The organism is Leifsonia sp. TF02-11, from assembly GCF_017565305.1.
Taxonomy (GTDB): Bacteria; Actinomycetota; Actinomycetes; order Actinomycetales; family Microbacteriaceae; genus Leifsonia.
Genome location: NZ_JAGEKP010000010.1, coordinates 57,258 through 111,551, shown reverse-complemented (window position 1 = coordinate 111,551; position 54,294 = coordinate 57,258). Strand labels below are relative to the sequence as shown.

Here is a 54,294-nt window from a genome sequence, read left to right as displayed (position 1 = left end):
GGACGGTCTGCGTCTTCGCGGCGCCTCGGAATGCCGGGGTAGGGTCGCGGTATGCAGGAGAGGCGGGAGCGGGAGGCGCACGCCCGGTCGTTCGACCGGGCGGCGCGGGTCTACGACGCGTCGCGACCGGACTATCCGGCGGACGCCGTGGCCTGGCTGACCGACGGTGTCGATGGTCCTGTCGTCGACCTGGGCGCCGGTACCGGCAAGCTGACGCACGCGCTGGTCGCCCGTGGTCTGGAGGTCGTCGCCGTCGACCCGTCGCCGCAGATGCTGGAGGTGCTCAGCGAGCGGGTGCCGGAGGCCGAGACCCGGCTCGGCAGCGGTGAGAGCCTCCCGCTGCCCGACGCCGGCGCGGGGCTGGTGGTCGCTGCGCAGGCGTGGCATTGGGTGGACCCGACGGTGGCCGTCCCGGAGGTCGCTCGCGTGCTGCGCCCGGGCGGGAGGCTCGGCCTGGTCTGGAACGACCGCGACGAGAGCATCGAGTGGGTGCGCGAGCTCGGTGAGCTGATGGGCTCGGGGGAGGCCGTGTCCGGCGACGAGGAGGACCCCGCGGTCGGGCCTCCCTTCGGCCCGCTGGAGCGCATCGACGTGCGCTGGGTGCAGGCGCTCACGCTCGACGGGCTGCTCGATCTGGCGCGCTCGCGCAGCTACTTCATCACCAAGGACCCCGACACGCAGGCGGCGGTCATCGGCTCCCTGCGCCGCCTCCACGCCGAACATCCCGACCTCGCCGGCGCCGAGACGATCGAGCTCCCGTACGTCACCCGCTGCTACCGGGCCACGCTGGGCGGCTGAACGCGGCCGCGGCCGCCCGTAGAATGGACGACCGTGGCTCTCACTATCGGTATCGTCGGACTCCCGAACGTCGGCAAGTCGACCCTTTTCAACGCGCTGACCAAGAACGACGCCCTCGCGGCGAACTACCCGTTCGCGACCATCGAGCCGAACGTCGGCGTCGTGAACCTGCCCGACCCCCGCCTGGACAAGCTGGCCGAGCTCTTCGGCAGCGAGCGCATCCTGCCGGCGCCGGTGTCGTTCCTCGACATCGCGGGCATCGTGAAGGGCGCGAGCGAGGGCGAGGGCCTCGGCAACAAGTTCCTCGCGAACATCCGGGAGGCCGACGCGATCGCGCAGGTCGTGCGCGGCTTCTCCGACCCCGACGTCGTGCACGTCGCCGGCAAGGTGGACGCCGCGAGCGACATGGAGACGATCAACACCGAGCTCATCCTCGCCGACCTGCAGACCCTCGAGAAGGCGGAGCAGCGCTACGAGAAGGAGGTCAAGGGCCGCAAGCTCGAGCCCGTCGTCCTGGAGACGGCGCGCGAGGCGATCGCGTACCTGAACGACGGCAAGCCGCTCTCGACCTCCAGCATCGACCTCGAGCCCATCCGCGAACTGGGCCTGCTCACCGCGAAGCCGTTCATCTACGTGTTCAACGTGGACGAAGACGTGCTGACCGACGACGCCCGCCGCGCGGAGCTCGCCGCCCTGGTCGCGCCGGCCCAGGCGGTCTTCCTCGACGCCAAGCTGGAGTCGGAGCTCATCGACCTCGACGCCGCCGACGCCGCCGAACTCCTGGCTTCCACCGGCCAGACGGAAAGCGGCCTCGACCAGCTCGCCCGCATCGGCTTCGACACCCTCGGCCTGCAGACCTACCTGACGGCCGGCCCCAAAGAGTCGCGCGCCTGGACCATCCACAAGGGCTGGAAGGCCCCCCAGGCGGCAGGCGTCATCCACACCGACTTCGAGAAGGGCTTCATCAAGGCCGAAGTCATCTCCTTCGACGACCTCGTCGACGCGGGCAGCGTCGCCGAGGCCCGTTCGCGCGGCAAGGCGCGGATGGAAGGGAAGGAGTATGTGATGCAGGACGGGGATGTGGTGGAGTTCCGGTTCAACGTATAGCTGAAGCGGGGCGCACTGTCGTGGCGTCCTGCTGCAACAGGCGGCAGCTCCCCGCCAGCCCAGGACGACGAGTCACGTCCTCGCTATGACCGGGTCGCGGCACGAGATGCCAGCAGGGAAACCAACACATCCGCTGCCGCCGCCGCACCTCCCGCGGCTCGGTGCCGCTGGGCCGCCTGGGCGGCTGCCAGCCCATAGCTTCGCGTGCCCAGGATCGTAGTCAGGGCCTCGCCGATCTCATCGGACGTGGACTTCTTGCCGAGCGTCAGTCCCAGGCCCGTCTTCTGTACCGCTGCGCCGATCAGCGGCTGGTCGATCAGCGGGTGCATCGGGATGACGAGGACGGGGATGCCGCTGATGGCCGCCCTCATGGTGGTGGAGTGACCGCCGTGGCTGATCACCAGGTCGACGGTGGGGAGGATCTCTGCGTGGTCGACGTAGCCGACGACGGTGACGTTCGGCGGGGCGTTCAGATCGTCCGGTGCGGCCTGTCCTGCGGTGGTCACGATCGCATCCACCGGCAGGTCGCCCAGTGCGGCGAGGATGTTGCGGTACACCTCCACCTGGCCGGGCAGCCAGAGGGTGCTGAGGCTGACCAGGATCCGCTTGCGCGCCTCGGCGTCGACGTCGTCGGTGCGGATTCCGTGCGGGGTGGCCGTCTCGGCCACCCCTGTCCAGACCCGGCGCGGGGTGGCGGCGCCGCTCGCCGGGTCGAGGAGCGGATCGCTGGCCACGATCTCGAGATCGGCCCCAGCCCAGGCCTTGCGTGCGTTGGCGCCGCGCAGCTGAGCGAGCCGGCCCACGGGTCCGTTGGCCCACGGGCCGTTCCAGAACGCGTAGAAGCTGTGGAACAACACCGCGCAGGGGAGGCCGACCGTGCGAGCTGCGGCCACGATCCCGGGAAGCATGCAGTCGACGACGGCCAGGTCGGCTTTCACCGTGCGGGCGGCGGTGAGGAAGTCATGGGTCATGCGACGACTGGACGCCGCGTACGCATAGTCGGAAATGGTGCGCACGGCAGAGGACGGTTTCGAATGGTCCCACGCACGTGTCTCGGCGAACGCCGTGAACCCGAAACCGGCTCCCTCGACCACCCCCTTCTGTCCGGCGTGAGCGAGGAAGACGACGCGGTGCCCGCGCGCCTCCAGCTCGCGAGCGATGGCGAGGGCAGGCGGTACGTTGCCGCCGGCGTCAATGGTGACGAAGAGGATGGTCGACATTCTCGGTCCTTTGCAGGGTGTGATCGACAGCGTGATCGATCATGCGGCGAACGAGCCGCGCTGTCTCCTCGATGCTGAGGCCGCGGTCCCGGCGGAGGATCTTCCAGGTGTAGACGTCGGTGGCGACCATGAGGAGGTCGATGACCGCCTCGTAGTCGTCGGCGTCGTCGGGCAGGCAGGGGGCGAAGACTTTCTGCACCCACGCCAGGTGCATCCTCCGCCCTTCGTCCGTGATCTCGGCAGCGCGCGGCTCCCACCGCTCCTGCCCGAGCAACATGAGGACGTCGTCCCCGCGCAGTTCGTAGTGCGCCATCAGCACCTCGATGATCGCGTCGAGATCGCCGGGCGGCGCCTCGAGTTCGGCGATCACATCGGCGCGCACGTGCTCGCTCGTCGCATCGAAGAGGCCGTCTCGGCTCCCGAACTGCCGGAGCACCGTCTGAACAGAGACTCCCGCCCGGGCAGCGATGTCGGGCAGCGCCACCGCGAGGATCGGTTTCTCGGCTGCCACCGCGGCCGTGGCGTCGAGGATTCGCCGCCGGGTCAGTTCCGTCTGTTCTGCCCTGGCGCGCATCTCATAGGCTCGCGAAGTTTTCATGTTGATGTCTATTAACGCCAAAACGGATATTGATGTCAATGGGGATTCACATGAAATGGTCCCCCGCATCCGGCGTGTTGCGGCGCGGTGCCATCGTCTCGCGGGTTAGCGTCGATGGACGGGGTCGCCCGCGTACCCCCACCCTCGACCACGATTCGGACCCCTCATGTCTCCAGGCCGCCCGGCACTGTCGCTCTCCGCCGTTCGCGGCTGGAGGCTCGTCGCGATCTGCATCGTCGTCGCGGGCGTCGTCGCCTGGGGCGGGTTGGCCGCCCCGAAGGCGTACGCGGACAACTATCCGTCGTGGGCCGACGTCCAGGCCGCCCGCTCGAGCGAAGCGGCCAAGCAGGCGGAGGTCACAGCGATCACGAACCTGGTCCAGACCCTCACCGCGCAGACGAAGGCGGCCGAGGAGCTCGCCATCCAGCGCGAGAAGGAGAACGAGGTCGCTCAGGCAGCGCTCGCTGTCGGCAAAGACAAGGCCGACCGCCTCGCCGCCCGATCGACCGCTCTGAAAGCCAAGGCGGAGGCGTCGCGCCGCGAGGCCGCCGTGGTCGGCGAGAAGGTGGCGCGGTCCGGCGACATGAATCTCACGGGCACGCTGCTCACGGGCAGCTCGCGCGATACGGACGCGCTGCTCTCCCGCCTCAGCAGCATCGGCAAGCTGACGGCCACCATCAACGGCATCTACTCCCGAGCGGCGCAAGACGACAACCTCGCGAAGGCGGCGAGTGCCCAGGCGACAGCGGCCAAGGACGAGCTCACCGTGCTCGCGGCCAAGGCCCAGGCGGAAGCCGAGAAGGCCGCAGAGGCCCAGAAGCAGATGATCGCTGCTCTGCAGGTGGAGACCGCTCACGAGGGCGAACTCCAGGCGCAACTCGCCTCCCTCACGAGCGCCACCGCGATCACCGAGCAGCAATATCAGGCGGGCGTCGCCGCCCGGGCTGCTGCTGCCGCCGCCGCTGCCGCAGCGGCCCGCGCCCGGGCCCAGGCCGGCGACGCGGGACCGATCTCCTCCGACGCCCAGGCCCTCGCGCAGGAGCTGATGGGCTACGTCGACTCGGGACAGCTCGTCGGCTCGTATCCCGACCACATCTTCGAGATCCGCTGGATCGCCGAGGGGCGCTCCGTGCCGAACTGCGGCATCGACACCTCGGTGCTCCAGGCGATGGTGATCGCCGAGCACATGTTCTCGAGCGTCGGCGTCAGCGACATCAACCGGCGCTGCACCGGCCAGATCGAGGGAGCCGGGATCTACTCCCAGCACTACATGAACGGTGGCGGCCACGCCGTGGACTTCTACAGCCTCGGCGGCCAGGGCACCAACGGGGCAGACCGCAACGCGCTCGCCCTCATCCACACGCTCGACAACTTCATGCCCTACGGCTCGGGTCTGGGGCAGCGGCAGTGCAGGCTGAGAGCCGGCGACGAACCGGGCTTGCACCACTTCCAGGACTTCTCGGACACCTGCAACCACCTCCACGTCAACGACCCGATGTGACGGCTGGCGCGCCGGAACCCCTGGCCGCCGGTGTCCCTTTTCGCCGCGGACCTGAGAGAGTGACTCCATGGGACCAAGCGGATCCACCCGTTCGAGCGTCAGCCCGAGGACCATTCCGGCGATCGGGATACTGATCGCGACCTGGCTGCTGATGTGGCTGGCTCAGGGGGTCCCCACGGTGTGCGCGCTCGCGTATCCGTGCCCCGCCGACGACGTCCGGGTCGCGCCCGCCCTCACGTTCGGCGGCCTCATGCTCGTGCCGGCCGCCGTCCTGTTCGTGACCGCCTTCAGCCGTCGGCCGGTCGAAGGAGTGCGACTGCTCGCCTACGTGCTTCTCGTCGGGTTGGCGGTGTTCGGGCTGGGCGCGGTGCTGTTCTCGGGCGGGTTCGCAGTTCCGCACTTCTGACGCAGAAGCGTGGGCTGCGTGAGGATCGTCCGCCTCACCCCTCCGACGTCAACGGCGCGTACCCGATCGTCGTCTGCAACCAGATCCAGCTGCCCTCAGCGCTTGCCCGCACGAGGTCCATGTGAACGGTGTCGTCCGGCTCGATCGAACCGGTGCCGACGTGGAGGGTGCGCACCTGCGGCTGATCGAGCGTCCAGCTCGCGGGTGCCGCGCCCGTGTTCGCCGACGCCTCCACCGTCACCACCGCGCCCGGGTCGAGGAAGAACGGCGCCACCGTCCAGGCGATGTCGTAGGCGCGCGGCTCTGTGACGCCGAGGTCCGCCGGCGTGAAGCGCAGCGAGATCCGGAACCAGTCCGGCGGCTGGTTCGCGTGCACGTCCCAGGAGTAGAAGAACGCCGGGTTGAGGTCGGGCGCGAACAGCACGTCGCCGGTGGCGATGGCCGAGGGGAGGGTGAGCGCGACCCCGGTGCCGAGGTCGCGGGCGAGGTGGCCGGCGTCGATCGTGGCGATGGTGCCGGGGTACTCGCCGATGGGCAGGCCGGCCAGCTGCCCGCGGAGCCGGTCGGCGAAATCGGCCAGCTCCGAGCGGTGCGGACGCCGGGCGGTTCCCGGCGTGTTCGTGATGTCGTCCATGGTGCCGCACCCTACGCCGATGCGAGGCCGGTGGCGCTACCCGGTCCGCTCGCCTGTGCGCCACATCAGGCGATGGAGCGCGCGTAACGCCACATGTGCCGCACATCGCGGGCGCGGGAGTCAGAACTCGCGGACGACCCGACCCTTCGGCCCCGCCACGAGGGTTCCCGCAGGCACGTCTTCCGCCACCACTGCGCCGGCGGCGATCACCGCGTCGCGGCCGATGCTGACACCGGGGAGGATGGTCGCGCCCGCCCCGATCCACACGTTCTCGGCGACGTCGATCGGGCCGCCGGTGAGCCAGCTGCGCCGGTCGTCCACGTCGACGGGGTGCCCGACCGTGATGAAGGTGACCCGCGGTGCGACCATCACCCGCGGCGCCAACCGGATGCCCGCGTAGTCGAGGAACGTGCAGTTCTGGTTGATGAAGACGCGCTCCGCGAGCTCCAGGTTGAGCCCGTGGTCGGTGAAGAACGGCGGGTAGATCGTCACCCGCTCGGGCAGGGGCCGCCCCAGGATCTGCTCGAACAGCGCGGCCTTGCCCGCTTCGTCGTCGAACGGCAGCACGTTCAGGCGCGATGTCAGCTCGGTCGCCCGGAGCACCCGCTCCGACATCGCCTGGAACTCGGGGGAGTGGATGCGCATGAGGAGGTCGCTGGACATCCCATGATCCTCTCGCCTTCCCGGCCTCGGGAAGTGGGGACACGCCAAGGTGCTGCGCGCCCGGCCGCCGCACTGTCGGCCCTCCCCGCTACGCTCGGCCCATGGCCATCGACGTTCTGCCCGCGACCGGTCGCTGGGACGACTTCGCCAGCTTCATGGTGCCCCGCAAGCCGGGCGGCGGAGGCTGCGTGTGCATGTCCTACCGCGATGCACGGCTCGGCATGCCGGAGCGCATCGAGTACATGCAGCACGAGTGCGCGAGCGAGCCGGGCCCGGGGGTGCTGGTGTACGCCGACGGGGAGGTCGCGGGCTGGTGCTCCGTTGCACCCAAGTCGACGTACCGCCGCCTGATGAACTCGCGTACCATCCCGCACGTCGACGAAGACCTCGACCCGTGGTCGATCGTCTGCTTCGTGGTGCGCGGCGGCTTCCGCAAGCGCGGGCTGATGCACGACCTCCTCGACGGCGCCGTCGAGCACGCGCGCCGGAACGGCGCGGCGCTCGTGGAGGGCTACCCGGTCGACACCGCCGGCGGACGGGTGGACGTGATCAGCGGCTACGTCGGCACCGTCGGACTCTTCGAGAAGCACGGGTTCAGCCGCCTGCAGGCGACCGATGCGCACTCCGGCGGCAGCGTCCGTTGGATCATGCGCCGAGCCCTCGGCTGAGGGTCCCGTCTCAGCGCCGTGCCGGATCCAGGTTGATCTCGACCCCGCTCCTCAGCTGCGGGTCGATGTAGCCGAGCCACGGGTTCAGATAGATCAACTCGACCACGCGGATGCCGAATCGTTGCGAGACCGCGAACAGGGTGTCGTACGGGTTGGGCACATAGCCGGTCAGCGTGCCGCCGTCGACGATCGCCGTTCCGCGGGCGAAGGGGATGGCGCCGCCGTCGGCCGGGTGGAGGCCGGGGAACGGCGGCGGCGTGGTCCAGGTGAGAGCGGCAGCCGCGACGGCCCGCTCGTCCCCTGGCACGGTCTCGACCAGCGAGTGGAAGTAGCTCAGGTCGCCGAGATCCTGCCGGGTGCCGGGCATCACGGGTAACACGAGCTCGCCGTCGGGGTCCGTCTGCGGCTTCTCGCCGACTCCGAAACCGAGCTGATAACGGCTGTCCTGGACCGCTGCGGGGCCGCCGTCGTAGCGGTCGCTGGTGAGCTCCAGTCCGGGGTCGTCCGGATCGACGTGCACCGGGTGATCGGGGCGCACGCGCACCTCCAGGCGCAGTGTCGTGTCGACGACGATTCGCACGTCGCCGGTGAGTGGATCCGTCGCCCGAGGGTCGTCGATCGGGTCGTGGGGCACCGCGGCGAGCTTCCCTGTCGCGAGGATCTGGCCCGCCACGAGCGTGTGTGGGAACTGCTGCGAAAGCGGCACAGGTTCGGCGCTCGCCGTCGGCGTCGGCGTCGACTCGGAGGCGGGCCGCGTCAGCAGCGTGCACCCCGTGACGACGGACGCCGCGATGGCCGTGGCGGCGACGATGGACGCCGTGCGCACGACGCCCCCACGATTCCCCATGGCGCGAGCATACCGACACGAAACGCGGAACGGCCGTCGACTCGGAAGTCGACGGCTGTTCCTGCGCCGGGGGAGGGAGGTCCGGCTCACCCGCGGCTGATCCGACGCCGGTAGATCGCCGTCGCGAAACCGTAGGCGACGACGAGGATGCCGACGCACCAGGCGAGTGCGATCCAGATGTCGCCGGTGACCGGCTGCTGGGCGAAGAGCGCCCGGATCGTGTCGACGATCGGCGTCACCGGCTGATGCTCGGCGAACCAGGCCACCGGGGCGGGCATGGTGCTGGTGGGCACGAACGCCGAGCTGATGAAGGGCAGGAAGATCAGCGGGTAGGCGAACGCTCCCGCGCCGTCCACGCTCTTCGCCGACAGGCCGGCGATGACGGCCACCCAGGTCAGCGCCAGGGTGAACAGCACCAGGATGCCGGCCACGCCCAGCCAGGCGAGCACGCTCGCGCCGGTCCGGAAGCCGATCAGCAGCGCCACGAGCACCACCAGCACGACCGAGATCATGTTGGACACGAGCGACGTGAGCACGTGCGCCCAGAGGACGCTCGAACGCGCGATCGGCATGGACTGGAAGCGCTCGAAGATGCCGCCCCGGAGGTCCATGAACAGCCGGTAGGACGTGTACGAGATGCCAGAGGCGATCGTGATCAGGAGGATCCCCGGCAACAGGTAGTTCACGTACGAACCGGAGTCCGGTCCGGTGCTGATCGCGCCGCCCAGGACGAACACGAACAGCAGCATGAGGGCGATCGGTGTGATCGTGACTGTGATGATGGTGTCCAGGCTGCGCGTGATGTGCTTCATGGACCGGCCGGTCAGGACCGCGGTGTCTGCGACGAATGTTGCGGTGGACATCAGGACTCCTTCGAGGGTTCGGGGGCGGCGGTCTCGGTGGAGGCCGACGGCCCGACGATGGCGAGGAACACGTCCTCGAGGCTGGGCTGCTTCTCCACGTACTCGACCTTGGCGGCCGGGAGGAGCTGCTTGAGCTCGGCGAGCGTTCCGTCGGCGATGATGCGGCCCTCGTGGAGGATCGCGATGCGGTCGGCGAGCTGCTCGGCCTCGTCGAGGTACTGCGTGGTGAGGAGCACGGTGGTGCCGCGGCCGGCGAGCCGCTTGACCGTGTCCCAGACCTCGAGGCGCGCCTGCGGGTCGAGCCCGGTCGTCGGCTCGTCGAGGAACACCACCGGTGGCTCGCCGATGAGGCTCATCGCGATGTCGAGCCGGCGGCGCATGCCTCCCGAGTAGGTGCTGACCTTGCGGCCGCCGGCGTCGGTCAGCGCGAAGCGGGCCAGCAGGTCGTCCGCGATCTGGGTGGGGTTCTTCAGGTGACGGAGGCGGGCGACCAGGATGAGGTTCTCGCGTCCGCTGAGGATCTCGTCGACGGCGGCGAACTGCCCGGTGAGGCTGATCGACCTCCGCACGTCGTCGGCCTGCCGGGCGACGTCGAACCCGTTGACGGTCGCGGTTCCCGCGTCGCTGTTGAGCAGGGTCGACAGGATCTTCACCGCGGTGGTCTTGCCCGCTCCGTTCGAGCCGAGGAGGCCGAAGATGGTGCCCTTCTCGACTTCGAAGTCGACGCCGCGCAGCACCTTCAGATCTTTGTAGGACTTCTCGAGGCCGCGCACCTGGATGGCAGGGGCGGCTGTCGTGGTCGGGGTCATCATTCCTTCTCCTGGGCTCGTTCGGCCGCCTCGACGGCCTCGGTGAGACGGGCGCGCTCCTTATCGATCCAGCGCGTTCCGACGTAGGCGGCGGCGAACTCGTCGGCGAACTCGACCGGGTCGTCGCCGACGATCTCGCGGATCGGGGTGCCGTCGGTGGCCGCACGCTCGAAGAGGTCGACGAAGTCGCCCATCATCGTCATGATCGTGTCGCCGTCGACGATGCCGCCGTTGTACATGAGGTAGCGGTTGACCGCCTTGGCCACGCTGTTGTAGGGCTCGGGGAGAGCCTCCAGGCGGGCCCTGAGCTGCCGGTACTGCTTCTTCTGCTCGAGTGATCCGGTGACCAGCTCGATCCACTTCGCTGCCATTTCACTTGCCTCCATCTCGGAGCTGTTCAAGCCGTTCTGCAAGGAAGCTCCAGGTCCTCCAGAATTCTTCGAGGTATTCGCGTCCCGCTGCGTTGAGCGAGTACACCTTGCGGGGCGGTCCCTTCTCCGAGGGGACCTTCTCCACGTCGACGAGGCCGCGCTGCTCCACTCGGACGAGCAGGGCGTACACGGTGCCCTCGGCGATGTCGTCGAACCCCTGGTCGCGCAGCCACGAGGTGATCTCGTATCCGTACGCGCTCCGGGTCGACAGGATGGCGAGGACGATGCCTTCGAGCGTGCCCTTGAGCATCTCCGTGGTCTGCTTGCCCACGACCTCCTCCTAACTACTCAGTGCTGTTGACTACCACTAGATAGTAACGCCGAGTACCGGTACTTAGCAACACCAAATAGCAACTTTTCTCGCGAGTTGCGCGAGCGCACGACGAGGGGCACGTCGTTGTCCCTTTCGGCGCGCGAAAGGGACAACGACGTGCCCCTCGGGGACGAGCTACGCGGTGGCGAGCACCTCGTCGACGAACGCGACGGTCGTCGATGCGACCAGCTCGCGCACGTCGCGGGCTGTGAGTGGGGAGGCCTTGAGCGTCTTCATCCCGTGGTCCGCGCCGGGCACGGGCACGATTCTCACGTTCGCGCGGTCGCCCGATGCGGCCTCCACCTCGGCGCGCAGGAGGTGGGCGCTGCCGAAGGTGTCGCGGTCGCCCTGCAGGACCAGCACGGGGACGGAGGGTGTCAGCAGCTCCGCCAGGCGGCTGACATCGGGGCGGCCGGGCGGATGGAGGGGGAACGCCAGGCACACGACGGCGATAGCTCCGGTCTCGGCGGCGGTGCGACACGCGACGCGGGCGCCGGCGCTGCGTCCGCCGACGATGACGGGGAGGCCGCCCGCGAGTTCCGCGACGGCGGGCGAGGTCTCGAGCCACGCGACATCGAGCGCGGCAGGGCGCGAGGCGACGCGCTTGCCGGCGACCCGCCACGGCTGCTCGTACCGCGCGACCGTGACGCCGACGGTGGGCAGGGTGGATGCGAGCGCGGTCAGGTCGGCCGCGCCGATACCGCCTCCCGCGCCGTGGCCGAGCCAGAGCAGGGCGCGCGGACGTTCCGCGGGCGCGACGACAAGCCGGCCGGGCCCGGCGGAGGTCGGAACGTCCACATCCACGACTCGACGCTAGCGGGTGTCGTGCTCCCGCCGCATCCTCGAACGGGCGCCCGACGCATCAACGTCCGGGGTGGGTCTGCGACGCCGCGCCGATATACTCGGCGGTACGCAAGCATTTGCGATCGCGCAATGAATTGTCGGTGCGCCCGTGCCGGGATCGGAGACATTCGCATGAGTCTGACCAGCCAGCTGGGAATCGACGTGCCGGTGGTGCTGGGCCCGTTCGGCGGGCTCTCGTCCGTCGACCTGACCGCGTCGGTGAGCGAGGCGGGAGGTTTGGGCTCGTTCGGGCTGTACGGCTACGGCGGTGACCGGATCCGCGCCGTCGCCGCAGAGCTCCGCGCGCGGACCGAGCGGCCGTTCGCCCTGAACCTCTGGCTGCCGCACCGGGAGGCGGGCGAACACGAAGCCGACAGCTTCGACCGCGCCGAGTTCGACCGCGCGGTCGCCGGGATGGCCGAGCTGTACGCGGAAGCCGGGGTGCGGCCTCCCGAGTGGCCCGTGGCGCCGTTGCCTGCGTTCGACGAGCAGCTGGAGGCCGCCCTCGACGCGCGGCCCGCTGCGCTCTCCTTCGTGTTCGGCGTGCCGTCGGCCGACGTGGTCGAGGAGGCGCACCGCCGCGGGATCGCCGTCGTCGGCGCGGCGACGACGGTCGCCGAGGCGCGGGCGCTGGAGGCCGGTGGCGTGGACGCCGTAGTCGCGTCCGGGGCGGAGGCGGCCGGACATCGACCCTCGTTCCTGCTCGAGTCTGAGCGGAGCCTGGTCGGCGGGCTCTCCCTCATCCCGCAGGTCGTCGACGCGGTCGGCATCCCCGTGATCGCGGCCGGCGGGATCGCCGACCGCCGGGGCGTGGCCGCGTCGTTCGCGCTGGGCGCGTCGGCTGTTCAGGCGGGAACGGTGTTCCTCGCTACGACGCAGTCCGCTGCTCCCGCCGCCCATCGCGCGCGCATCCGCACCGCGCTGGCCAACGACACGGTGCTCACGCGCGCCATGAGCGGCCGGGTCGCGCGCGGCCTCCCGAATCATGCCGTGCGGGCGATCGAGCAGAGTGGGGTCGGCGCGACCTTCCCGCTGCAGAACATCCTGACCGGGGTGTTCCGTCGCGCGGCGCAGGAGCAGGGGGACCGCCCGGAGCTGCTGTCGCTCTGGATGGGCCAGAGCGCCGGCCTCTCACGGTACGACGATGCGGCCGAGGTGTTCGCGGAGCTCGCGGCGGGGGTGCCTGAAGGGATGTGATCCCGTGGAGGTCCGACGATCCCTTTGCAGGCACTCCCGGAGTGCCGCCTAGACCCCCGCCGTTCCCGGCAGGATCAGCGTGAACCGCCCGTCCGCGTCGGGCAGGTTGCCGGCCGCACGGGCGAACGCCTGGAACGACGTGACCGCGACGCTCCGTTCGTGGGGGTCCATCTGGGCCAGCACCTCCGCGAGGGCGGAGCGGCGGTGTCCGATGACCCGCTCGACCAGCTCCGCCCCAGTGGGAGTCAGCGCGACGCGGACGAAGCGACGGTCGGCGGGATCCTCGGCGCGGTGGATCAGGCCGGCGCGCACCAGCTTCTCGCATGTGCGGGTGGCATTGGATGCGTGAACGCCGAGTTCGGTCGCGACGTTGCCGAGGGTCTGCGGCCCGCGCGTCGCGATCATGACCAGAACGCGCAGCTGCGGCGATGTGACGATGTCCTCCACCTCGGAGACCGACCTGGCCGCCACGCGCATCATCACGTCCGCCGCCTGGAGGGCGGCATCGACGTCTCTGGTGCGCTGGTCGTCGTGACTCACCCTCCAGTTCTACCCTCCTACGCCGGTCACGCGCACGGAGGCGAGGCCGTGACCGCGGTACGCACCGCATTCGAGTGCCCTTCCGTGCCCTTCCGTGCAAGGCCAGGACGAGGGATAATTGCGCTGTCGCAACTAAGGAGGCGATCGACATGGTCGAAGCGCAGGAACGCGATGCGGTCGAGGGCCGGTACACCCAGGCCGAGCCGGAGACGGCGGGAGGTCGCGCCGTCCACGGCCAGTACACCGAGGGCGAGGGCCACTCTGGACCCGACACCGAGATCGCGGGCGCCTATGTGGGCTCGCAACGTGAGGGGAAGCCCCCGATCGTGCGGAGCACCCGACAACGCATCGGGAACTATCCCAAAGCGGATCACGACGTTCACCACGGCCAGGCGGCCGACGGCACGAGGTAGGCAGCCGGCACTGGTCCAGTCGTCCCTCGACGGGCCCGCTCCTGGGCGGTGCTCTACGAGGGCGCGGCCTCGGTGGCGCCTCCGGCTCGGCCGCGCGGGCGTGCGAACACCACCAGGCACAGGTGTACGACGGCGAGTCCGCCGGCCACGGAGACGACGGCGAGCCAGCTTCCCGCGGTCGTCCCCGCGCTGAAGAGCAGGCCGAGCACGGTCGTCGCCACGATCGCGCCGACGTAGCGAGAGGTCTGGAAGATGCCCGCGGCGACGCCGGCATCCTGTGGGCGGGCGGCGGAGTAAAGGGCCTGGTTCATCGCGATGCTCACCACGCAGTAGGGGATGCCGAGTGCCGCGGTCAGCACCAGCACGACCCATGGCGTCGTGGTCGCGGCCGCGAACGCGAGCAGTGCGGCGCCGACGACCAGCGCGGCGGCTCCCGTGAGCAGGGTCGGCCGCAGCCCGACGCCCTCGATCGCGCGCGCGGCCAGCGGGGTGACGGCGATGGTGACAGCGGCGAGCGGGAACATCAGCAGCCCGGTGATGCCGGCCGAATAGCCGCCGTGCTGCTGCAGGTACTGCGGGAGGCCGAAGAACGCGCAGTAGTAGACGACGTTGAACACGGCGAAGCACAGGTAGACCATCAGCAGCCGCCGGTTGGCCGCGAGCAGGCGCAGATCGAGGAACGGGTGCCGCGTGCGCAGCTCGCGCCAGACGAAGAGGGCGGCGGCGACCGGTACGACCGGCAGCAGCCACCACAGCGGCTGCGGGTGCAGGTCGAGCAGGAAGACCAGGAGGGCGGTGAGCGTCGTGATGAAGAGCAGGATCCCGGGGACGTCCGACTCGACGACCGTGCGCCGCAGGGGCACCCGATCGCGCGCGGCATCCGCGGGCGCGAACACCATCACCCCCACGAAAGCCAGCGCCGCGAGCGGAACGTTGACCCAGAAGATGGCCTGCCAGCCGAGGAAGGTCACCAGCGCGCCGCCGAGCACCGGGCCGATCGCCGCGCCGGAGGTGTTCGCGATCTGGATGCGGCCGAGCAGCCTCGGGGTGCCCACCCCGCTGCCCGCGGTGACCGAGCGCAACATCGCGATCGCCGACGGGAAGGCGGTCGCGGTGCCGATGGCGAGGGCGACGCGTCCCGCGCAGACCGCGGCGAACGAGGACGCGAACGGGGTGGCGGCGCACGCGAGCGCGACCACGAGCATGCCGAACAGGAACAGGCGGCGTGGGCCGAACCGATCGGCGAACCGGCCCATGAGCGGCTGCCCGGCGGCCGACGCGAGGTAGAACGACGAGACCACCCAGGTCACCGTCGTGACACTGACCTGGAAGTCGCGCTGCAACGGCACGAGCGCCACCGCGATCATCGACGAGTTGAGCGGGTTCAACACCGTGCCCAGACTCAGCGCCGCCACCGCCCGGCCGGCTCGGGCGCGTTCGTCGGTCACCCGACCACCTTACGCGCGCGACGGCACGACGGTCGGCCGGTGCGACCGCGGGTCAGTCGTCGAGGTCGGCGGTCGTGAGCGGGATGGTCGATCGGTACGGGTAGGCCGGCATCGACGAGAACTCCTCGTCGTCGTCCAACTCGTACACGTCGTATGCGAGAGCGCCGGCGAAGGTGGTGGCGACCCGGATCTCGCCCGGCGGACAGCCTCCGATCAGCGGCACGACCACGACACTGTCCAGGGTGCGGCCGTCCTCGTACAGAAGTGCCGCTTTGATGGTTCGCGTGAGAGCGTCCATGGCCGGACTTTACGCCGGCCCGCGGCGATGACTTGACGGCGCGCGGAAGGACGGCGAAAGTGTGAACCGGAGAGGACGCGATGGGAACGCTGATCTACGACGGAGCCGACGGCTTCACGTTCGACGACCGGGTGCTGGCACATCTGCAGGCGGTGATCGCCACGAAGCTGCGCAGACGCGAGGGGTTCCTGCTCCTCTGGACGGACCGCACGACGGTCGCGGAGCCCACGCTGCGCTCGATCTGGCTCGACCCGTCGATCAGCGTGCAGTTCGTGTTCGCGCACCCCGTGCTCCCCGAGCTCAACCGGGAGTGGTTGACGATCCTCACGGAGAAGGCGAACAGCAACGCCGGCCTGATGCTGGAAGACGAGCTGCGCGCCGAGATCCGCCAAGAGCTGCCGGAAGGGACGTACCGGGAGTCCCGCCCCAAGCGTCAAGGCGACTGACGTGGGGACGCTGATCTACGGCAGCGGCCGGGAGTTCGAGTTCGACGACCGCACGCTGTCGCACGTCAAGATCGCTCTCGTGACGAAACTGCGCCGCCACGAGAGCTTCCTGCTCAACTGGGAGATCCCCCTCGAGCAGGGCGGAGGCCGCATGAGTATCTGGATCAGCCGCGAGGTGCCGCTGGCGTTCGTGTTCGGCAGCCCGCCTCCCGCGCTCAACGAGCGCTGGATGGAGGCGCTGCTGCAGACCAGCCAGCGCACCGGCGGAATGGTCATCATGCCGGAGGACGCGGCGGAGAGCGGCGAGTTCAGCGACCGCTGATCCGCGGGAGCACGAGTTCGCGGAAGAACTCGTCCGCCTGCCGAGCGCCCGCGGCGAGATCCGATCGCGGTGCGGTCTGTCGCTCCTCGGCAATGGCGAGCTCGTGCTCGACGAATCGGGTGAGGAGCCGTGGAGGCTCGCCGCCGCCCAGCTCGCGCGTGACCGCCTTCCGCTCGATGAGCTCGGCGATCGCCTGGGCGACGTCGTCGGGAGACCCGTTCTCGGCCGTGAGGGTCGGCAGGTCCATGGGAGCGACAGCGTGACCGGGGTGCACCCGGAGCCACCGCAGCGCGGCGGCGGGCCGAAGCGCGTAGAAGAACCGCTTGAGCTTGCCTCCGGAGTCGGCGATGTGGCGCCCGCCGACGTGGAGGTAGTGGTCGAGCACCCGCTCCCGGTCCACGATCCGGTCGGCGAGTTCCAGCATCCCGCCGACGAACGCGGGGTCGCCCCCGTACACGATCGGCGAGCGCAGCCACTCGGTCACGGTCGCGTTTCCCCGCACCAACAGACCGAGAGCTTTGCGTACGTCCCACCCGTTGAGGTCGAAGACGGCGTCCAACGGTGTCTCCACCACATCGCGGAGCGGGGTCAGCCGCAGATAGTCGTCGACCGGTCGAACGAAGAGGAAACGGGCGTCGTAGTCGCTGTCCGGAGACGGGAATCCCCACGCGCGGCTCCCGCTCTCCACGGCCAGCGGGATCGTGACCCCGTGCTCCTCGCACACGCGCGCGAGTCGGCGGTCGATCGCCGCGACGATCCCGGGGTCAAGGGTGTCGGGGATGGCGCGCATGACCTGATGCTATCGGCACCCTTCGAGCGGCCTGGACGCCCGCTGCGAGGCAGCCTCGGACGGCGGAGACCGGCCTACCATCGAAGCATGGACAAGGTGGAGAGCCGGCTCGGCACTCGTGCCGAACGTGCGGCCGAATGGCTGGACGCCAAGCTGCTCCCCGTCCTCGGCCCGCCCCCTCTCGGCCCGTACGACCAGGAGGCGCCGAGGACGGACGCGGCGACGTGCCCGCTCTGCACCCGTCGGATCGACGAGCACACGATGGAGCGCGACCACGGCCACGCCTTCCTCGTCTGCCCGGCACCCGCACGGACGCAGCTGCAGGTCGAATGAGCAACCGGCTAGGAGCCCTTATGGCGCGGCCGTGAGGGCTGGGGGGAGATGTGCGTGTCGGGGGAGCGTCGTCCGTTGGTCGCTGGGGGAGCGAGCAGGAGCGGGATGACGCCGTAGGCGAATGACCCGAGGACCACCAGGATCCACGCGCCCAACACAGCGCGGTACGGGTCGCCCGCGTGGAGAGTGAGTCCGGCGGACACCAGCCATTGCGCGGCGGCAACCGCCGAAACGCTGCCCAACGCGAGGAGAGCGAGTCGTTGGCCGTTCGCATGGATGCGGGGGATGACGGCCACGACCGTGCCGATGCCTCCAGAGACCGTAGACACCGCGAAGGTCGCGGCGAAGAACTCTCCGGTCGGGGTCGCGCAATCCGCCGGCCCATTTGAGGACCAATGAGTTCCAACGGACTCCGGCACTTCTCCGCCCCACGCGAGCCATGACCAGAACGCCAGGACCGATGGAAGCGCGGTCGCGAGCACGGCAGCGAGACTCCGCAGCACGCGTGACGATTCACTCATGGGATCAGTAGGACAAGAGGAGCTCGTGAAAGAAGATCGCATCTAAGATTTCCAATGGTCAGGCTAGCACGCGAATGCCCTGACGGAAACCGGCGGACGCGGATAGGCTCGCCTCATGCGACAGGGCTATGAGTCTCCCGACGAGGCGGTCGGCCTCAATCCGCTGTTCTCCCGGGCCGGGGAGGCGACCGAGTTCCCGCGGTTCGAGCTTCCGGACGGGGAGTCGCTTCCCGATACCGCGTTCCAGGTCGTGCACGACGAGGCCATGCTCGACGGCAATGCGCGGTTGAACCTCGCCACCTTCGTCGGCACGTGGATGGAAGACCAGGCCGGGCGGCTGTACGCCGAGGCCGTGGACAAGAACATCGTCGACAAGGACGAGTACCCGCAGACCGCCGCGATCGAGACCCGGTGCTGGCGGATGCTCGCCGGGCTGTGGAACGCCCCGCACCCCGACCGCTCGATCGGCACCTCCACCATCGGCTCGTCGGAGGCCTGCATGCTCGGCGGGCTCGCCCTCAAGCGGCGGTGGCAGCACAGCCGGCGCTCGGCGGGGCTGTCGACCGAGAAGCCCAACCTGGTGATGAGCGCCGCCGTGCAGGTGTGCTGGGAGAAGTTCTGCAACTACTTCGAGGTGGAGCCGCGGTTCGTGCCGATCTCGCTCGAGCATCCGACCCTCGACGGCGCCGAGCTCGACGCGTACATCGACGAGAACACCATCGGGGTGGTCGCCATCATGGGCGTCACCTACACCGGCAGGTACGAGCCGGTGAAGGCGATCAGCGACGCCCTCGACGACCTCCAGCGGCGCACGGGCCTCGACGTGCCCATCCACGTCGACGGAGCGTCGGGGGCGATGGTCGCGCCGTTCCTGCAGCCGGACCTCGAGTGGGACTTCCGCCTCGAGCGGGTGGCCTCCATCAACACCTCCGGCCACAAGTACGGGCTTGTCTACCCGGGCATCGGCTGGGTGGTCTGGCGGGAAGCGGACCTGCTGCCCGACGACCTCGTCTTCCGCGTCAGCTACCTCGGCGGCGAGATGCCGACGTTCGCGCTCAACTTCTCACGGCCGGGAGCGCAGGTGCTGCTGCAGTACTACCAGTTCCTCCGGCTCGGCTTCGACGGCTATCGCCGCGTCCAGGCGGCCTCCCGCGACGTCGCCCGCTATCTGGCCGACGAGGTCGCCACCCTCCCGCACTTCGACATCTGGACGGACGGCTCCGACATCCCGGTCACCGCGTGGCAGCTGAAAGACGGTCACGACTCGCTCTGGACGCTCTACGACCTGTCGGCGCGGCTGCGCGCGCACGGCTGGCTGGTGCCGGCCTATCCGATGCCCGAGGCGCTGACCGAGGTGACGGTGCAGCGCGCGGTGATCCGCAACGGCCTCAGCCGCGATCTCGCCGGCGGGCTGGTGGACGCGATCACCGCCGCCGTGCACGAACTCGACGAGCTGCAGGCGCCCATGCCGGGCCCGAAGCGGGTGCCGTTCCACCACTGAGCGCCTGGGCCGGCCGCCCGGCCGGTCAGGGGAGGAGCGCGAGCTTTCCGCCGGGGTGCCCTCCCGCCAGGAAGCGGAGCGCTTCCGGCGCGTCGGCCAGGGGGTAGGTGCGGGCGATCGGCACCTGCAGGCGGCCCTCGGCTGCGAGCTGAAGGAGGCGCGGGCGCACCGCGTCGCGGAACGCTGCGCTCTCGGGCTGCGCGCCGGCGATGGCGTGGAAGCCTTCGGCCTTCGCTTGCCCGGACGCGACGATCGTGACGATGCGGTCGCGATCGGCGACGAGAGCGAGCGACACCTCCACCGCCTCCTCCGTGCCGACGGTGTCGAGCGCCGCGGCGATCGGTCCGTTCGCCTCGGCGCGCACCCGGTCGGCGAGCCCGGGGCCGTAGGCGACGGGGAGGCCGCCGAAGCGGCGGACCCGCGCGAAGCTGCCCTCGCTCGCCGTGCCGATGACGCGGGCGTCCAACTCGGCGGCCTGCTGCAGGATGCTGACGCCGACCGCTCCGGAGGCGCCGTGCACGAGGATGGTGTCCCCGGCGGCGACGCGTGTGACGTCGAGCATCTGCGCGGCGGTCGAGCCGGCGAGCAGCAGGTTCGCGGCCTCCTCGTCCGACAGCCTCGCGGGCTTGGCGAACACGTCGGCCGCCGGGACCGTGAGCTCGGTGGCGTACCCGCCCCGGATCCGGAACGCGACCACCGCATCGCCCGGGGCGCCGCCGCCCGAGGCGATCTCGGTGTCCGGTCCGAGCTCCACGAGCTCCCCGGCGACCTCGTAGCCGATCGGCGCGGGCAGCTCGAGACCCGGACGCGGGCTCGCGACGTGCTTGTAGTCGGCCGGATTGACACCGGCGGCGTGCACCCGGATGGTGACCTCGCCGCGCCCCGGACGCGGAACCTCCCGCTCCGCGAACGTCCAGGTGTCGGGGGACCCCCACTGCTCTGCCAACCACACGCGTGCCATGGCGACAGTCAACCCGCGGATCCTGTGCGCCGCCTCAGGATGTCAGGTTCGCGGTGCGCGCCGGGCGTCGAACCAGGCCGCACCTCGACCGACCCAGAGCGGAAGCGCGATCGCGACCGCGAGTCCCATCGACAGGATCCCGGCGATCGGCTCGCTCGTGAGCGCGGTGTAGAGCCCGACGGCCAGGTGGACCAGACTCGCGAGCAGCACGACGACGCGAGCGACGTCGACCCCGCGGAAGACCCCGAAACCGACCGCGAGGTAGGCGAGCGCGACCACCAGATAGCCGATCGAGGACGCGAACAGGCTCCCGGCCAGCGTGGAGGGGAGCGCGTCGGGCACCGCCGACAGCACCAGCACCAGGATGCTGAGCACGAGCTCCAGTGCGCCGACGACCCAGCAGAGCACGGCGACGGCCGTCACCACGCCCGGACGACGCCCGGGAGACGGCACGGCGGGCGGCTGCGGCGCGGCGGGCTGTCCGGTCACGAGGGGTTCACCGTGTCGGAGGCTTTGCCGCTGTGGCGGGCACGGCGCGTGCGGGTCGGCGCCAGCCGGAGCATCTGCGCGGTGGAGCTGTCGTCGAGCTCGACGAGGGAGCTCCGCGACTTGATGAAGTCGCTGAACGAGCGGAAGCCGAGCGCCTTCTCGCTGAACGAGGGGTCCATCCGCTTCATCTGGCCTTTCACCGACGAGCTGTGCAGCCACTCCGCGTCGTCCTTCTCGTGGCCGAGCTGCATGGCGCGCGCGAGCAGCCGGGTGGCGACGATCTGCGGGTCTTCGGCCGGCTCCTCCTCCGGCTCCTCCTCGGGTGCAGCCGCTTTACGCTTGCGGGCCGGACGCTTCGGCTGCTCGGCCTCAGGCGTGTTCGCGTCCGGCTTCGCCGCGGCGGTGCGACCGCGTCGCGACGTCGTCGCTGCGCTCGCGGCACCCTGCACCGCGGTGTCGGTGTCGGCGTCCGCTGTTCCGGCGTCCGCTTCGGCGTCGGTGTCGGGCTGCTCCGCGGGGCCGACCGTCCCTGCGGCATCCGTCGCCGCCTCGTCGCGTGCGATGCCGGGGAGGTCGTCGTAGCTCACGAACTCGTCGCAGGCGGCGGCGAGCGAGCGGGCCGTCGAGCCGGCGACGCCGATGCCGATGACGTACCGCCCGAGGCGCTTGATGCGCTGGGCCAGCGGCACGTAGTCTGAGTCGCCCGCCACGATCACGACATGTGTGAGCTCCGGGAGGCGGAAGAGATCCTCCACGGCATCGACAGCGAGGCGGATGTCGGCGCCGTTCTTGGCGTAGGCCGCCGCGGGGAAGAGCTGCACGAGGTCCACGGCCCGGCCGACGAGCTGGCCGCGATACTCCGCGTTGACGGCGGCGGACCAGTCCGCGTAGGCGCGGGTGAGTACGAGCGTGCCGAACGACGAAGCGAAGTCGATGACGGCGCCGAGGTCGACGCGCGCTTCGGCCAGCTTCGCGACGAAGGCCGGCTTCGGCTGCGTGCCCGACTTCTGCCGATCGCGCATGAACTGGCCACGGCCGTGCACCTGGTCGTAGCGCGAAATGATGATGTTGTCGAAGTCGATGTAGACCGCGACTCGGCCGTCCCCAGGTTCGCTCATGCAGTCACGATATCCCGGGGGTCCCTCTCCCCGCCGTCGCTTCCTCACTTTCTCCCGGCTGCACTCGGCGTGTTGCGGAAGAAAGTGAGGAAGCGATGGTGGTGGGTCAGTTCACGTAGCCGTCGGCGACGGTGAGTGCGGCGTCGATCGCGGCGAGGCCGCGACGCAGCTCGCCCTCGTCGATGACGAGCGGCGGCGCGATGTGGATGCGGTTGAAGTGGGTGAACGGCCAGACGCCAGCAGCCTTGCAGGCCGCGGCGACCGCGCCCATCGGCGCCGCGTCGGCACCCGCCGCGTTGAACGGGACCAGCGGCTCCCGCGTCTCGCGGTCGCGCACCAGCTCGAGTGCCCAGAACAGCCCGCGCCCGCGCACCTCGCCCAGCGAGGGGTGCCGGTCGAGCCAGGCTGTGATCTCAGGCTCGACGACGCGCTCGCCGAGGTCGCGGACGCGCTCCAGGATGCCGTCGCGCTCGAACACGTCGAAGGTCGCGACGCCGGCCGCGCACGCCAGCGGGTGGCCGGAGTACGTCAGACCGCCCTGGAAGGACACGTCGTCGAAGAACGAGGCGATCGCGTCGGAGATGACGACGCCGCCGAGCGGGACGTATCCGGAGTTGACGCCCTTCGCGAACGTGATCAGGTCGGGGACCACATCGAACGCGTCGACGGCGAACCACTCGCCGACCCGGCCGAATCCGACCATGACCTCGTCGGCGATGTAGACGATGCCGTACTTGTCGCAGAGCGCGCGCACGCCGGCGAGGTAGCCGGGCGGCGGCACCAGCACGCCGTTGGTCCCGACGACCGTCTCGATGATGATCGCGGCGACCGTGGCGGCGCCCTCGAGCACGATGACGTTCTCGAGGTGTTCGAGCGCGCGCTGCGTCTCTTCCTGCGGAGTCGTCGCGTGGAACGCCGAACGGTAGAGGTAGGGCCCGAAGAAGTGCGCCACCGATGAGTCGCTGGGCTCGTTGGCCCAGCGCCGTGGGTCGCCCGTGAGCGAGATCGCCGTGGCGGTGCCGCCGTGGTAAGAGCGGTACATCGACAGCACCTTGCGACGCCCGGTCACCCGTCGCGCCATCCGGACGGCGTACTCGTTGGCGTCGGCGCCGCCGTTGGTGAAGAACACCTTGTTCAGGGTGCCGGGGGCGACCCGGGCGATGCGGCGGGCGAGCTCTCCGCGGACGTCGTTCGCCATCGAGGGCTGGATGGTCGCGAGGCGACCCGCCTGCTGCTGGATGGCGGCGACCAGGTCGGGGTGCTGGTGGCCCAGGTTGAGGTTGACGAGCTGGGAGCTGAAGTCGAGGTACGCGTTGCCCTGGTAGTCCCAGAACGTCGAGCCCTCGCCCGCGGCAATCGGCAGCGGATCGATCTGCGCCTGCGCGCTCCAGGAGTGGAAGACGTGGCTGCGGTCGTCGCTGCGCACCTGCGTCTCGGCGTCGGAGTCGCCGAAGGCGTGCTCGACTCCCCGGCGGTCGGTGAATCCCGTGCGGGCGGCGGTGGCGGGGGAGATGGTGTCGGTCATGCGGATGATCCTTCCGAGAGCTGTCTGCGGATCAGGAGTTGCCAGGGAAGGCGAGCTCGATCTTCGAGTGCACCGGGTCGGGCCAGCGCGTGGTCACGACCTTGCTGCGAGTGTAGAAGTGGAACGACTCGGGACCGTAGATGTGCGAGTCGCCGAACAGCGAGTTCTTCCAGCCTCCGAACGAGTAGGCGCCGACCGGGACGGGGATCGGCACGTTGATGCCGACCATGCCGACCTCGATCTCGAACTCGAACTGGCGGGCGGCGCCGCCGTCGCGCGTGAACAGCGCGACGCCGTTGCCGTAGGGGTTCGCGTTGATCAGGGCGACCGCCTCGTCGAAGGTGTCGACGCGCACGACCGAGAGCACCGGACCGAAGATCTCGTCGTCGTAGACGGCCATGCCGGGCGCGACGTCGTCGATCAGGCTGACGCCGACGAAGAAGCCGTCGCCGTCGAACTGCTGAGCCGTTCCGTCGACGACGACCGTTGCGCCCTCCGCCTCGGCCTTCGCGACGTACGATGCGACCTTGTCGCGGTGCTCGCGCGTGATGAGCGGGCCCATCTCGCTGGCCGGGTCGGTGCCGGGGCCGATCGCGAGCGACCCGAGGCGTCGCTGGATGGCCGGGACGAGCTTGTCGCCGGCCTCGCCGACCGCGACGAGCACGCTGACCGCCATGCAGCGCTCGCCGGCCGAGCCGTACGCCGCGGAGACGGCGGCGTCGGCCGCGGCCTCGATGTCGGCGTCCTCGAGAACCACCATGTGGTTCTTGGCGCCGCCGAGCGCCTGCACCCGCTTGCCGTTCGCGCTCGCGCGCTGGTAGATCGACCGCGCGATCGGGGTCGACCCGACGAACGAGACGGCCGACACGTCCGGGGAGTCGAGCAGGGTGTCGACCGCCTCCTTGTCGCCGTGCACGACGTTGAGGACGCCGGCGGGCAGGCCGGCCTCGGCGAAGAGCTTGGCGAGGTAGACAGACGCCGACGGGTCCTTCTCGCTGGGCTTGAGCACGACGGTGTTGCCGCAGGCGATCGCGCTGGCGACCATCCACAGCGGCACCATCACCGGGAAGTTGAACGGCGTGATGCACGCGACGACCCCGACCGGCTGCTTGACGCTGTGCACGTCGATGCCGGTGGAGACCTGCTCGCTGTACTCGCCCTTGAGCTTGTCGATCAGACCGGTCGCGAACTCGACGTTCTCGAGCCCTCGGCCGATCTCGCCCGCGGCGTCGGAGAGCACCTTGCCGTGCTCGCTCGTCACGATGGCCGCCAGTTCGCCGCGCCGCTCGGTGAGGAGGTGGCGGAGGCGGAAGAGCACGTCCGCACGCTTGGTGAGGCTCGTGGCGCGCCAGCCGGGAAGCGCGGCCTTCGCCGCGGCGATGGCGGCCTCGGTCTCGGCGGCGCTGGCCAGCGCGACGTCGTGCTGGCGGATGCCGGTTGCGGGGTCGAAGACCGGTCCGAGGCGTGCCGGCTCGCCGGTCTCCTCACCGTTCACGAAGTGGCGGATCAGGGCCACGGAGTCCTCCTGGAAGTGCTGCGCCGGACGGAATGCCCGGAAGGGAAGTAGGCTTGCAATCCCCATGATCACAGAGCGGAGGAGCGATCGGTGATGCCAGATCGTCGGGCGTTCGGGCAAGACAGTACACATCGTCCGGGAGGCGAGAGGATGCTCCTGCCGACGGTCAGGGAGATCCTGCGCATGGACCCGATGGCGGACGCCCTGCCCGAGGTCCTCGCCGGTGAGGGCGGCCTCGACGTCCTGGTGCGTTGGGTGCACGTGGCGGAGACCGCTGACGTCGCACGGCTGGTGTCGGGCGGCGAGCTGCTGCTCGCCACCGGTCTCGCCTGGCCGCGCGACGCGCGCGGCCTGCACAGCCTGGGACGCGAGCTCGCGGAAGCCGAGATCGCCGGCCTGGTGCTGGAGCTCGGCGACCGCACGCCGGTCGCCCCGCAGCCGCTGGTCGACGAGTTCCGCGACGCCGGCCTCCCGTTCATCGTGCTGCACCGCGAGGCGCGATTCGTCGCCATCACCGAGGCGGTGCACGCACGCATCATCGATGATCAGACCGTGGCTTTGCGGGCGCGCGACGAGATCCGCGAGCTCTTCACCGGTCTCAGCCTGCGCGGCAGCCCTGCCGACTTCATCGTGGCGCAGGCGGCGCGTGCGCTCGGCTGCCCCGTCGTGCTGGAGGACACCGGCCACCAGGTGCTCGTCGCCGAGAACGTGGGGGAGGGCGAAGCGGAGCTTGACCGCTGGGAGCAGCGCTCGCGCGCCGCTCATCGCGGGGCGGGCGAGCCCGGCTGGACGATGACCCCGGTGGAGGCGCGCGGGATGCGCTGGGGGCACCTGGTCGCGCTCCCCGGCGAACCGCACCCCGCCGGCCGCTCCAGCGTGCTCGAACAGGCCGCCGTGGCACTTGCGCTCAGCCGCCTCGCCGACCGCGACGACGACGAGTGGATCCGGCGCAGCCACGACGCTCTCCTCGCCGCCCTGCTGGGGCGTCGGTTCTCGCGGGACGGCGGCATGGCCGCACGGTTCGAGGCCGCGGGGTTCCCGGTCGCCGGTCGTGTGCTCGCGGGCGTCGCCGTCCGCAGTCGGTCGGGTCGCGTCGAGCCTGGTGCCGCAGGCAGAGCGGTCGAGGCGGCGACGGCGGCCGGTGCGCAGGCGATCGCCGCCGCACATCCGTCGTCGCCCGGACTGCTGGTGCTCGCGGTGTCGGCGCGCGCCGGCCGCCCGGCGGCGGACGCCGTAGCCGAGGCCCTCGCCAGCGGGGACGCCGCGGTCGTCGGGGTCGGATCGGACGCTCACGGCATCCCCGGGCTGCTCTCGTCCGTCGAGGAGGCCGTCGAGCTGAGCGGGCGCGGCGCGGGCGGGCGCGGTCGGCACGCCGTCGTGCAGCGGGCCGAGAGCAGGCCCCTCCTGCGTCTGGTGACGGCGTTCGGGGACGACCCGCGGCTGCAGGAGTACTCGGAGCGGATGTTGCGCCCCCTGATCGAGTACGACCTCGCCAACGACGGCGACCTGGTCGAGGTGCTGCGGGCGTACCTGAGCCATCCCGGCAACAGGACCCGTGCCGCCGCGGCGAGTCACCTCTCGCGCTCGGTCTTCTACCAGCGGATCGCGCTCATCGAGGACCTCCTGGGCCTCGACCTCGACGACGGCGAGACCGTCGGCGCGCTGCACGCGGCGGTGCTGGCCAGGAGGGTGCGGGGCTGATCAGGAGGGCGCGGGGCTGATCGCCGCCCGGCGCGGCGTCGGTCAGTCGGCCGCCGCCGTCAGGTAGACCTTCCGCAGCGTCTCCGACACCGTCCAGACCGTCCGGTCTCCGGCCGAGAGCCGCACGACGTCGCCGGGTGCGAGCTCCAGCCGGCGTCCTGTCTCGGTGAAGTCGACGACGGCCCGACCCGCGATCACCACGAAGAGCTCGTCCGCCTCCACATCGGTGGCCGTGCCCGGCGCCATCTCCCAGATCCCGACCTCCAGCGCCCGGCCGTCCGGTCCGCCGAAGCGCCCGAGCTCGGCCAGAGCCGTCAGCTCGTCGCCGGGAACGGCATGCAGGGGAAGCCCCAGTGCGGGCACACTCGTGGTCTCGTTCAGGATGTCCATGTTCCTCGTCTCGTCTCTCGTCGCAGCGGTCGCCCGGTCATGCGCTCGCCAGCGTCTTCGCCATGTCCTCCGTGGAGGCCCCACTCCTGCGCAGCACCAGGGCGACGACAGCGAGCGCCACCAGCGTGAGCACGAACATCACCGCCGAGACCGCGGCGATCTCGGGTCGAAGCCCGACGCGCAGCGAGCTGAAGATGTACACCGGCCACGGCGTCGCGCCCGGCACCTGCACGAAGCTCGACACGATCGTGTTGTCGAGGCTCAGCGTGAACGACATCAGGGCGCCCGCCCAGATCGCTGGGCTGGCCACCGGAAGGGTGATCTGCCAGAACCGCTTGAGCGGAGGGGCGTAGAGGTCGGCCGCGGCCTCCTCCAGCGACTCGTCCATGCCCTGCATCCTGGCCCGCACGATGAAGGTGACGACGGCCACCGACAGGACGGCGTGCGACACGACGAGGCGCACCATGCCGTTGCTGAACACGCCGATGCCGAAATCGGTGCCCAGGCTGACGAACCAGGGGAGCATCGAGATCGCATCGACGATCTCGGGCGTGAACAGCGTGATCGTCAGCAGCAGGGTGGCCCAGAGCACCCACGGCGCCCGCCGGGCCGCGCGGGCGAGCGCGAGCCCGCCCAGCGTGCCGAGCAGGGTGGAGACGACGGCTGCTCCGACGGCTGCTTCCAGCGAGGTGACCACCGAGGCCCGGATCACCGGGTTCGCCCAGGCGTTCGCATAGGCGTCGAAGCCGAAACCCTGCCAGGTCGCGAGCAGCCTGCCGGTGTTGAAGGAGTAGGCCAGCATCACGATGATCGGCAGGAACAGGAACGCGAAGACCAGCACGCCCCAGACGGTCAGCCCGATCGCGACGCCGTCGCGGCGCGCGCGGCGGGGCGTCGGCCGCTCCATCGTCGTCCCGGTCATGCGGCACCTCCCAGCTCGACGCGGCGCGATCGGCGCACCACGAGGCGGACCAGCAGGGCCAGCCCGCCGACGATGACGACCGCTGCGGCGATGAACAGCATCAGCAGCACGGCCATCGCCGAGCCGAGCGCCCAGTTCTGCGCGGTGTTGAACTGGCTCGCGACCAACTGCCCCACCATGTTGCCCTGTGCGCCGCCGAGCACGGAGGCGGTGACGTAGTCGCCCATCAGCGGGATGAAGACGAGCAGGCAGCCGGATGCGATGCCGGGCGCGGCGAGCGGCAGCGTCACCTGCAGGAACGTGCGGACGCGGTTCGCGCCGAGGTCCGCGCTCGCCTCCCGCAGCGGCCGGCCGGCCCGGTCCATCGCGACGTAGAGCGGGAGGATCATCAACGGCAGGTAGTTGTAGACCACACCGAGCTGCACTGCTGCCTGGGTGTAGAGCACGTCGAGCTTGCCGTGCAGGAGCCCGGTGCTCTGCAGGAGCTGCGAGAGGAATCCCTGGGGGGAGAGCACGATCTGCCAGCCCAGGGTGCGCACGAGGAAGTTCGTCCAGAACGGCACGAGCACGAGCGCGAGGGCCAGCGCCCGGTACTGCGGTTTGAGCTTGACCGCGAGCCAGTACGCGAAGGGAACGGCGATGACCAGGCAGATCGCGGTGCCGACCAGCCCGATGCGCAGGGTGTTCAGGAAGGTGCCGAGGAAGGTCGCGTCGAGTGCCTCCGCGTACCGGTCGAACGAGAGCCGGTCGTTGGCGTGCGCCGAGAACAGGTCGGGCTTGTAGCCGAAGCTGTACCAGAGCACCAGGGCGAGCGGGACGATGAAGAAGAACAGCACGAACGCCCAGGTCGGGAAGCCGGCGACCGTCGTGCCGGAGATCCGCTTGCGGGCGCCGGGCGGCCCGGTGCGCCTGCGGGAGCCGTCGAGGGCCGTGGTCTGCGCTGTCGCCGTCATGATCCCGCCTTCGCCATCATCCGGTTCACGATCTGCACGAGCCGCTCCGCCGCGTCGTTGAGCTCGGCCGGAGTCAGCCGGGCGATCACGTCGTCGGACGGGAACACCAGCTCGGGCAGGTCGAACTTCTCCTTCTCCGCGCGCTCCCGGAGTCCCTTCACGCCCGTCGAGTAGCCGATGTAGTCGACCTCCTTGTAGGAGGCGTCGGGCTCGAGGATCGCGTCGATGAACGCATAGGCGGCATCCGGGTGCTGGGCGCCGGTCGCGAGGGCCCAGGTGTCCATCCACAGGTTCGCGGTCGGCGTCGGATACACGAACTTCCAGTTCGCGGGGATCTTGCCGCTCGCCAGCATCCCCTGCCGGGCGTCGCCGTTGAACGCCTGGATGAGGGCGAAGGTGCCCTCGGGGATGCCGGAGGTGACCGCCGTGGAGTTGAACGCCTTGAGGTGCGGTGCGAGGGTGCCGACGAGGTACTTCTCTGCGGCGTCGAGGTGCGCCTTGTCCGTGGTGTTCGGGTCGATGCCGTTGGCCGCGAAGTACATGCTGGTGACCTCCCACGGGTCCTCCAGCACGGCCACGTTGCGGCTCGCCTCCTTCTGGGCGGCGTCGAGGAAGTCGGCCCACGAGGTCATCGGGCGCGTGATCACGTTCGTGTCGTATGCGAACCCGGTCGTGCCCCAGTCTTTGCAGACGGTGTAGACGTTGCCGCGGTCCCACGACTGGTTCGTGTACGCGGCCTCCAGGTTGTGCAGGTTCTTCAGGCGTGAGTGGTCGAGCTTCTGCAGCAGGCCGTTGGCGACCATCATCGGCACGTAGTTGCCGGTGGGCACGACGATGTCGTAGCCGCTGGTGCCCCGGGTGGCGCCGAGCTTGGCGATCATCTCCTCGTTGGATCCGTACGAGTCGAGCTGCACGGTCACGCCCGATGCCTTCTGGAACGCGCTGATGTTGCCCGGGTCGTCGTAGTCGCCCCAGCTGTAGACGTTCAACTGGCTCTCGATCACGCCGTCGGCCCGGGCTGACGCGCCGAAGGCGGTCTGCCGGCTGCAGGCGCTCAGCGCGAGGCCGGCCGCGCCGAGCGCGAAACCGCCGAGCAGCGCCCGCCGGCTGATCCGCGCGGAGGACGCGCGGGGGATGAGCGCGACGACGTCGGCGGTGCGCGCGGTGGAGCCCACCATCTACGCAGCCTCCTCGTTCGGCTCAGTGGCGGCGAAGACGTGCAGGGCGTCGTCGCTCCAGCCGCACCACACCCGTGCGCCGGTGGTGAGCTGCTCCGCACGCGACGGCGCGACCCGGGAGATCAGCTCGAGTCCCGAATCGGTCACGACGACGTACTGGATGGCGTCGCCGAGGAACGAGATGCCGGCGAGGGTGCCCGCCAGGGCGGAGCCGGACGGCCGCGATGCCGTGACCGTGATCGCCTCGGCACGGATGGCGGCGCGCACGCGCTCGCCGGGTCGTGCGCTGTGCCGCAGGAGGGCGTCGGCGTGGGCGGCGCTCACGACGCCGTCGGCCGCCAGCAGGGCCCCGTCGGACTGCACTGCCGCGTCGATGAAGTTCTGCTTGCCGATGAAGCCCGCCACGAAGGCCGTCGCCGGGTTCGTGTAGATCTCCTCGGTGCCGCCGAGCTGTTCGATGTGGCCGCCCTGCATGACGACGATCCTGTCGCTCATGGACAGGGCCTCCTGCTGGTCGTGCGTCACGAACACGAACGTGATCCCCAGCTGGCGCTGCAGCAGCTTCAGCTCGATCTGCATCTCTTCGCGCAGTTTGCGGTCGAGTGCCGACATCGGCTCGTCGAGCAGCAGCACGCGCGGCCGGTTGACCAGGGCGCGCGCGAGGGCGACGCGCTGCTGCTGGCCGCCCGACAGCTTCTGCGGGCTGCGGTCGGCGAACGAGCCCATGCGCGAGAGCTCCAGCGCATCCCGTACCCGCTGCGCGATCTCGGCCCGCGGCACGCGCTTCTGGCGGAGGCCGTACGCCACGTTCTCGGCCACGGTCATGTGCGGGAACAGCGCGTATGACTGGAACACGGTGTTCACGGGCCGCTTGTGCGGAGGGGTGCGCAGGACACTCGTGCCTCCGACCAGGATGTCGCCGGCGTCCGGCTGCTCGAATCCCGCGATCATGCGCAGCAGCGTCGTCTTGCCGCAGCCCGACGGGCCGAGGAGCGAGAGGAACTCGCCGCTGTGCACGTCGAGGTCGATCCGGTCGACGGCCGTAGCGTCACCGAACCGCTTCGTCACGCCGTGCAGGCGGACCGAGCCGTCCTGGTCGGGCGGAGAGGCCGTCGATGACGGGGAGGAGGTGGCTGTTGTCACAGCATCGTCCTTTCTAGCGGGGGAGGAGGGCGGCCCGGCGCCGGTGCCGGGTGCTCACGAGTCGAAGCCGAGCCCGACGGCGTCGAGCGTCCGGAGGAAGAGGTTGCGCTCGCCCTCGCGGTGGTCGGCGCGGTTCAGCGACCACCTGGTCAGGTTGATGCCGATCGCGGCAGCGGGCTCTGGCGGGAACGGCAACGGCCGGCTGCGGACCATCGCCAGCTCGGTGCGCTCCGTCGATCGACCCTCCAGCAGATCGAGCATCACCTGCGCGCCGAAGTGGGTCGCGGCGACCCCCAGCCCGGTGTAGCCGGTCGCGTAGGCGACCTTGCCGTCGCGCGCGGTGCCGAAGAACGCGCAGAACCGGCTGCAGGTGTCGATCGCGCCGGCCCAGCGATGCGTGAAGGTGAGCCCCTCGAGCTGCGGGAAGGTCGTGAAGAAGTGGCTCGCCAGCCTCCGGAACGTCTCCGGGCGGTCCTCGTAGCGCTCGCGGACGCGTCCGCCGAAGTGGTAGATGGCGTCGTAGCCGCCGAAGAGGATGCGGTTGTCGCGGGTCAGCCGGTAATAGTGGAACTGGTTCGCGGAGTCGCCCAGCCCCTGTCGTCCCGACCAGCCGATCGACGCCAGCTGCTCGGTGGAGAGCGGCTCGGTCATCAGCACGTAGTCGTAGACGGGGACCGTGGCCAGGCGGTTGCGCTTGAGCAGGCTGGGGAACACGTTGGTCGCCAGCGCCGTGCGCCTCGAGCGGACGACGCCCGCCGGTGTGTACAGCGTGGTGCCGTCGCCGATGCCCTCGACGGGGGAGTGCTCGAAGATCTCGACCCCGGCCGCCGCGCACGCCCGGGCGAGGGCTCTGGCGAGCTTGGCGGGGTGGACCAACGCCGAGTCCCTGGTGCGGAGGAGGCCGCCGAGGTACGTCGGGGAGTGCACTTCGGCTTGCACGGCCGCCGCGTCGAGGAAGCGCGCGTCCGGTCCCTCCGCCGCTTCGCGCAGCCACTCCACCTGGTGCGGCTCCGTCGCCAGGTCGATGGCACCGTTGCGCTCGAACTCCGCGTCGAGAGACAGCTCGGCGACGGCGGCCTCGATCTCGTCGAGGTTCTTCATCCCGAGCCGTTGGAGGACGTCGAACTCCTCCGGGAACCGGCTGCGGCCGTTCTCGTCGCCGTGGGTGAGGCTGGCCTCGCAGAAGCCGCCGTTGCGTCCGGAGGCGGCCCAGCCGATCCGCCGGCCCTCGAGGAGGACGACCCGGGCGTCCGGATTCTCGCGCTTGGCCAGCAGCGCGGTCCAGAGGCCCGAGTAGCCACCGCCGACGACGGCGAGGTCGCAGCTCAGGTCGCCGCTCACGCGCGGGTAGGAGTCGCCGGGCGCGTCTTCGATCCAGAACACCCCCTGCCGAGCGGGAGCGAGCGCGTGGGCGACGACCGAGTCGTTGGGACGCTGACGTTCGAACACGGTGGTGCTGGCCACGGGAGACCTCTCTGAGATGGGTTCCGGCCATTCTTCCGGGTCGTGGCCGATCCGATCGTCGGGAATCCGGGAGGACTCCATGCAAAGCGTCCGGTGCCGGGGTGTGCGCTGAACCGCTTCAGTCCGATGTACTCTTGGCCCGTCCGGCGTGCGAAGGGAGCGGTCGATGGTGTCAGCGACGCGGGTGACGATCGGCGGCCTCGCCGACCGGCTCGGGCTGTCCAAGGCGTCGGTGTCGTACGCGCTCAACGGCCAGCCCGGCGTGAGCGACGACACCCGCCGCCGCGTCCTCGACCTCGCGGAGGAGCTCGGCTGGCATCCCAGCTCGAGCGCCCGCGCGCTCTCCCGCGCCCGGTCCGACGCGATCGGGATCGTGCTGCGCCGCGACCCCGGCCTACTCGGCACCGAGCCGTACTACATGAGCCTCCTGGCCGGGGTGGAGGCCGAGCTCGCCGAGAGCGGCCAATCGCTGCTGCTGCGGATGGTCGGCACCTCGAACGGCCAGGATCTCGCCGCCTACCGGCGCTGGAGCGCAGAGCGGCGCGTCGATGGCGTGATGCTCTTCGATATCGTGGTCGGCGACCCGCGACCTGCATTGCTCGACGAGCTCGGCCTGGCATTCGTGCTGCACGGCAACGACGAGTCGACGGCTCCGGGCCGCGTGCTGCTCTACGACGCGTTCGGCGACGCCAGAGTGCTGGTCGACCACCTGCACGCGCTGGGTCACCGCCGCATCCTGCACATCCAGGGACCGCAGGAGTTCGAGCACGAGCAGGAGCGCGCCGCTGCGATCGCCCGGTTCGCGGCCGAACACGGCATGCAGGCCGCGTCGGAGCCCTCGGACTATTCGATGGAGGCCGGCGAGCGCATCGCGGCTGCCCACGCCGGCGACCCCGGGCTGACCGCGATCGTGACCTCGAACGACCTGCTCGCGCTCGGCGCCCAGGCCGCACTGTCGCGCCGGGGCAGGGACGACATCGCTCTGGTCAGCTGGGACGACTCGCTGATCTGCCGCCTGGGCTCGCACCCGCTCACGGCGCTCGCCCGCTTCCCCGAGGAGCAGGGCAGGCGCGCCACCCGGATGCTGCTGGACGAGCTCTCCGGGGTCGAGACGGCGACCCGCACCGCACGGCCCTCCGAGCTGATCGTGCGGTCGACGAGCGTTCGGGCACAGCCGGCCTGAGAAAACGTATCCGATATACACCGGATTCTCCTGCGATCAACTCTTGGAATCACTGAACCGGTTCAGTTATAGTCGCCCTGGTGTCACGTGCGCTCCCCGGGGACGGGAGCGGCGACGCACCCATCAAGAGACGAAGGAGTCACAATGAGGAAACGCGTCATCGCCGCGGCAGCGCTGGCGGCCACGATCTCGCTCGTGGCGGCGGGCTGCAGCAGCAATGGTTCGTCGTCGTCGGCCAGCGGGTCGACCATCACCTACTGGGCCAGCAACCAGGGGACCAGCCTCGACAACGACAAGCAGGTACTCACCCCGGTGCTGGACGACTTCACCAAGAAAACCGGCGTCAAGGTCAAGCTCGAGGTCATCGGCTGGAACGACCTGCAGACGCGCATCCAGACCGCGGTCACCTCCGGACAGGGTCCCGACGTGCTGAACATCGGCAACACCTGGGCAGCCTCCCTGCAGGCGACCGGCGCCTTCCTGCCGTTCGGCGACAGCGAGATGAAGGCCATCGGGGGCAGCGACAAGTTCGTGAAGACCGCGCTCGACACCGGCGGCGCCGCCGGCAAGACGCCCACCAGTGTTCCGCTCTACGGTCTCGCGTACGGCCTCTACTACAACAAGAAGATGTTCTCCGACGCCGGTGTGCAGCCGCCGACCAACTGGGAGGAGCTGGTCACCGACGCCAAGAAGCTGACCACCGGCAGCCAGTACGGCTTCTCGCTCGCGGCCGGCAGCTACACCGAGAACGCGCACTTCGCGTTCATCAACTCGGCGCAGAACGGCGGCGAGTGGTTCGACACCAAGGGCAACCCGACGTTCACCAGCCAGGCGAACATCGACGGCATCAAGCGCTACCTCGACCTCATGCAGACCGACAAGGTCGTGAACACCTCCAACGCCCAGTACGACAACGGCGTGCAGGCGGTCAACGACTTCGCCACCGGCAAGGTCGCGATGATCCTCAGCCAGAACAACGCCGACTCGTCGATCAACGCCAACGGCATGAAGTCCGACGCGTACGGCGTCGTGCCGTTCCCGTCGCCCGAGGGTGGCAAGCCGGTCGCGAGCCACGTCGCCGGCATCAACCTGTCGATCTTCAAGAACACCAAGAACAAGGACGCCGCCCTCGAGTTCGTCAAGTACATGACGAGCGAGTCGGTGCAGTCCACGCTCGGCAAGCCGTACGCGACGCTGCCGGTGCTGAACGGCGCCAAGCCGAACTTCACCGACAACGCGGACGAGGCCGCCACGTTCCAGAAGATCTACAACGAGATGTCCAAGCCTCTGCCGCTGGTGCCGGCCGAGGACCAGTTCGAGAACACCGTCGGCAAGGCGATGAACGACATGTTCGCCAAGATCGCCACGGGCGGCACGGTCTCCGACTCCGACATCAAGTCGGCGCTGCAGACCGCGCAGGACCAGGTCAAGCAGTCGATCGGCGGCTGACGCTCTGAACGACACGCTCGCCGGGCGGGAGGCCGATCCCGCCCGGCGAGCACGTACCACCTGAAGGAGACCCATGTCGACGACGACAGACGTCCGCGGACCGGCGGCCGCGCAGAAACCGGCCCCGGCACCGAGACGCAAGCGGCCCAAGGGCTGGTGGCTGCCCTTCCTGCTGCTCGCACCCGCGGTCGTATTCGAGCTGCTCATCCACGTCGTCCCGATGCTCACGGGCATCTGGATCAGCTTCCTGCAGCTCACCAAGTTCTTCATCGCGAACTGGGGAGAGGCGCCGTTCATCGGCCTCAAGAACTATCAGGTCGCGCTCGATTTCAACGGCTCGGTCGGCGCCGGCCTGCTGCGGTCGTTCTTCGTGACCGTCGGCTTCACCATCCTGGTCGTCGGTCTCTCCTGGGTGCTCGGGATGGCCGCGGCGGTCGCCCTCCAGGGCCGCTTCCGCGGGCGCGCGCTGTTCCGCACCCTGTTCCTCGTGCCCTACGCGCTGCCGCTCTATGCCGGCATCATCACGTGGAAGTTCATGTTCCAGAAGGACACGGGAGCGATCAACCACTTCCTGTACGACAACCTGGGGCTCCCCGGCGACAAGCCGTTCTGGCTGATCGGGCCGAACGCGTTCTGGGCCATCGTCATCGTCGCCATCTGGAGGCTCTGGCCGTTCGCCTTCCTGATGCTGATGGCCGGCCTCCAGTCGATCTCGTCGGAGGTCTACGAGGCCTCGGCCGTGGACGGTGCCAAGCCCTTCCGGCAGTGGCGCTCGATCGCCCTGCCGATGCTCCGCCCGGTCAACTCCGTGCTGCTGCTCGTGATGTTCCTCTGGACGTTCAACGACTTCAACACGCCGTACGTGCTCTTCGGGAGCACGGCCCAGCCCGCGGCGGGCGACCTGATCTCGTTCCACATCTACAACGCCTCGTTCCTGACCTGGAACTTCGGCTCCGGCGCCGCGATGAGCGTGCTCCTGCTGCTGTTCCTGCTCGTCGTCACGGGCATCTACCTGCTTGCCGTCAACCGGAGGAACCGCGATGCGTGAAACCCGCTCTTCCCACGTCTTCCGCTGGGTCGTCGTCGTCTTCCTGACGATCTTCACCGTGGTGCCGCTGTACGTGATGGTGACCTCGTCGATGAAGCCGCTGTCGGAAGTGCAGGGCGCCTTCACCTGGTGGCCGCAGTCGATCACCTTCCAGCCGTTCATCGACATGTGGACGACCGTGCCGCTGGCGTCGTACTTCGTCAACAGCCTCATCGTGTCGAGTGCTGCGACGCTCATCAGCCTGGTGATCGCCGTCTTCGCCGCGTACGCCGTCTCGCGCTACCGGTTCAAGGGCCGCAACGTCTTCACGACGACCGTGCTGTCGACGCAGATGTTCCCCGGCGTCCTGTTCCTGCTTCCGCTGTTCCTGATCTTCGTGAACATCAACCAGGCGGTCGGCATCCAGCTCGTCGGCACCCGCTGGGGCCTCATCATCACCTACTTCACGTTCGTGCTGCCGTTCTCGATCTGGATGCTCGCCGGCTACTTCGACGGCATCCCGCGCGAACTCGACGAGGCCGCGAAGGTCGACGGCTCCGGCCCGATGGGTGCCCTCTGGCACGTCGTGCTCCCGGCTGCCCGGCCCGGGCTCATCGCCGTCGCGATCTACTCCTTCATGACCAGTTGGGGTGAGGTGCTCTTCGCATCCGTGATGACAACGGACGAGAACCGCACGCTCGCGGTCGGCCTGCAGCTCTACTCGACGCAGACGAACGTGTACTGGAACCAGATCATGGCGGCTTCGCTCGTGGTGTCGATCCCGATCGTCGTCGCCTTCCTGCTGCTGCAGCGCAACTTCGTCGCCGGCTTGACCGCCGGCGCGGTCAAGTGAGATCACGGAACCCGGAAGGAAGCATGGATCGTCCATCCCCTGTCCTCACGGTCGGAGACGCACCCGTGGTCTGGCTCGGAGCGAACTTCTGGTCGCGCACCGGAGGACCGCTCATGTGGAAGCGCTACGACCCCGCGATCCTCCGCGAGGAGCTGCGCGTGCTCGCCGACCACGGGCTGAACATGACCAGGTCGTTCTTCTACTGGCCGGACTTCCACCCCACGCCGGACACCCTCGACGAGCAATGCCTGGCCAACTTCGCCGACTTCCTCGACGCGCACACGGAAGTGGGGATGACGACCGTGCCGACGTTCCTGGTCGGCCACATGTCGGGGGAGAACTGGGATCCGTCCTGGCGGGAGGGGCGCGACCTCTACAGCGATGTCTGGTTCGTCGGCCGTCAGGCCTGGTACGTGCGGGAGCTCACGGCGCGATTCGCCGCGCATCCGGCGGTCTCCGGCTGGCTGCTGACGAACGAGATGCCGATCTACGGAGGCGAGGCGCCGCGCCCTGTCGTCGACGCGTGGGCGTCCCTGCTGGTCGACGCCGTGCGCGCCGGCGGCGGCACCCAGCCGGTGTCGGTCGGTGACGGCGCCTGGGGGATCGAGACGACGGGCCACGACAACGGCTTCTCGGTGCGCGACCTCGCTCGCCACACCGACTTCGTCGGCCCTCACGTGTACCGGATGGAGACCGACCAGACCCGGCAGCACCTAAAGGCGGCGTACATCGCCGAGCTCGCAGGTGTGGGCGGCCTCCCGGTGATCATGGAGGAGTTCGGCCTCACTAGCGACTTCGTCTCGGACGAGGGCGCAGCGTCGTATTACCGGCAGCTGCTCTACACGACGCTGCTGGCGGGCGCGACCGGGTGGATCGCCTGGAACAACACCGACTACGACGACCTCGCCGCCCAGCGCCCGTACTCGCACCACCCGTTCGAGATGCACTTCGGCATCACCGACCGCACGGGTGCCCCCAAGCCCCCGCTGCGGGAGCTCGCGCGATTCGCCGCCGACCTCGCTGCGATCGACCTCCCGAACGTGCAGCGCACCCCGGTCGATGCGGCCATCGTCGTGCCGTCGCACCTGGAGGCCGACTATCCGTTCACGCAGGAGGAGGAGCGCGCGCACATCGTCGTGACCGGCGAGCAGTCGTATCTCGCCGCGCACGAGGCGCACATCCCGGTCGCGGTGATCCGCGAGCGCGAGGACGGCGGGATCCCGGCCGGCTACGGCCTGTACCTGCTGCCGTCGGTCAAGCAGCTGTGCGCGACCTCCTGGCTGCAGCTGGAGGACCTGGCCCGCGAGGGCGCGACCGTCTACGCCTCCTACTCCCACGGCGACAGCGGCGTGCAGCGCGGGCCGTGGTGGGCGAACACGGAGGCGCTCTTCGGGGTCAGGCCGGCCTCGTCCTACGGGCTGGCCGAACCGGTGACCGACGAAGTCGCGACCCTGCGCTTCGTGCACGACTTCGCCGGGCTGACGGCCGGGACGACACTGTCGTTCCCGGCCGCCGGAAACGAGAACGGCCGGACGTTCCTGCCGGTGCGCGCGACCTCCGGGACCGTGGTGGCGGTGGACGCACACGGCCGGCCGGCGATCGTGGTGAAGGAGCACGGAGCGGGCCGAGCGGTGCTGTGCACGTATCCGATCGAGTTCTTCGCGTCGGGGCGGGCGCGGGCCAACCCGGAGGACACCTGGAAGCTGTACGACGCGCTGGCCTCGGTGGCCGACGTGGAGCGCGACGTGCGCCTGGACGACCCGCGGGTCTTCGTCGACACGCTGGTGCACGACGACGGTCGTCGGTTCGTGGTGTTCGTCTCGCAGCACGCGACGGCGGTCACCGTTCGGCCGCAGGTGGCGGGGGAGTTGCGCACGCTGGGCGGCGAGCCCGGAGCCGAGCTGGCGCTCGCCCCGTACGGCGTGGCCGTTCGCGAGCTGGTGCTGGAGTAGACACGACCGCCGGACACCCTATTCTGAGAACATGTTCAATCGGGGGGTCCTCTCGAAAGCTCTGGCCGTCGGCGCCGCGCTCGTCGTGGCGGCTGCGCTGAGCGCATGCACACCGAGGCTGGCGCCGGCGGGTACGAGCGTGTCACCGGCCGCCACCACGCCGACACCGGTCGCAACGTTGCCGGCTCCGTCGGCGACCTCGACGACGGAGCCGCCGGCGGCCCCACTCGATGCGCAGAGCGCTTGGAACGCGTGCGTAAAGGTCGCCCAGGACCAGTACGTCGTTCACGACGAGGGTGCGACGATCCGCCCGTTCTCGTCGACGACCACCCTGAACATTGACGGAGACGGCGCCACGACCGTGTATGTGTTCATCGAGCCGTCCCGACCAGTCGAGGGCGCGGGGTCCATCGCCTTCATTTGTTTCATGAGTGGCACGGCCAGCGCGCCGCACATCGACGGTTGGACGTGGAAAGACGTCTGAGCCGCCCCCGGCGGACTCAGGGCGCGACGGGCGCGTGGCGCTCCAGGAAGTCGTAGACCTCCGTCGCGTCCACGCCGGGGAACGTCCCGGTGGGCAGCGCGGCGAGCAGTGAGGTGGGTGTGCGTGCCGCGGGCCACGCCATCCCCTCCCAGCGTTCCGCCAGCGCGCCGGACGGCCGTCGGCAGCAGGACTCGTCCGGACAGCGCGAGACCGCGCGGTGCGTCGTCTCGCGCCCGCGGAACCACTTCACGTGCGCGAACGGCACGCCGACGCTCACCGAGTAGTCGCCCTCCTTGGCCTTCTCGATGCGGGAGGTGCACCAGAAGGTTCCGCGCGGGGTGTCGGTGTACTGGTAGTACGGGCTGAACCGGTCGGCCACGTCGAACACGGTCCGCGCGGTCCAGCTGCGGCAGACCGGCGTCCCCTCGATGGCGCCCAGCGCGTCGGACGGGAAGGCGACGGAGTCGTTCTCGTATGCCTTGATGATCGTTCCGGACTCGTGCACCTTCATGAAGTGCACGGGGATGCCGAGCCGCGCGGTCGCGAGGTTCGTGAACCGGTGGCAGGCGGTCTCGTACGACACCGCGAAGGCGTCGCGGAGGTCCTCCATCGAGATGCGCCGGAAGTTCTTGGCCTCGGTCAGGAACGCGACAGCGTCCTTCTCCGGGAGCAGCAGCGCGGCGGTCAGGTAGTTGGTCTCCACGCGCTGCCGCAGAAAGTCGGCGTAATTTCGCGGCTCGTCGTGCCCGAGCAGCTGGGAGGCGAACGCCTGCAGGATGGGGGAGCGGGAGTCCCGAGAGGCCGACTGCTCGGTCGGAAGGTAGATGCGGCCGTTGCGCTTGTCGGTCACCGAGCGGGTGGAGTGCGGCAGGTCGCCGACGTAGTGCAGCGAGAACCCGAGGCGGTCGGCCATGTCGGCGACGGTCTGGTGCGAGACCGGGCCACCGGTGTGCCCGACGGCGCCGAGCAGGTCGGCGGCGATGGCCTCCAAGTCGGCGAAATAGTTGTCGCGGGCGCGCATCGTGGCTCGCAGCTCGGCGTTGGCGCGGCGGGCCTCCTCCGGGGTCGCGGCCCGTTCGCGGTGCAGCCTGCCGACCTCCTGGTGCAGGGCGAGGATGGCCCGCAGCGTCGCGTCCGGAGTCGACTTCGATACCCGCACCGGGTCGATGCCGAGCGCCGCGAACACCGGGCCGCGCTGGGCGCGCTCCACGGCGATCTCGAGGGCCGCCCGCTCGTCGGGGGCGTCGGGGGCGAGGAGGTCGTCCACGGTGACCCCGAGGGCCGCGGCGATGGCGCGCAGCTGCGCGAGTCGCGGTTCGCGGTTGCCGTTCTCGATCGCCGACACCTGTGAGGGTGCACGGTCGATGGCGGTGGCCAGCGCCTCCAGGGTCAGGCCCCTCTCGAGTCGGTAGGCGCGCACGCGGCGGCCGAGGGTGAGTGCGTCGGTCGCGGTGGTCTCGTCATCGACCGCGACAGCGGTGTCGGTCATGCAGGCCATGGTGACACTCGACCGGAGTTCTGGCAAACAGAAGAACCTGGGAATTTCTGTCGACGGATCCTCTCCGTGGGTGTTGCGAGGTGGGCACGATCGTGTCATCCGATCCGACCGATGGAGGTCCTCATGAACACCGCAGCCCGTCCCGGCGACACCACGCAGACCGCTGCAGAGCTCCGGCTCGAGTGGGACGCCGACCCGCGCTGGTCCGGCATCCGCCGCGACTACACGGCCGAGGATGTCGTGGCGCTGCGCGGTCCGGTCCGCGAGGAGCAGACCCTCGCCCGGCGCGGCGCAGAGCGGCTCTGGCAGCTCATCCAGCGCGATGGCAGCGGACCGGACGCCCAGTGGGTCGCCGCGCTCGGCGCACTCACCGGCAACCAGGCCGTGCAGCAGGTGCGGGCGGGCCTGGAGGCCATCTACCTCTCCGGCTGGCAGGTCGCCGCCGACGCAAACCTGTCCGGTCAGACCTACCCCGACCAGAGCCTCTACCCGGCCAACTCGGTCCCGGCCGTCGTGCGCCGCATCAACAACGCGCTGCTGCGAGCCGGTCAGGTCGAGGGCACCGACGGTGCGGTGACCGACTGGATGGCTCCGATCGTCGCCGACGCCGAGGCCGGGTTCGGCGGGCCACTCAACGCCTACGAGTTGATGCACGGCATGATCCAGGCCGGTGCCGCGGGCGTGCACTGGGAGGACCAGCTGGCGAGCGAGAAGAAGTGCGGCCACATGGGCGGCAAGGTCCTCATCCCGACCGGCCAGCACATCCGCACACTCAACGCGGCTCGGCTCGCGGCAGACGTCGCCGGAGTGCCGACGATCGTCATCGCCCGCACCGACTCGCTCGCGGCGACGCTGCTCACGAGCGACCACGATGAGCGCGACCGGCCGTTCCTCACCGGCACCCGCACCGCGGAGGGCTTCTACGAGGTGCGGAACGGCATCGAGCCGGTCATCGCCCGCGGGCTCGCGTACGCTCCGTACGCCGACCTGCTCTGGGTGGAGTCGGCCGAGCCCGACCTCGACCTCGCACGTCGGTTCGCCGAGGCGGTGCACGCCGAGTTCCCCGGCAAGAAGCTGGCATACAACTGCTCGCCGTCGTTCAACTGGCGCAAGCACCTCGACGACGAGACGATCGCCCGCTTCCAGCGCGAGCTGGCGGCGATGAGCTACGCCTTCCAGTTCATCACCCTCGCGGGCTTCCACGCCCTCAACTACTCCATGTTCACGCTCGCCAAGGACTACGCCGACCGGCAGATGAGCGCGTACGTGGACCTCCAGGAGGCCGAATTCGCCTCCGAGAGCTCCGGATACACCGCCACCCGCCACCAGCGGGAGGTCGGCACCGGCTACTTCGACCGCATCGCGACCGCGCTCAACCCCGACAGCGCCACCCTCGCCCTCGTCGGTTCCACCGAACAGCACCAGTTCTGATCCACCACCCCCGCACCCCAGCCATCGCTTCCTCACTTCCTCTCGCCGACACGCCGCGTGGGGCGGGAGAAAGTGAGGAAGCGATGGCCGGGGAGAAGCGAAAGGACACGACCATGATCGAGATCACCGGGCCCCGCGTCGACGGGGCCGACGACATCCTGACCCCGGAGGCGCTCGCCTTCGTCGACCACCTCCACCAGGCGTTCGCAGCCAGGCGCCAGGAGCTGCTGCTCGCGCGTCAGCGTCGCCGGTCGGAGGCCGGCAACGGCCGCGACCCGAAGTTCCTGAGCACCACGGAGGCCGTCCGCGAAGACCCGAGCTGGCGCGTCGCCGGCGCTGGCCCCGGCCTGGAGGACCGGCGCGTGGAGATCACCGGGCCGACCGACCCCAAGATGGCGATCAATGCCCTCAACTCCGGCGCGCGGGTCTGGCTCGCCGACCTGGAGGACGCCACCAGTCCGACCTGGGCGAACATCGTCGGCGGCCAGCACACCCTGCAGGACGCCGTCCGCGGGCGTCTCGCCTTCACCAGCCCGGAGGGCAAGGACTACCGCGTCACCACCCCGCACGAGCACACGCCGACGATCGTGATGCGCCCGCGCGGCTGGCACCTGGTCGAGAAGCACCTCGCCTTCACCGACCGCGCGGGCCGCACCGCGCCGGCGAGCGCCTCCCTCACCGACTTCGGGCTGTACTTCTGGCACAACGCGGCCGAGCTGGTGGCGTCGGGCCGAGGCCCGTACTTCTACCTCCCGAAGCTGGAGTCGCACCTGGAGGCGCGACTGTGGAACGACATCTTCGTGTTCGCCCAGCAGCGCATCGGGATGCCGGTGGGCACGGTGCGGGCGACGGTCCTCATCGAGACTATCCCCGCCGCGTTCGAGATGGAGGAGATCCTCTACGAGCTGCGCGACCACTGCGCCGGGCTGAACGCCGGACGCTGGGACTACATCTTCTCGATCATCAAGACGTTCCTCGGCCGCGGCAGGCGCTTCGCGTTCGGCGACCGCCGCGGCATCACGATGACCGTCCCGTTCATGCGCGCGTACACCGAGCTGCTGGTGGCGACCTGCCACAAGCGCGGCGCGCACGCCATCGGCGGGATGAGCGCGTTCATCCCGAACCGCCGCGACGCCGAGGCGACCGAGCGCGCGCTGGCGCAGGTCGCCGACGACAAGCGGAGAGAGGCCGGCGACGGCTTCGACGGCACCTGGGTCGCGCACCCCGACCTCATCCCCACGGCGCTCGCGGAGTTCGATGCCGTGCTCGGAGACCGGCCGAACCAGGTCGGCCGGCTGCGCGACGATGTCCACGTCACCGCGGACGACCTCCTCGACATCAGCTCGGCAGGCGGTTCGGTGACCGACGCCGGCGTGCAGTCGAACGTCTCGGTCGCCCTGCGCTACATCGAGGCCTGGCTGCGCGGAACGGGCGCGGTCGCGATCGACGGACTGATGGAGGACGCGGCGACCGCCGAGATCTCCCGCTCGCTCCTGCGCCAGTGGATCGAGAACCGCGTGGTGACCGACGAGGGAACCCCGGTCGACCGCGCGCTCGTCGCCGGAGTGCTGGAGGAGGAGCGCAGCCGCCTCATCGCCGCCGCCCGCGCGGCGGGCGTCGACGACCGCTTCGACGACGCCGCCGAGCTGCTGCGGGAGGTCTCGCTGGGTGAGGAGTTCCCGACGTTCCTGACGATCCCCGCCTACACCCGCTTCCTCGTGGACGAGGAGCGCGCGCAGGAGCTGGCGCCGGCCGTCTGAACCGGGCGCGGCCGACGCCGACGGCTGTGGTTGCCGTCACCGGGGGTGGTGCTCGAGATACCTCTCGAGCGCCACCCCCTGATTCAGTTCGGGGTCGCGCGCGCCGACCAGAAGGGTGACGACGGGATGCGTCCTGCCGAGCTCCCGCAGCTGGTCGACGGGCCCGGGGTTCGCATCCAGCTCCGCGTCGTACCGCGCGCTGAACTCGTCGAACAACGGCGCCTCGTGATGGAACCAGCGCCGCAGTTCCGTCGACGGGGCGACCTCCTTGAGCCAGAGGTCGACCTTCGCCTTCTCTTTCGTGAGCCCGCGCGGCCAGAGCCGGTCGACGAGCACGCGGAAACCGTCCTCGACCGCCGGCGGGTCGTAGACGCGCTTGACGACGAACACCATGGGTGCCTCCTACAGAGTGCGCGGTGATCGACGGGGGCCGACGATCGTCTCATCGGCAGCGTAGTCGCGCTGCTCGCTGCGCACATCGGGCATGACAAGACATTGTTAATGCTAGGTTTCTTTGCATGAACATCGTGGTCAACGTGAACGCGGGTGACGCTGTGACGTTCGATGCTGACCAGATCACTGCCCAGGGCGGAATGCTGGCGTTCTGGCGCACGTCCTCACTCCTGGCCGAGATCCCGATGTCCGATGTCATGGCGATCGCGTTGGAGGTTGACACGTTCGCCGAAGCCGACGGCCAGGCGACAGCGCCGAGCTACTCTGTCGCGGCGATTCGCGAGACGTACCCGAACGCCTACGCGCGCTGGACTGCTGTCGAGGACGCACGCCTGCTCCAATCGCGCGCGCGGCGGGTGCCGATCGCTCGAATCGCAGCCTCGCACGGACGGCAGGAGAGCGCGATCCGGTCGCGGATCCGAAAGCTCGTTCCCGATGCGAGCGAACTCGACGGCGGGCAGAGCGACGCAGGCAGCGCACCGGATGAGAGTGTGCACAGCGGTCGGACGGTCCGATTTTCCGCACAACCGACAGGCCTCGGCCACGACACGGAGGTCTCATGAACTGGCCGACCTGGGCGGGAGATATCCCGACGTGGATCACGACGGCGGCCGTCGGCTTCGCAGGAGCTCAGCTCCTGGTCGACCGGCGGAGGCGCGCGGCCGAGGAGAACCGGGAGGCGAAGGCTCAGGCGTCGAAGCTGTCGGCCTGGGCGGTCTCCGACCGGAATGCGGTCCCGCTCGCGTTCGGCGTGGTGGTGAGCAATCGGTCGGTCTCGACCTTCCACAACGTGTCGATCGTCGCGAAGATCCATCAGAAGCAGATCGCGAGCGCTATCACCTTCGAGGTGCTGCCGCCCGGAGAGTTCTTCGTCGAGCTCGTCAACGGCGAGTGGGAGTTCGCCGTCGAGGCGAACGAGCATGGCCGGATGCTCCGTCCCTACACGCGGACCGAAGGGTATCGCGTGCTCTCGATGGGTTTCACGGACAATCTGGACCAGCGCTGGTCGGCAGACGCGCACCTGGTTCTGCGCAGGGCAGGATGACACGCGCGGGGTGCCTCCTACAGCATCGTCAGGGTCGGTTCCTCGTGCGTCGCCACGAGGAAATGGGCGAGGAACACGACACCGTCGGGGCCGGCATCGAACCGGGCGATGCGGGTGCCCTCCTCTTCGTAGAAGGTGTCGCCGACCTCGAGGGTGTGCTCGGCGCCTCCCTCGATCTGGTAGATCGCCGACCCGCGCTCGATCGCGCCGACGACCGGGCCGTTGTGGAGGTGCAGGCCGCCCGCGACGTTCGGCTGCATCGTGACCCGGCGGGTCTGGATGCGGCCCACCGGACGCGGGGTGGCCAGCATCACGTCCTGCACGATGGCACGCTCGATCGGCGCGGGGTCGCCCGCCCGAGTATCGGCGGCGCTCACAGCGACGCCAACAGCGCGCCGCGCAGGCTGTCGCTGAGTCCGGGAGGGACCTCCACCGAGACGCCGAGCGCTTGGATGGCGCGGCTGAAATAGTTGCGAGCGGCTGCCGCGAGGGTGATGTCGACGATCTCCCGATCGGTGAATCCGAGGTCGCGCAGCCGGAGGGCATCGGCCTCCGTCATCGAGGCAGCGTCGGTGCTGATGCGCTCGGCGTACTCCATCATCGCGACCTCCGCCTCGCTGAGCCCGGCGTTGCGGTAGTCGCGGGCGATGGCCTCCACGGCGTCGGCGTCCATGACCGCGAGGGTCTTGCGCCCGTGCGCGAGACGGCAGTGCTGGGAACGCGTTCCCTCGGCCGCTGCGAGCGTGACGAGCTCATAGCGGCGAACGCCGAGCTGCGACACGATGGCCCTGATCAGCTGCTCCCACGCCTGGTAGGCCTCGGGATTGACGGACAGCACGCGTGTGTACTCGGCCACGTAGCCGAGGTCCCGCTCGTCCGTGGCGTAGATCTCCGCGACGGCACCGGTCGCCTCGCCGGGGTCGACGGTCTGGATGACGGTCATCGCTTCCTCCTCGCCTGCACAGCGTCCCCTCGTCGCGAGACATCGTCCCACCGCGCGGCGATGGACGCCAGAGCGTGCGGCGCGCTAGCGGCCCAGCTCGTGCAGCCGCACCGCGAGCACGGTGCGCAGCGTCTCATCGCTCAGGGGCGTGGAGGGAGGGAAGTGCAGTGTCGCGCCGGTGATCGACCCCTCGGTCAACCGGCCCGCCAGCTCGGCCGCTGCGGGAGGCGACATCAGCAGGAGGCTGCACTCTCGCGCGGTGGCGGAGAGCCCGACCACCCCTCTGCCGTCGAGCCGGAAGATCGGCACCCGGTAGCTGATCACCTGCTCGGCATCCGGGATGATCGCCACGATGCGATCGCGCACCGTGCGCAACGCCGTGCCGAAGGGCTCGCCGATCCGGTCGAGATACTCCTCGACCGTATCGGCATCGACACCGCGTGCCATGGTGATCCCTTCGGTCAGTGGGCGAACGCCGCCTCCGACGGCGCGTCAGCCGGCTTCGAGATGAAGAACGAGCCGACGACCCCGAACAGCGAGATGATCGCCGCGGCCAGGAACGCCGTGCGGATGCCGCCGGCCGTCGCAGCGTCGAGCGTCGCACCGCCCGCCGCGAGCGCCGCCGTCTGCGCAGAGAGCACCGCAACGAGCAGCGCGGTGCCGGCGGCGCCGCCGACCTGCTGGATGGTGCCGACGATCGCACTGCCGTGCGAGTACAGATGCGGGGGCACCGCGCCGAGCCCCGCGGTGAACAGCGGTGTGAACATGAGCGCGAGGCCGAGGCTCATCGTGATGTGGGCGATGAGGACCAAGTAGACCGGAGTGGTCTCGGTCACCATCGTGAGCGACCACATCACCAGGCTGACCAGGATGGCGCCGGGCACCACGAGCACGCGCGGACCGAACCGGTCGTAGAGCCGGCCGACGAACGGAGCGGCGAGACCCATCACGAGACCGCCCGGCAGCAGCAGGAGGCCGGTGCCGAGCACATCCAGGTGCAGCACGTGCTGCAGGTAGAGCGGCAGGACGATGATCACCCCGAACAGGGAGGCCGTGGTGGTCGCCATCAGCACGATGGCGACGGTGAAGATCGGGCTGCGGAAGGTGCGCAGGTCGAGCAGAGCCCTGTCGGTGCGCTGCAGGAGGAGCTGACGCGTGATGAACGCGGCGAGCGAGACGACGCCCACGGCGAGCGATCCCCAGAGCATGACCTCGCTGCCGGCCGCTGCCGCGCCGGTCTCGCCGCTCAGCGTCAGCCCGTAGACCAGGCCGCCGAAGCCGAACGCCGCGAGGATGACCGAGAGCACGTCGATGCGGCTCTTCTCGGTCTCTGTCACGTTCTCGACGAAGCGGATGCCGATGAGCAGCATCACCAGGGCGATCGGGAGCACGATCAAGAAGATCCAGCGCCAGGCGAGGAAGTTGAGGATGACGCCGGAAATGGTCGGGCCGATGGCCGGCGCGACCGAGATCACGATCGAGACGTTGCCCATGGTGCGACCGCGCAGCGCGGGCGGCACGAGCGTCATCAGCGTGGTCATCAGCAGCGGGAGCATGATCGCCGTTCCGCACGCCTGGATGACGCGCGCCCCGACGAGCAGCCCGAATCCGGGCGCGAGGGCGGCGACGAGCGTGCCGAGCGAGAACAGCGACATGGCGGTGATGAACACCTGCCTGGTGGTGAAACGCTGGAGCAGGAAGCCGGTCATCGGGATGACGACCGCCATCGTGAGCATGAACGCGGTCGAGAGCCACTGCGCGGCGAGCGCGTCGATGTGGAGGTCGTCCATGAGCTTCGGCAGGGCGACGCTCATGATCGTCTCGTTGAGGATCACGACGAACGTCGCGGCGAGCAGCAGCCAGATCACGCGTTGGTCGCGCGGCGCGATGCGCGGGCGTTCCGTCACCCGCTCGGTGGTGTCGGTGGTGCCGGTGTTCGTGTCCCCCCGGGACTGATCGAGCGCGGCGGCGTCGGAGGCGTCGGTGGGCGCAGGTGAGGTCTTCTCAGTCACCGGTTCACACTATCCATGACCGCCGACATCGCGGGTTGCGCACAGGTGAACTCGCCCCCGCGTTCACTCTCCGCGTAACCCGGAATAAACGCGCAGACATTCGTGACGAATCGCGACATTCGTGCCACGAATCTCGACATTCGTGACGAATCTCCGGCCCGCCGCCGCGACGAGCGCGAGGTTCGGGCGTCGAGCTTCGTGACGAATCGCGACATTCGTGCCACGAATCACGACATTCGTGACGAATCTCCGGCCCGCCGCCGCGACGAGCGCGAGGTTCGGGCGTCGAGATTCGTGACGAATCGCGACATTCGTGCCACGAATCGTGAGATTCGTCACGAATCTTCGGCATGCGCCAACGCGATGGCGCCGGCTCGCCCGCAGACATTCGTGACGAATCGCGACATTCGTGCCACGAATCGTGAGATTCGTCACGAATCTCAGGAGGCGAGGCCGGAGACCTCGCGCACGGCGTCGGCGACGGCCGGGGCGACGGTGAGGAGGTCGGCCTCCGTGACGTCGGCGCCCCACGAGAACCGGACGGCGGTTCGCGCGATGTCCTCGTCGTAGCCGAGGGCGAGGAGCACGTGCGAGGCGTCCTCACTGCCGGCAGCGCAGGCGGATCCGCTGGAGGAGACGATCCCGCGTCGCTCCAACTCCAGCAGCACTGTTTCGCCGTTGGTGCCGGGGAAGACGAACGACGCGCTGCCGGGCAGGCGTTCGGACGGGTGCCCGGTCAACTGCGCGCCCGGGGTCGCGGCGACGACCGCGGCGACGAATGCGTCCCGTGCCGCGGAGGCGCGGGCCGCGTTGGCCTCCCGGTCGCGCATCGACAGGCGCGCCGCCGCAGCCAGGGCGACGGCCCCTGCCACGTTCTCGGTTCCGGAGCGGCGCCCGCGCTCCTGACCGCCCCCGTGCACCACCGGCTCGAGGGCGAGCCGGCCACGCGCGAAGAGCGCGCCGATGCCCTTGGGAGCCCCGATCTTGTGACCGGACACGCTCAGTGCATCGACGCCGAGTTCGCGCACGTCGAGCGGGAGCCAACCGGCGGCCTGCACGGCATCGGTGTGGAACGGGACACCGTGCTCGTGGGCGAGAGCCGCAAGCTCCGCCACGGGTTGCACGGTGCCGACTTCGTTGTTGGCGAGCATCACGCTCGCCAGCGTGGTGTCCGGGCGCAGAGCCGCGGCGAAGTCGGCGGGGGAGACCATGCCATCGCGCCCGACCGGCACCAGGGAGACCTCGAAGCCGTGCAGGCGCACCAGGTGGTCGACGGACGCGAGCACCGCCTCGTGTTCGATGGGCGTCGTGACGATGTGCTTGCCGCGCGGTGCGCCGAGGGCGATCCCCTTGATCGCGAGGTTGTCGGCCTCGGTGCCTCCCGAGGTGAAGACGATCTCGGAGGCCCGGCAGCCGAGCCACTCGGCGACCGTCGCCCGGGCGTCCGCCAGCGCCCGCGCCGCGGACTCGCCGACGGCGTGATGGCTGGAGGGGTTGCCGAAGTCGCCGGTCAGGTACGGCCACATCGCTTCCAGCACGTCACGGCGCACCGCGGAGGTCGCGGCCGCGTCGAGGTAGAGGCTGCTGGTCATACGTTCTCCAGCACCACGTCCAGTCCGAGGTCGAGCGAGCGGACGCTGTGCGTGAGCGCCCCTGCGGAGATCACATCGACCCCGGTCTCGGCGATCTCGCGCACGGTGGCCAGGCTCACGTTGCCGCTGGCCTCCACGATCGCTCGGCCGCCGACGATCGCGACGCCCTTGCGCAGCTCGTCCAGCGTGAAGTTGTCGAGCATGATCGTGTCGACTCCGGCGGCGAGCACCGGCTCGATCTGGTCGATGCGGTCCACCTCCACCTCCAGGTGCGTGGTGTGCGACAGCTCGGAGCGCACCCGTCGGAGCGCATCGGTCACCGACAGCCCGGACTGGGCGGTGAGGATCGCGAGGTGGTTGTCCTTGGCCATCACCGCGTCGGAGAGGGAGTAGCGGTGGTTATGGCCGCCGCCGCTGCGCACGGCATGACGCTCGAAGGCACGCAGGCCGGGCGTGGTCTTCCTGGTGTCCACGATCCGCGCCGACGTGTGCGCGACTTCGGCGACGAACGACGCCGTGAGCGTCGCGATCCCGGACATCCTCTGCACGAAGTTGAGCGCCACCCGCTCGCCCTGGAGCACCGAGCGCGCCGGCCCGCTCACCGTCGCAAGAGTGTCGCCCGCCTCGAAGGCGTTGCCGTCCGCGACAGCCAGCTCGACTTCGATCGCCGGGTCCGTGAGCGTCATCGCGGCGGCGAAGACCGCGCCTCCGGAGAACGTCCCGGGCTCGCGAGCGGAGAGCCGCGCGGTGGCATATGCCCTTTCGGGAATGAGCAGCTCGCTGGTCAGGTCTCCCCACGGCGCGTCCTCGGCAAGAGCGGCTCGGACGACGTCATGGATGGTCTGGCGGGTCAGCATGGAACGGTCACCTCGGTAGGAACGGACAGCGGCGCGAGCACCGTGTGGCGCGGCGTGCCGGCCGCCGGCAGCGGGAAGTCGGAGCGGAAGTGGGCGCCGCGCGACTCTTCGCGCGACAGCGCGGCGGCCACGACGAGGCGGCCGAGCTGCAGGAGATTCGCGTCCTCGCCGGGTGCGGGCATCCGGAGGGAGGCGAGCGCGCGGGCGGCGCGCTGGAGGCCGGCGCGGTCGCGGTGCAGGCCCGCGCCGGTCCAGAGGAGGGACTGGAGTCGCGCGCGGTCGAACGGCTCGTCGCCGTCCGGGACCTCCCGCTCAGCGGAGCCGGCGGAGCCCGGCGCGGCGGCCCAGGCGGGAACCTCGGTCCACGGCTCGCTGATCGCTTCCGCCGCGCGGTGGGCGAACACCAGACCTTCCAGCAGGGAGTTCGACGCCAGCCGGTTGGCGCCCTGCGCCCCCGTACAGGCCACCTCGCCGACCGCGAACAGGCCGGGGACGCTCGTGCGCCCCTGGATGTCTGTGACGACACCGCCCATCGCGTAGTGCGCGGCCGGCGTGACCGGCACCGGCTCACGTGACCAGTCGATCCCGGCCGCCCGACAGGCCGCGTCGATGGTCGGGAAGCGTCGGGCGAGGAAGTCCGCGCCGAGCGCCGTCGCGTCGAGCACGACCGGCAGGCCGTCCTGGGCTGCCATCTCGACCGCGATCGCGCGGGCGACGACGTCGCGCGGCGCGAGCTCGGCGTCGGGGTGCGCGTCGAGCATGAACCGCTCGCCGCGCGCATTGCGCAGCACGGCGCCCTCGCCGCGGACCGCCTCCGACACCAGGAAGACGCGCGATCCGCCGTCGCCCGACGGGAGCCGGAGCGCCGTCGGATGGAACTGCGTGAACTCGAGGTCGGCGAGCAGTGCGCCGGCGCGCCACGCCGCTGCGACGCCGTCGCCGGTCGCGATGGCCGGGTTGGTCGTGTGCGCGTACAGCTGTCCCCACCCGCCCGTGGCGAGGATGACCGCGTCCGCGTCGAGCTGCGTCTCCGTGCCGTCGGCGAGGCGCAGCGCGACGCCGGAGGCGGCGCCGTCCGTCACCACGACGTCGCGGAGATACGCTCCCGTCAGCACGCGGATGCCCGCACGGCGCACAGCGGCGTCGAGTGCCCGCTCGATCTCGGCACCCGTGGCGTCGCCGCCCGCGTGCAGCACGCGCGCGCTCGAGTGCGCGGCCTCCAGACCCCTGGCGAGACCCTGCCCGTCGCGATCGAAGGCGACGCCGAGTGCGATCAGCTCGCGCACGCGTCGCGGGCCGTCCCCGCAGAGCGCTTCGACGGCGGCCGGCACGTTCAGCCCGGCTCCCGCGCGCAGCGTGTCCGCGACGTGCGCTGCGACGCTGTCGTCGGAGAACACGGCAGCGGCGATCCCGCCCTGCGCGTACCGGGTGCTGCCGTCGGCGATCGTGCCCTTGGTGACGACGGTCACCTCGTGGCGTTCGGCCGCCCGCAGTGCGGCGACGAGGCCGGCGATGCCGCTCCCGACGACGACCACGCGGGCCATGTCAGGCCGCCATCGTGGTGTCCGGGCGCGCCGCCAGCATGCGCTCGAGGGCGACCCTGGCGGGCTCGGCCACGTCGTCGGGGACGCGCACCTGGTTGAGCACCTCGCCGCGCACGAGCCCCTCCAACACCCAGGCCAGGTAGCCCGGGTGAATGCGGTACATCGTGGAGCACGGGCAGACCACCGAGTCGAGGCAGAAGATCGTGTGCTGCGGGTACTCGGCGGCCAGGCGCTGCACCAGGTTGATCTCGGTGCCGATGGCGAAGGTCGAGCCGGCCGGCGCCGCCTGGATCGCCTTGACGATGTAGTCGGTCGAGCCGTACTCGTCTGCGGCGTCGACCACGTCCATCGGACACTCGGGGTGCACGATCACCCGCACGCCGGGGAACTCCGCACGCGCGTGCTCGATCTGGCCGACCGTGAAGCGCTTGTGCACCGAGCAGAAGCCGTGCCACAGGATGACCTGCGCGTCGCCGAGCGTCGCCTCGTCGTTTCCGCCGAGGGGCTTGCGCGGGTTCCAGAGCGGCATGCGCTCCAGGGGCACGCCCATCGCCTTGGCCGTGTTGCGGCCGAGGTGCTGGTCGGGGAAGAACAGCACGCGCTGCCCGCGCTGGAAGGCCCACTCGAGCACGGTGGCCGCGTTGGACGACGTGCACACGATGCCGCCGTGCTCGCCGCAGAACGCCTTGAGTGCCGCCGACGAGTTCATGTACGTGACCGGGATGACCGGCACCCGGCCGTCCGCGTCCGGCTCGGTGCCGTACAGCTCCTCCAGCGCCTCCCAGCAGTCCTGCACGGAGTCGAGGTCGGCCATGTCGGCCATCGAGCACCCGGCGGCCAGGTTCGGCAGGATCACCCGCTGCTCCGGGCGCGAGACGATGTCGGCCGTCTCCGCCATGAAGTGCACGCCGCAGAAGACGATCGTCTCGGCCTCCGGCCGCGCCTTGGCCGCGTTGGCGAGCTGGAAGGAGTCGCCCACGAAATCCGCGTACTGCACGACCTCGTCGCGCTGGTAGAAGTGGCCCATCACCGCGACGCGGTCGCCGAGCGTCGCCTTCGCCGCGCGGATGCGCTCGGCGAGCTCCTCCTTCGACGCGGTGCGGTACTCGTCCGGCAGCTCGCCCTGACGCGGGGCGTGCGCCGGGATGGGGTCGTCCTGGGATGCGCCAGGACCGTACGACGGTGGCGCCGAGTCGAACAGCCATGGCCCCTCGGCGAGCTCCGGTGCGCAGGTGGCGCCGTCGAGGCTGCCGCTCGCGATGAGCTGGATGGTGGTGTCGACCGATGCGATGGTCATGACTGCTCGCTTTCCGGGGTGGGACGTGGTTCGGGGGTCTGGGC

The 54,294-nt window shown here is 70.0% G+C and carries 60 protein-coding genes (1 of these 60 cut by a window edge); 22 read left to right on the top strand and 38 right to left on the bottom strand.

Annotated features, from left to right (window positions below):
- The first annotated feature begins 51 nt into the window (after nt 1-51).
- Both JNB50_RS14655 and ychF read left to right on the top strand, forming a co-directional pair.
- Nucleotides 52-798, top strand: a complete 747-nt coding sequence (locus JNB50_RS14655) for a class I SAM-dependent methyltransferase (RefSeq protein ID WP_208040914.1) — start codon at nt 52-54, stop codon at nt 796-798.
- A 33-nt stretch (nt 799-831) separates the two neighbouring features.
- Complete coding sequence (gene ychF, locus JNB50_RS14650) at nt 832-1,905, top strand: redox-regulated ATPase YchF (protein ID WP_208040912.1); 1,074 nt, start codon at nt 832-834, stop codon at nt 1,903-1,905.
- Between the two features lie 83 nt (nt 1,906-1,988).
- Here the strand turns inward: ychF and JNB50_RS14645 are convergent, their stop codons facing one another.
- On the bottom strand, nt 1,989-3,125 hold the full coding sequence (locus JNB50_RS14645; protein ID WP_208040911.1) for a glycosyltransferase: 1,137 nt from the start codon (nt 3,123-3,125) through the stop codon (nt 1,989-1,991).
- Nucleotides 3,097-3,762: a TetR/AcrR family transcriptional regulator gene (locus JNB50_RS14640; protein ID WP_208040909.1), complete on the bottom strand. Its 666-nt coding sequence runs from the start codon at nt 3,760-3,762 to the stop codon at nt 3,097-3,099. Before JNB50_RS14640 ends, JNB50_RS14645 begins: the two co-directional genes overlap by 29 nt.
- 127 nt (nt 3,763-3,889) lie before the next feature.
- Here JNB50_RS14640 and JNB50_RS14635 point away from each other — a divergent pair, with 127 nt between their 5' ends.
- Complete coding sequence (locus tag JNB50_RS14635) at nt 3,890-5,224, top strand: hypothetical protein (RefSeq protein WP_208040907.1); 1,335 nt, start codon at nt 3,890-3,892, stop codon at nt 5,222-5,224.
- A 67-nt stretch (nt 5,225-5,291) separates the two neighbouring features.
- Nucleotides 5,292-5,630, top strand: coding sequence for a hypothetical protein (locus JNB50_RS14630; protein ID WP_208040905.1), 339 nt, complete (start codon nt 5,292-5,294; stop codon nt 5,628-5,630).
- Nucleotides 5,631-5,664: 34 nt separating this feature from the next.
- Here the strand turns inward: JNB50_RS14630 and JNB50_RS14625 are convergent, their stop codons facing one another.
- Together JNB50_RS14625 and JNB50_RS14620 are read right to left on the bottom strand one after the other, a co-directional pair.
- Entirely contained in the window at nt 5,665-6,264 is a 600-nt protein-coding gene (locus tag JNB50_RS14625) for a hypothetical protein (protein ID WP_208040903.1), read from the bottom strand.
- A 120-nt stretch (nt 6,265-6,384) separates the two neighbouring features.
- Nucleotides 6,385-6,927: a DapH/DapD/GlmU-related protein gene (locus tag JNB50_RS14620; RefSeq protein ID WP_208040902.1), complete on the bottom strand. Its 543-nt coding sequence runs from the start codon at nt 6,925-6,927 to the stop codon at nt 6,385-6,387.
- Between the two features lie 101 nt (nt 6,928-7,028).
- Here JNB50_RS14620 and JNB50_RS14615 point away from each other — a divergent pair, with 101 nt between their 5' ends.
- A complete protein-coding gene (locus tag JNB50_RS14615; RefSeq protein WP_208040900.1) occupies nt 7,029-7,595 on the top strand; it encodes a GNAT family N-acetyltransferase in 567 nt (188 codons plus the stop codon).
- 10 nt (nt 7,596-7,605) lie between these two features.
- Here the strand turns inward: JNB50_RS14615 and JNB50_RS14610 are convergent, their stop codons facing one another.
- The 6 genes from JNB50_RS14610 to JNB50_RS14585 all read right to left on the bottom strand — a co-directional run bounded on the left by JNB50_RS14610 (nt 7,606) and on the right by JNB50_RS14585 (nt 11,662).
- Nucleotides 7,606-8,442: a LysM peptidoglycan-binding domain-containing protein gene (locus JNB50_RS14610; RefSeq protein ID WP_208040898.1), complete on the bottom strand. Its 837-nt coding sequence runs from the start codon at nt 8,440-8,442 to the stop codon at nt 7,606-7,608.
- An 86-nt stretch (nt 8,443-8,528) separates the two neighbouring features.
- Nucleotides 8,529-9,305 carry an ABC transporter permease gene (locus JNB50_RS14605; RefSeq protein WP_208040897.1) on the bottom strand — a complete coding sequence of 259 codons (777 nt, stop codon included), beginning with the start codon at nt 9,303-9,305 and terminating at the stop codon, nt 8,529-8,531.
- Complete coding sequence (locus tag JNB50_RS14600) at nt 9,305-10,114, bottom strand: ABC transporter ATP-binding protein (RefSeq protein ID WP_208041029.1); 810 nt, start codon at nt 10,112-10,114, stop codon at nt 9,305-9,307. Before JNB50_RS14600 ends, JNB50_RS14605 begins: the two co-directional genes overlap by 1 nt.
- A complete protein-coding gene (locus JNB50_RS14595) occupies nt 10,114-10,485 on the bottom strand; it encodes a DUF1048 domain-containing protein (protein WP_208040896.1) in 372 nt (123 codons plus the stop codon). Before JNB50_RS14595 ends, JNB50_RS14600 begins: the two co-directional genes overlap by 1 nt.
- A gap of 1 nt (nt 10,486) precedes the next feature.
- A complete protein-coding gene (locus JNB50_RS14590; RefSeq protein ID WP_307794729.1) occupies nt 10,487-10,816 on the bottom strand; it encodes a PadR family transcriptional regulator in 330 nt (109 codons plus the stop codon).
- Between the two features lie 177 nt (nt 10,817-10,993).
- Entirely contained in the window at nt 10,994-11,662 is a 669-nt protein-coding gene (locus JNB50_RS14585; protein WP_208040895.1) for an alpha/beta family hydrolase, read from the bottom strand.
- 171 nt (nt 11,663-11,833) lie between these two features.
- On the opposite strand from JNB50_RS14585, the gene JNB50_RS14580 reads away from it, so the two are divergent.
- Nucleotides 11,834-12,898, top strand: coding sequence for a nitronate monooxygenase family protein (locus tag JNB50_RS14580; protein WP_208040894.1), 1,065 nt, complete (start codon nt 11,834-11,836; stop codon nt 12,896-12,898).
- A 48-nt stretch (nt 12,899-12,946) separates the two neighbouring features.
- On the opposite strand, the gene JNB50_RS14575 is transcribed toward JNB50_RS14580, so the two are convergent.
- Nucleotides 12,947-13,438, bottom strand: a complete 492-nt coding sequence (locus tag JNB50_RS14575; protein WP_307794728.1) for a MarR family transcriptional regulator — start codon at nt 13,436-13,438, stop codon at nt 12,947-12,949.
- Nucleotides 13,439-13,587: 149 nt separating this feature from the next.
- Here JNB50_RS14575 and JNB50_RS14570 point away from each other — a divergent pair, with 149 nt between their 5' ends.
- Nucleotides 13,588-13,851: a hypothetical protein gene (locus JNB50_RS14570; protein WP_208040893.1), complete on the top strand. Its 264-nt coding sequence runs from the start codon at nt 13,588-13,590 to the stop codon at nt 13,849-13,851.
- Between the two features lie 53 nt (nt 13,852-13,904).
- Here the strand turns inward: JNB50_RS14570 and JNB50_RS14565 are convergent, their stop codons facing one another.
- Both JNB50_RS14565 and JNB50_RS14560 read right to left on the bottom strand, forming a co-directional pair.
- Complete coding sequence (locus JNB50_RS14565) at nt 13,905-15,299, bottom strand: MFS transporter (protein ID WP_208040892.1); 1,395 nt, start codon at nt 15,297-15,299, stop codon at nt 13,905-13,907.
- A gap of 52 nt (nt 15,300-15,351) precedes the next feature.
- Complete coding sequence (locus JNB50_RS14560; protein ID WP_208040891.1) at nt 15,352-15,597, bottom strand: hypothetical protein; 246 nt, start codon at nt 15,595-15,597, stop codon at nt 15,352-15,354.
- 80 nt (nt 15,598-15,677) lie between these two features.
- Here JNB50_RS14560 and JNB50_RS14555 point away from each other — a divergent pair, with 80 nt between their 5' ends.
- Complete coding sequence (locus JNB50_RS14555; RefSeq protein WP_208040889.1) at nt 15,678-16,043, top strand: hypothetical protein; 366 nt, start codon at nt 15,678-15,680, stop codon at nt 16,041-16,043.
- Between the two features lies 1 nt (nt 16,044).
- On the top strand, nt 16,045-16,365 hold the full coding sequence (locus JNB50_RS14550; protein ID WP_208040888.1) for a hypothetical protein: 321 nt from the start codon (nt 16,045-16,047) through the stop codon (nt 16,363-16,365).
- On the opposite strand, the gene JNB50_RS14545 is transcribed toward JNB50_RS14550, so the two are convergent.
- The gene (locus tag JNB50_RS14545) at nt 16,352-17,155 is read right to left on the bottom strand and encodes a nucleotidyltransferase domain-containing protein (RefSeq protein ID WP_208040886.1); all 804 of its coding nucleotides are present in this window, start codon (nt 17,153-17,155) and stop codon (nt 16,352-16,354) included. The two genes, JNB50_RS14550 and JNB50_RS14545, sit on opposite strands and share 14 nt — an antisense overlap.
- Before the next feature lie 87 nt (nt 17,156-17,242).
- Between JNB50_RS14545 and JNB50_RS14540 the strand changes: the two genes are divergently transcribed.
- Nucleotides 17,243-17,488: a hypothetical protein gene (locus tag JNB50_RS14540; RefSeq protein WP_208040885.1), complete on the top strand. Its 246-nt coding sequence runs from the start codon at nt 17,243-17,245 to the stop codon at nt 17,486-17,488.
- Between the two features lie 8 nt (nt 17,489-17,496).
- On the opposite strand, the gene JNB50_RS14535 is transcribed toward JNB50_RS14540, so the two are convergent.
- Nucleotides 17,497-18,009: a hypothetical protein gene (locus tag JNB50_RS14535; RefSeq protein ID WP_208040883.1), complete on the bottom strand. Its 513-nt coding sequence runs from the start codon at nt 18,007-18,009 to the stop codon at nt 17,497-17,499.
- A 115-nt stretch (nt 18,010-18,124) separates the two neighbouring features.
- Between JNB50_RS14535 and JNB50_RS14530 the strand changes: the two genes are divergently transcribed.
- Complete coding sequence (locus tag JNB50_RS14530; RefSeq protein WP_208040882.1) at nt 18,125-19,510, top strand: glutamate decarboxylase; 1,386 nt, start codon at nt 18,125-18,127, stop codon at nt 19,508-19,510.
- Nucleotides 19,511-19,535: 25 nt separating this feature from the next.
- On the opposite strand, the gene JNB50_RS14525 is transcribed toward JNB50_RS14530, so the two are convergent.
- The 5 genes from JNB50_RS14525 to JNB50_RS14505 all read right to left on the bottom strand — a co-directional run bounded on the left by JNB50_RS14525 (nt 19,536) and on the right by JNB50_RS14505 (nt 25,119).
- A complete protein-coding gene (locus JNB50_RS14525) occupies nt 19,536-20,471 on the bottom strand; it encodes an NADP-dependent oxidoreductase (RefSeq protein ID WP_208040880.1) in 936 nt (311 codons plus the stop codon).
- A 42-nt stretch (nt 20,472-20,513) separates the two neighbouring features.
- A complete protein-coding gene (locus JNB50_RS14520; RefSeq protein ID WP_208040878.1) occupies nt 20,514-20,960 on the bottom strand; it encodes a hypothetical protein in 447 nt (148 codons plus the stop codon).
- The gene (locus tag JNB50_RS14515) at nt 20,957-22,078 is read right to left on the bottom strand and encodes an NYN domain-containing protein (protein WP_208040876.1); all 1,122 of its coding nucleotides are present in this window, start codon (nt 22,076-22,078) and stop codon (nt 20,957-20,959) included. Before JNB50_RS14515 ends, JNB50_RS14520 begins: the two co-directional genes overlap by 4 nt.
- A 106-nt stretch (nt 22,079-22,184) precedes the next feature.
- Nucleotides 22,185-23,603 (bottom strand): aspartate aminotransferase family protein, encoded by a 1,419-nt coding sequence (locus JNB50_RS14510; RefSeq protein WP_208040874.1) that lies wholly within the window; start codon nt 23,601-23,603, stop codon nt 22,185-22,187.
- A 31-nt stretch (nt 23,604-23,634) separates the two neighbouring features.
- A complete protein-coding gene (locus JNB50_RS14505) occupies nt 23,635-25,119 on the bottom strand; it encodes a CoA-acylating methylmalonate-semialdehyde dehydrogenase (RefSeq protein ID WP_208040872.1) in 1,485 nt (494 codons plus the stop codon).
- Between the two features lie 150 nt (nt 25,120-25,269).
- Between JNB50_RS14505 and JNB50_RS14500 the strand changes: the two genes are divergently transcribed.
- Complete coding sequence (locus JNB50_RS14500; RefSeq protein ID WP_243768490.1) at nt 25,270-26,820, top strand: PucR family transcriptional regulator; 1,551 nt, start codon at nt 25,270-25,272, stop codon at nt 26,818-26,820.
- Nucleotides 26,821-26,862: 42 nt separating this feature from the next.
- On the opposite strand, the gene JNB50_RS14495 is transcribed toward JNB50_RS14500, so the two are convergent.
- Genes JNB50_RS14495 through JNB50_RS14470 form a run of 6 tightly spaced genes read right to left on the bottom strand, consistent with a single transcriptional unit; the run spans nt 26,863 to nt 32,870 of the window.
- Complete coding sequence (locus JNB50_RS14495) at nt 26,863-27,210, bottom strand: cupin domain-containing protein (protein ID WP_208040870.1); 348 nt, start codon at nt 27,208-27,210, stop codon at nt 26,863-26,865.
- 37 nt (nt 27,211-27,247) lie between these two features.
- Complete coding sequence (locus JNB50_RS14490; RefSeq protein ID WP_208040869.1) at nt 27,248-28,132, bottom strand: ABC transporter permease; 885 nt, start codon at nt 28,130-28,132, stop codon at nt 27,248-27,250.
- The gene (locus JNB50_RS14485; RefSeq protein ID WP_208040867.1) at nt 28,129-29,085 is read right to left on the bottom strand and encodes an ABC transporter permease; all 957 of its coding nucleotides are present in this window, start codon (nt 29,083-29,085) and stop codon (nt 28,129-28,131) included. The genes JNB50_RS14490 and JNB50_RS14485 overlap by 4 nt, the downstream gene beginning before the upstream one ends.
- Nucleotides 29,082-30,263: a spermidine/putrescine ABC transporter substrate-binding protein gene (locus tag JNB50_RS14480; RefSeq protein WP_208040865.1), complete on the bottom strand. Its 1,182-nt coding sequence runs from the start codon at nt 30,261-30,263 to the stop codon at nt 29,082-29,084. Before JNB50_RS14480 ends, JNB50_RS14485 begins: the two co-directional genes overlap by 4 nt.
- Nucleotides 30,264-31,406, bottom strand: coding sequence for an ABC transporter ATP-binding protein (locus JNB50_RS14475; RefSeq protein ID WP_208040864.1), 1,143 nt, complete (start codon nt 31,404-31,406; stop codon nt 30,264-30,266). It abuts the gene before it with no gap.
- 54 nt (nt 31,407-31,460) lie between these two features.
- Nucleotides 31,461-32,870, bottom strand: a complete 1,410-nt coding sequence (locus JNB50_RS14470) for an FAD-dependent oxidoreductase (protein WP_307794727.1) — start codon at nt 32,868-32,870, stop codon at nt 31,461-31,463.
- Nucleotides 32,871-33,036: 166 nt separating this feature from the next.
- Here JNB50_RS14470 and JNB50_RS14465 point away from each other — a divergent pair, with 166 nt between their 5' ends.
- From JNB50_RS14465 to JNB50_RS14440, 6 genes are all read left to right on the top strand, one after another.
- Entirely contained in the window at nt 33,037-34,053 is a 1,017-nt protein-coding gene (locus tag JNB50_RS14465) for a LacI family DNA-binding transcriptional regulator (protein ID WP_208040862.1), read from the top strand.
- A gap of 144 nt (nt 34,054-34,197) precedes the next feature.
- Nucleotides 34,198-35,502 carry an ABC transporter substrate-binding protein gene (locus JNB50_RS14460; RefSeq protein ID WP_208040861.1) on the top strand — a complete coding sequence of 435 codons (1,305 nt, stop codon included), beginning with the start codon at nt 34,198-34,200 and terminating at the stop codon, nt 35,500-35,502.
- 73 nt (nt 35,503-35,575) lie between these two features.
- Nucleotides 35,576-36,550, top strand: a complete 975-nt coding sequence (locus JNB50_RS14455; RefSeq protein ID WP_208040860.1) for a carbohydrate ABC transporter permease — start codon at nt 35,576-35,578, stop codon at nt 36,548-36,550.
- Nucleotides 36,543-37,382 (top strand): carbohydrate ABC transporter permease, encoded by an 840-nt coding sequence (locus JNB50_RS14450; RefSeq protein WP_208040858.1) that lies wholly within the window; start codon nt 36,543-36,545, stop codon nt 37,380-37,382. The genes JNB50_RS14455 and JNB50_RS14450 overlap by 8 nt, the downstream gene beginning before the upstream one ends.
- A gap of 23 nt (nt 37,383-37,405) precedes the next feature.
- A complete protein-coding gene (locus JNB50_RS14445) occupies nt 37,406-39,334 on the top strand; it encodes a cellulase family glycosylhydrolase (protein ID WP_208040857.1) in 1,929 nt (642 codons plus the stop codon).
- Nucleotides 39,335-39,365: 31 nt separating this feature from the next.
- Nucleotides 39,366-39,818, top strand: coding sequence for a hypothetical protein (locus JNB50_RS14440; protein ID WP_208040855.1), 453 nt, complete (start codon nt 39,366-39,368; stop codon nt 39,816-39,818).
- A gap of 16 nt (nt 39,819-39,834) precedes the next feature.
- Here the strand turns inward: JNB50_RS14440 and JNB50_RS14435 are convergent, their stop codons facing one another.
- A complete protein-coding gene (locus JNB50_RS14435; RefSeq protein WP_208040854.1) occupies nt 39,835-41,307 on the bottom strand; it encodes a helix-turn-helix domain-containing protein in 1,473 nt (490 codons plus the stop codon).
- 132 nt (nt 41,308-41,439) lie between these two features.
- Between JNB50_RS14435 and aceA the strand changes: the two genes are divergently transcribed.
- Complete coding sequence (gene aceA, locus JNB50_RS14430) at nt 41,440-42,747, top strand: isocitrate lyase (protein WP_208040853.1); 1,308 nt, start codon at nt 41,440-41,442, stop codon at nt 42,745-42,747.
- Nucleotides 42,748-42,860: 113 nt separating this feature from the next.
- The gene (gene aceB / locus JNB50_RS14425) at nt 42,861-44,507 is read left to right on the top strand and encodes a malate synthase A (RefSeq protein WP_208040852.1); all 1,647 of its coding nucleotides are present in this window, start codon (nt 42,861-42,863) and stop codon (nt 44,505-44,507) included.
- A gap of 36 nt (nt 44,508-44,543) precedes the next feature.
- On the opposite strand, the gene JNB50_RS14420 is transcribed toward aceB, so the two are convergent.
- Nucleotides 44,544-44,900: a DUF488 family protein gene (locus tag JNB50_RS14420; protein ID WP_208040851.1), complete on the bottom strand. Its 357-nt coding sequence runs from the start codon at nt 44,898-44,900 to the stop codon at nt 44,544-44,546.
- A gap of 125 nt (nt 44,901-45,025) precedes the next feature.
- Between JNB50_RS14420 and JNB50_RS14415 the strand changes: the two genes are divergently transcribed.
- Both JNB50_RS14415 and JNB50_RS14410 read left to right on the top strand, forming a co-directional pair.
- Nucleotides 45,026-45,523 (top strand): hypothetical protein, encoded by a 498-nt coding sequence (locus JNB50_RS14415; RefSeq protein ID WP_208040850.1) that lies wholly within the window; start codon nt 45,026-45,028, stop codon nt 45,521-45,523.
- Nucleotides 45,520-46,005, top strand: a complete 486-nt coding sequence (locus JNB50_RS14410) for a hypothetical protein (protein WP_208040849.1) — start codon at nt 45,520-45,522, stop codon at nt 46,003-46,005. The genes JNB50_RS14415 and JNB50_RS14410 overlap by 4 nt, the downstream gene beginning before the upstream one ends.
- 17 nt (nt 46,006-46,022) lie before the next feature.
- Here JNB50_RS14410 and JNB50_RS14405 read toward each other — a convergent pair whose 3' ends face one another.
- The 10 genes from JNB50_RS14405 to JNB50_RS14360 all read right to left on the bottom strand — a co-directional run.
- Nucleotides 46,023-46,382, bottom strand: a complete 360-nt coding sequence (locus JNB50_RS14405) for a hypothetical protein (protein WP_208040848.1) — start codon at nt 46,380-46,382, stop codon at nt 46,023-46,025.
- Complete coding sequence (locus JNB50_RS14400; RefSeq protein ID WP_208040847.1) at nt 46,379-46,948, bottom strand: carboxymuconolactone decarboxylase family protein; 570 nt, start codon at nt 46,946-46,948, stop codon at nt 46,379-46,381. Before JNB50_RS14400 ends, JNB50_RS14405 begins: the two co-directional genes overlap by 4 nt.
- An 84-nt stretch (nt 46,949-47,032) precedes the next feature.
- A complete protein-coding gene (locus tag JNB50_RS14395; protein ID WP_208040846.1) occupies nt 47,033-47,395 on the bottom strand; it encodes an iron chaperone in 363 nt (120 codons plus the stop codon).
- Between the two features lie 14 nt (nt 47,396-47,409).
- Nucleotides 47,410-48,855 (bottom strand): MDR family MFS transporter, encoded by a 1,446-nt coding sequence (locus JNB50_RS14390; RefSeq protein WP_208041026.1) that lies wholly within the window; start codon nt 48,853-48,855, stop codon nt 47,410-47,412.
- Between the two features lie 168 nt (nt 48,856-49,023).
- Nucleotides 49,024-49,299 carry a hypothetical protein gene (locus JNB50_RS14385; RefSeq protein ID WP_208040845.1) on the bottom strand — a complete coding sequence of 92 codons (276 nt, stop codon included), beginning with the start codon at nt 49,297-49,299 and terminating at the stop codon, nt 49,024-49,026.
- Between the two features lie 101 nt (nt 49,300-49,400).
- Nucleotides 49,401-50,552 carry a cysteine desulfurase family protein gene (locus tag JNB50_RS14380; protein WP_208040844.1) on the bottom strand — a complete coding sequence of 384 codons (1,152 nt, stop codon included), beginning with the start codon at nt 50,550-50,552 and terminating at the stop codon, nt 49,401-49,403.
- Entirely contained in the window at nt 50,549-51,409 is an 861-nt protein-coding gene (nadC, locus tag JNB50_RS14375) for a carboxylating nicotinate-nucleotide diphosphorylase (protein WP_208040843.1), read from the bottom strand. Before nadC ends, JNB50_RS14380 begins: the two co-directional genes overlap by 4 nt.
- Nucleotides 51,403-52,953 carry an L-aspartate oxidase gene (nadB, locus tag JNB50_RS14370; RefSeq protein WP_208040842.1) on the bottom strand — a complete coding sequence of 517 codons (1,551 nt, stop codon included), beginning with the start codon at nt 52,951-52,953 and terminating at the stop codon, nt 51,403-51,405. The genes nadC and nadB overlap by 7 nt, the downstream gene beginning before the upstream one ends.
- Nucleotide 52,954: 1 nt before the next feature.
- Nucleotides 52,955-54,250: a quinolinate synthase NadA gene (nadA, locus tag JNB50_RS14365; protein ID WP_208040841.1), complete on the bottom strand. Its 1,296-nt coding sequence runs from the start codon at nt 54,248-54,250 to the stop codon at nt 52,955-52,957.
- Nucleotides 54,247-54,294: the final stretch of an NUDIX domain-containing protein gene (locus JNB50_RS14360; protein WP_208040840.1), read on the bottom strand. 780 nt of this gene lie beyond the right edge of the window; 48 of the gene's 828 nt are visible here — the last part of the coding sequence; the start codon falls outside the window, past its right edge; it ends in the stop codon at nt 54,247-54,249. Before JNB50_RS14360 ends, nadA begins: the two co-directional genes overlap by 4 nt.

Excerpts from the sequence above, each read along its gene's own strand:
- JNB50_RS14400 (WP_208040847.1), bottom strand. The coding sequence starts at position 46,948 with ATGACCGTCATCCAGACCGTCGACCCCGGCGAGGCGACCGGTGCCGTC.
- JNB50_RS14595 (WP_208040896.1), bottom strand. The coding sequence starts at position 10,485 with ATGGCAGCGAAGTGGATCGAGCTGGTCACCGGATCACTCGAGCAGAAG.
- JNB50_RS14440 (WP_208040855.1), top strand. The coding sequence starts at position 39,366 with ATGTTCAATCGGGGGGTCCTCTCGAAAGCTCTGGCCGTCGGCGCCGCG.
- JNB50_RS14535 (WP_208040883.1), bottom strand. The coding sequence starts at position 18,009 with ATGAGTGAATCGTCACGCGTGCTGCGGAGTCTCGCTGCCGTGCTCGCG.
- JNB50_RS14655 (WP_208040914.1), top strand. The coding sequence starts at position 52 with ATGCAGGAGAGGCGGGAGCGGGAGGCGCACGCCCGGTCGTTCGACCGG.
- JNB50_RS14540 (WP_208040885.1), top strand. The coding sequence starts at position 17,243 with ATGGACAAGGTGGAGAGCCGGCTCGGCACTCGTGCCGAACGTGCGGCC.
- aceA (WP_208040853.1), top strand. The coding sequence starts at position 41,440 with ATGAACACCGCAGCCCGTCCCGGCGACACCACGCAGACCGCTGCAGAG.
- JNB50_RS14485 (WP_208040867.1), bottom strand. The coding sequence starts at position 29,085 with ATGACGGCGACAGCGCAGACCACGGCCCTCGACGGCTCCCGCAGGCGC.
- JNB50_RS14435 (WP_208040854.1), bottom strand. The coding sequence starts at position 41,307 with ATGACCGACACCGCTGTCGCGGTCGATGACGAGACCACCGCGACCGAC.
- JNB50_RS14380 (WP_208040844.1), bottom strand. The coding sequence starts at position 50,552 with ATGACCAGCAGCCTCTACCTCGACGCGGCCGCGACCTCCGCGGTGCGC.
- JNB50_RS14500 (WP_243768490.1), top strand. The coding sequence starts at position 25,270 with ATGCTCCTGCCGACGGTCAGGGAGATCCTGCGCATGGACCCGATGGCG.
- nadB (WP_208040842.1), bottom strand. The coding sequence starts at position 52,953 with ATGGCCCGCGTGGTCGTCGTCGGGAGCGGCATCGCCGGCCTCGTCGCC.
- nadC (WP_208040843.1), bottom strand. The coding sequence starts at position 51,409 with ATGCTGACCCGCCAGACCATCCATGACGTCGTCCGAGCCGCTCTTGCC.
- JNB50_RS14560 (WP_208040891.1), bottom strand. The coding sequence starts at position 15,597 with ATGGACGCTCTCACGCGAACCATCAAAGCGGCACTTCTGTACGAGGAC.
- JNB50_RS14495 (WP_208040870.1), bottom strand. The coding sequence starts at position 27,210 with ATGGACATCCTGAACGAGACCACGAGTGTGCCCGCACTGGGGCTTCCC.
- JNB50_RS14510 (WP_208040874.1), bottom strand. The coding sequence starts at position 23,603 with ATGACCGACACCATCTCCCCCGCCACCGCCGCCCGCACGGGATTCACC.
- JNB50_RS14615 (WP_208040900.1), top strand. The coding sequence starts at position 7,029 with ATGGCCATCGACGTTCTGCCCGCGACCGGTCGCTGGGACGACTTCGCC.
- JNB50_RS14410 (WP_208040849.1), top strand. The coding sequence starts at position 45,520 with ATGAACTGGCCGACCTGGGCGGGAGATATCCCGACGTGGATCACGACG.
- JNB50_RS14530 (WP_208040882.1), top strand. The coding sequence starts at position 18,125 with ATGCGACAGGGCTATGAGTCTCCCGACGAGGCGGTCGGCCTCAATCCG.
- JNB50_RS14635 (WP_208040907.1), top strand. The coding sequence starts at position 3,890 with ATGTCTCCAGGCCGCCCGGCACTGTCGCTCTCCGCCGTTCGCGGCTGG.
- JNB50_RS14415 (WP_208040850.1), top strand. The coding sequence starts at position 45,026 with ATGAACATCGTGGTCAACGTGAACGCGGGTGACGCTGTGACGTTCGAT.
- JNB50_RS14580 (WP_208040894.1), top strand. The coding sequence starts at position 11,834 with ATGAGTCTGACCAGCCAGCTGGGAATCGACGTGCCGGTGGTGCTGGGC.
- JNB50_RS14445 (WP_208040857.1), top strand. The coding sequence starts at position 37,406 with ATGGATCGTCCATCCCCTGTCCTCACGGTCGGAGACGCACCCGTGGTC.
- JNB50_RS14420 (WP_208040851.1), bottom strand. The coding sequence starts at position 44,900 with ATGGTGTTCGTCGTCAAGCGCGTCTACGACCCGCCGGCGGTCGAGGAC.
- JNB50_RS14600 (WP_208041029.1), bottom strand. The coding sequence starts at position 10,114 with ATGACCCCGACCACGACAGCCGCCCCTGCCATCCAGGTGCGCGGCCTC.
- JNB50_RS14450 (WP_208040858.1), top strand. The coding sequence starts at position 36,543 with ATGCGTGAAACCCGCTCTTCCCACGTCTTCCGCTGGGTCGTCGTCGTC.
- JNB50_RS14555 (WP_208040889.1), top strand. The coding sequence starts at position 15,678 with ATGGGAACGCTGATCTACGACGGAGCCGACGGCTTCACGTTCGACGAC.
- JNB50_RS14460 (WP_208040861.1), top strand. The coding sequence starts at position 34,198 with ATGAGGAAACGCGTCATCGCCGCGGCAGCGCTGGCGGCCACGATCTCG.
- JNB50_RS14625 (WP_208040903.1), bottom strand. The coding sequence starts at position 6,264 with ATGGACGACATCACGAACACGCCGGGAACCGCCCGGCGTCCGCACCGC.
- nadA (WP_208040841.1), bottom strand. The coding sequence starts at position 54,250 with ATGACCATCGCATCGGTCGACACCACCATCCAGCTCATCGCGAGCGGC.
- JNB50_RS14490 (WP_208040869.1), bottom strand. The coding sequence starts at position 28,132 with ATGACCGGGACGACGATGGAGCGGCCGACGCCCCGCCGCGCGCGCCGC.
- JNB50_RS14395 (WP_208040846.1), bottom strand. The coding sequence starts at position 47,395 with ATGGCACGCGGTGTCGATGCCGATACGGTCGAGGAGTATCTCGACCGG.
- JNB50_RS14570 (WP_208040893.1), top strand. The coding sequence starts at position 13,588 with ATGGTCGAAGCGCAGGAACGCGATGCGGTCGAGGGCCGGTACACCCAG.
- JNB50_RS14465 (WP_208040862.1), top strand. The coding sequence starts at position 33,037 with ATGGTGTCAGCGACGCGGGTGACGATCGGCGGCCTCGCCGACCGGCTC.
- JNB50_RS14455 (WP_208040860.1), top strand. The coding sequence starts at position 35,576 with ATGTCGACGACGACAGACGTCCGCGGACCGGCGGCCGCGCAGAAACCG.
- JNB50_RS14480 (WP_208040865.1), bottom strand. The coding sequence starts at position 30,263 with ATGGTGGGCTCCACCGCGCGCACCGCCGACGTCGTCGCGCTCATCCCC.
- JNB50_RS14610 (WP_208040898.1), bottom strand. The coding sequence starts at position 8,442 with ATGGGGAATCGTGGGGGCGTCGTGCGCACGGCGTCCATCGTCGCCGCC.
- JNB50_RS14515 (WP_208040876.1), bottom strand. The coding sequence starts at position 22,078 with ATGAGCGAACCTGGGGACGGCCGAGTCGCGGTCTACATCGACTTCGAC.
- JNB50_RS14645 (WP_208040911.1), bottom strand. The coding sequence starts at position 3,125 with ATGTCGACCATCCTCTTCGTCACCATTGACGCCGGCGGCAACGTACCG.
- JNB50_RS14630 (WP_208040905.1), top strand. The coding sequence starts at position 5,292 with ATGGGACCAAGCGGATCCACCCGTTCGAGCGTCAGCCCGAGGACCATT.
- JNB50_RS14545 (WP_208040886.1), bottom strand. The coding sequence starts at position 17,155 with ATGCGCGCCATCCCCGACACCCTTGACCCCGGGATCGTCGCGGCGATC.
- JNB50_RS14620 (WP_208040902.1), bottom strand. The coding sequence starts at position 6,927 with ATGTCCAGCGACCTCCTCATGCGCATCCACTCCCCCGAGTTCCAGGCG.
- JNB50_RS14525 (WP_208040880.1), bottom strand. The coding sequence starts at position 20,471 with ATGGCACGCGTGTGGTTGGCAGAGCAGTGGGGGTCCCCCGACACCTGG.
- JNB50_RS14605 (WP_208040897.1), bottom strand. The coding sequence starts at position 9,305 with ATGTCCACCGCAACATTCGTCGCAGACACCGCGGTCCTGACCGGCCGG.
- aceB (WP_208040852.1), top strand. The coding sequence starts at position 42,861 with ATGATCGAGATCACCGGGCCCCGCGTCGACGGGGCCGACGACATCCTG.